A 57,671-nucleotide genomic window follows, 5' to 3' on the forward strand; every position below is an offset into this window, starting at 1 on the left:
GACCTTGTACTGGACGTACTCGGTTTTGCGCCCGGTGCGGCGAGAGTGCGTGCCAGGCGTCGCGGGGCAGGCGGGACTTTGACGACAGGGCCTAGAGGGCGGCTGCCTTCAGGATGCAGAACAGGGTGACCGCCGCGTTCCCGGAGGAGAAGGCGGAGGCGGCTGCCCCGGCGGCCGCCGCCCAGGCGGCCAGGCCCGCCGTGGTGAAGGCCGACGGCCAGGCGACGGCGGCGGGGGCCGGGGCCAGGAGGGCGGCCACCCGGCGGGGGACGGGGCCGGCGGCGGCGAAGCCCGCGAGGGTGGCCACCGGCGCGCCGCGCGTGATGAGGGCGGCCTTGGCGACGGCCCGGGCGGTGGTACGGCGGCTGCCGACGGACGACGCCGCTTCCTCGTCCGCCCACCGCTCGGTGGTGTAGGACAACGCCGTGCGCAGCGGGCGCAGGAACGGGTTCGCGCACGCGGCGAGGCGGGCGGTCAGCAGGAAGCGGTGGTGGCGTCCGGTGAGGTGGGCACGTTCATGGGCGAACAGGGCCCGCCGCTCCGGGGAGTCCAGTGCCGCCAGCATGCCCGTCGTGACCACGATCCGGCCGCGTCCGCCCGGAAGCGCGTACGCGTACGGGGTGTCGTCGGGCAGCACCGCCACGGGGGCGGCGGGGAGTCCGGCCAGGGCCTTCGCGGCCCGCCGGCGGATCAGGCGGTGCTTGACGGCCACCCGGGTGCACGCGGCGAGCACCACGAGCAGCGCGGGGATGGCGACCGTGCCGGCGACCTCGTCGTAGGGCACGGCGGCGCGCACCTCGGGGTCCGACCAGCCGTCCGGCAGCGGGTTCCCGGGCAGTTGGGCGGTGCCGACGACCATCAGGAGGACCAGGCACAGCGTGCTGCACACGGCGAGCACCACGGCGACGGCGGACAGCAGCCAGGTGGCGGCGCGCGGATGCAGGTGCTGCGCCGCCAGGCGGGCGATCGGCCAGGCGGTGAGGGGCAGCACGAGCGGCAGGAAGACGAAGACCCCCATGCCGGTCAGGCTTCGCCCTCGTCGGCCGTCTGCGCCAGCAGTTCGCGCAGGAGCCGTTCGTCCCCGGCCGTGAGGCCGGTGACGAAGCTGGCCAGTACGGCCTCGCGGTCGGACTCGCCGTCGAGGACCTTGCGCATCCGCAGCGCGGCGAGCCCGGCCTCGTTCGCGACGGGCACCCACTCGAAGGACCGCCCGGCGCGCTCGCGCGCGACCGCGCCCTTGGCGTGCAGCCGGGTCAGGATGGTCATCACGGTCGTGTAGGCGAGGTCGCCCGCCACGCTCTCCTGGACCCACGCCGCCGTGACGGGACCGGGCGCCTTGCCGAGGGCAGCCAGGACCTGGGACTCCAGCTCACCGTGGCCGCGCCGACGGGCATGCTCCTCGCCCCCGGCCTTGTGCTGGCCTCTCATACCCGCTGCCTCCCGACCGTGAACCCCGCACGCCGTCACGGCGCCGCCCCATCGTACTGACCCCCGACGGAGCCGGACGCTTCTGCGCGCTCTGGGGGCCGGGCCTGCCCGACGTGTTCCGGCGCCTCTCCCGGGGCTCCACCGGCCGCTCCTGGCCGCCCCGCCGGGAGGCGTCGGCGGGGACGGAAATTCGGTGGCAGGGCCGGGCGGCCGATGGTGAGGATCACGGTATGAGCTACTTCCTGAAGACCGACCGGCTCGCCCTGCGCCCGTTCGGGGTCGCCGACGCCGACGATCTGGTCGCCCTGGACGGCGATCCCGAGGTCATGCGGTTCATCAACGGCGGTCGCCCCACCAGCCGACGGACGGTCGAGACGCGGGTCCTGCCGCGGCTCCTGGACGTCTACCCCTGCTGGGGCACACAGGCCTACTGGGCTGCTGACGAGGAGGCGACCGGGACCTTCCTCGGCTGGTTCGAGTTCCGGCCGCTGGAGCGGGACAGCTCCGCCGTGGTCGAGCTCGGGTACCGGCTGAACCGGGCGGCGTGGGGGCGCGGCTTCGCCACCGAGGGGGCGCGGGCCCTGATCGACAAGGGGTTCACCGAGCTGGGGGTCGAGCGGGTCACGGCGAACACGATGGCCGTCAATGCCGCTTCCCGGCGGGTGATGGAGAAGTCCGGCCTGTCGTTCGTCCGGCACTTCACCGGGGACTGGCCGGAGGCGATCGAGGGTTCCGAGCACGGCGAGGTCGAGTACGAGCTCACGCGGGCCGCGTGGGAACTTTCGCGGTAGGAACGGCCCGGGGCGTGCGTCGGCGCCCCGGCTACCGGGGGGGCGGCGAACCGTCAAGGAGCAGCCCGAGGTTGACCCGGGCGCCTGCCGACGCCGGTGCAGCCGGCTGCGGGGCATGCGACGGAGCGTCGAGGCGGTCGGCGGCGGGCTGCGGGTGCGGAGCCCGCCCGGAGGCCCACCGTGCGCACCGTGTACTGCCCGTGTGCATCCTGATCGCCGAGGACAACGCCCGGCGGACGCGCGGTGGGGACGCGTTCGGCGCGGCGGGCGTCATGGGCGGGGGTCGGGAAAACCCGTCGACAGGTGGGGCCGGAGTGGGCTGGGGTGGTCTGGACCACTCGTCGCCCGTCGTCGTGCGGGCCGGAACCCGGAGCCGCCCGTGAGCAGTGCCGACAGCAGGCCCTCCATCGATGCCGCGCTGGTGCGCCGGCTCCTCGATGCGCAGTTCCCGCAGTGGGCCGGGCTGCCACTGGAGCGGGTCGAGCCGGGCGGGTCCGACCATGTGATCCACCGTCTCGGCGGCGAGCTGTCGGTGCGGCTGCCGCGTCACCGGGACGCCGTCGGGCAGGCGGCCGCGGAGCTGCGGTGGCTGCCCCGGCTCGCGCCGCTGCTGCCGCTGGCGGTGCCGGTGCCGGTCGCGGTGGGCGAGCCGGGAGCCGGGTACCCCTGGCCTTGGGCGGTGTCGCGCTGGATCGACGGGGAGACGGCGACGGCGGAGGGGCTCGGTGATTCGCTTCCGGCCGCCCGGGCGCTCGCGGGATTCCTGACGTCGCTGGCGGCCTGCCCGGCGGACGGCGGGGGCAAGGTGCGCACGCCGCTGGCGGAGCGGGACGCCGAGACCCGGGCGGCCATCACCGCGCTGGCGGGGGTGTTCGACGCCGGGGCGATGACCGCGGTGTGGGACGCCGCCCTCGCGGCTCCGGCGTGGGGGCGGGCCCCGGTGTGGTGTCACGGCGACCTGCACACCGGGAACCTGCTGACCACCGGGGGGCGGCTGAGCGCGGTCATCGACTTCGGCGAACTCGGCCTCGGCGATCCGGCCTGCGACCTCACGATCGCCTTCACCCTGATGTCGGTCCGCGGCCGGGCCGCGTTCCGCGCGGCGCTGGGGGTCGACGAGGACACCTGGACGCGGGGGCGGGGCTGGGCCCTGGCGACGGGCCTGAACGCCCATGTCTCGTACGCCGCCGCCAGCCCCCGCATCGCCGCGCAGACCACCCGCCAGATCACTGCGGCGCTGGCGGGCTGACGAGCTCGGCGTTCGCCCTGCCGGCGGCGCCCGCCCACCCCGCGACGGTCCCCCTCTGCAGGGTGCCGGCGGCACCGGCCCACGCCATCGGCGTGCCGATCAGCCGCAGCACGGTCCTGCGGCTGATCGACGCAATTCCCGAGCCGAAGGTTCCCGCCCCGCGAGTGGTCGGGCGTCGACAAGTAAGCCACCCGCAGAGGCTGGAACTCCGGCCCCGTCCTCGTGGACGTCGAGACCCGCTGTCCGGTCGAGCTGCTGCCCGACCGGAGTCGCCTTCGGGCGGATCGACGTATGGGTCGACAACGCGGGCTACGGCTACCTCGCTGCCCTCGAGGAGGCCCGCATCGTGAACGTCTCCTCCTCGGCGGCCTGGTCGGCTTCGGCGCCACCGCGGGCGCACGACGCGCGAGCACCCTGGCCCCTTACAACCACCAGCCCGGGAATCCGGCACGTGCCGCGCAGGCCGTCATCGACGCAGCCACGACCGAACAACCCCCTTCAAGATCCTCGTCAAGAGCTGGTCGTCTCCTCGGCCGTCACGGCCGCCCGGAGGACTCCGGCGACGCCGGGCCGGACTTCACGGGGGCGTCGGACCTGGAGTCGGATGCGCGTGCGGAGTCGGCGGGGTGCGAGCAGCGGGGCGATGTGTGTCAGGGCGATGTCCGACACCGTGGTCACGACGTCGCCGGGGTGTGCTGTCGCGCTCACGGTGAGGGTGATGGCCAGGCGCATCGTGTGCCGGCGGCCCGTGAGGCGGCAGCGGGCGCGCATCACTCCCGGTACGGCGGCGCAGCCGGCTCGGACGGCTTGGCGGACGGCCCGGCTGTCGAGCACGCAGTGGGGGGCGGGGAGGGCCAGGCGGCGTCGGGCCGGTCGCGGGATCTGCGCGGTGGCCAGGAAGAACGACGCGGCGAGACCGACGGCGCCTGCTGCGAGGAGCAGGCGGTGATCCGCTTGCTCCAGGTGCCGCAGGGCGGCCGTGAGGACGTTCTCCTCGCCCCACCGGGTGGCGGCCGCGCCTGCGGCGATGAGGGCGAGCCCGGTCAGAGTGAGCGCCGCCCGGTTGGCCACGGTGCGGCTACGCATCCTCGTCCTCCCGGGCCGGTCGCCGGGTGGAGGCGGTGTGCGGGTCCCGGGCCGGGCGCAGCACGAGCCGTACTTTCGGTGTGCGGTGCAGTGTCAGGTTGCGGAGGGTGCGCTCGATGGCGGTGGTGGTCGCCGTGCGGACGTCGCGGGGTGTGCCGTGGGCCGTTTCGGTGCGGACGGTGAGCTTGCGGCGGGTGAAGCGGACCGTGCGGACCCGTAGTCCGGGCACCTCGGTGAGGGCTGCCCGGACCAGGCGTGCGGCGTGCCGGCGGCTGATGACCGCCTGGACCGGCCGGGGGCACGCCAGGGACAGCAGGCGGCGGTGGCCCGGGGTGAGCGCCAGGAGGATCAGCCATGCCCCGGCAGCGGCGGCCGCCCAGGCCACCGGGCGCAGAAGGGACCGTCCGCCGGACACCGTCAGCCACTGGCGTACCTGTTCCCAGGGCGGGGCGGCGGTGCCGGCGGGCAGGTGCTCGTGCAGGACGGTCCACGTCGTCAGCGCGGACAGGAGCGCCGCGGCGAGGGCCACACCCGTGCCGACGGCGCGCCGTGAGGACCACCGCCTGCCGTCCGAGACCGGCTGCCGCTTTGGGGTGTCCGGTCGGGGGCTGGGGGTGAGCGGGCGAAGTGTGCGGATCCGCAGGTGTGCGGGCGCGAGGGCCAGCCCGGTCAGATGGCGGGTGCGGCTGGTCAGGTGGTCGTGGAGGTGGACCATCCGGCCTGTGTCGGGCGGGGCGGATACGGGCAGGTCCAGCTCCACGGTCACCTCGACCCGGCCGCCGCGCGTGGTGGCCGCCGACCTCAGGACGCGCCCGCCCGCGGGGAGGGTGGCTTCGGTGGCCGCCTGCCGGGCGATCTTGGCCGCCACCCGGTCGGTGACGGTGGTGACGCCCCGCTCGCCGGGGCTCACCGCTGCCTGCGCTCGGTGATGAGCAGGTCGCGCAGGTCTCCGCCGCGCTCGGTGTAGCGGCCGGCCGCGTACCCGATCCCGCCGAGGGCGGCGACCAGGAGGAAGGCCCCGAAGCCTCCGAACCAGCCGGCGAACCCCAGTGCCATCCCGACCAGCAGCCCCAGGACGTCCCTGCTCATGTCTGTCGCCTTCCTTCCCTCATCGACGGTGTCCGCGCGCTCACGTGGTGTGGGCCGCTCACGCCACCCGTGCCTCGGTGGTGTCGTCCTCGTCGTCGCCGGGCAGGTGGACGTCGGTGACGGCGATGTTGACCTCCACGACCTCCAGGCCGGTGATCCGCTCCACCGCGGAGATCACGTTCTCCCGGACGTCGCGGGCCACGTCCGGGACCGGGACGCCGTACTCCACGACCAGTTCCACATCGATGGCGGCCTGGCGCTCGCCGACCTCGACCTTCACGCCGCGGCCGACGTTCGGGCGCCCGCCGGGCACCCGGTCGCGTACCGCGCCCAGCGTCCGGGACAGACCGCCCCCCATGTCGTGCACGCCCGGGATCTCTCGTGCCGCCCTCCCGGCGATCTTGACGACGACGGTGTCCGCGATCGAAGTCCGGCCGCGCGTACCGCCGGGCTCGTCGACCTGCGTGCGCCGCGCGCCGGGCACGGGACCGTCGGCGTGGTCCGGGCGGATCGGGGTCTTCTGCTGAGGTGCCGTCATGACTGCTCCTTCGACGGGTCGGTGGGGGCTTGCACTCCTTTGACACCGTCGATGCGTCATCCGTTACGGACCTTTTGTCGTGAACGGGTGAACAACAGTACGGATTCGAGTGGCGTAACGAACGCAGGGCAGGCGGTGTCAAAGCAGTGGAGGCTGGAAGGAGCCCGCGTTGAACGCTCGGTGGGGCCCGGACGACGATGAGGAGACCGCCGAAGCCGGCGACCGGCTGTTGGCGGTGCGGGCCGCGGAGGGAGACGAGGAGGCGTTCGAGGTGCTGGTCCACCGCCACTCCCCGGCCATGCTGCAGCTCGCCGAACGCCTGATGGGCGGCCGGGCCGAAGCCGAGGACGCCGTCCAGGACGCCTTCGTCAGCGCGTGGCGCAGCCTGCCCGAGTACCGGGGCGAGGCCGGGTTCGGCACGTGGCTGTACCGCATCGTCACCAACCGGTGCCTGAACCTGCTGCGGGCCCGAAGGCCCGCCGCCGACCTGGACACGGTCGCCGAACCGGCCGCACCGGAGCACCAGTCCTCGCCTGCCCGCGCCGCCGAGTCGAACGCCGCCGTACGTGACCTCGCTCAGGCCATGGGTGGTCTGTCCGCGGAGCAGAAGGTCTGCTGGATGCTGCGGGAGATCGAGGGACAGTCGTACGAGACGATCGCCCAGGCGGTGGGCATCCGGCCCGAAGCGGTCCGCGCACGCGTGTTCCGGGCCCGGCGCATGCTGACGGAGGCGATGACCGCATGGCGATGAACACCCCCCACCCCCACGACGACCCCGACCCCAACCCCGACCCCGACCACGACCACGACCACGACCACGACGACCTCGAACTCCTCGCCTGCGGCAGGGACCTGGCCACCGTGTGGGAAAACGCCGACCGGCCCGGCACCGACCCGCACGCCGCGGCCTGCCCCTACTGCCGCCGAGCCGGCGAAGACCTCGAACGTCTGCGGGCCGCCGTGCTTCCCCCGGCCACCACACCACCCGCCGCCGACATCGACACCACCGCCGTGGTGCGACGTGTCATGGACGCGGTCCGCCTGGAACTGCGGCCCGGCCGCAACCTCCCGCTCGGCGAGGTCGGCGAGGACAGCTGGATCTACGAGTCCGTCGCCGCCCGCACCCTGCGCGCCGCCGCCGAACAGGTACCCGGCGTGCTCGCCGGAAGCTGCCGCATCATCCCGCCCGGCAGCCGCACCCACCCCACACGTGGCCCGTCCACCGTCCACCTCGCCATCACCGTCGCTTACGGACACGACCTCCCCAGCACCACCCGCGCGGTGCGCGAAAGCCTGATCCGTGCCGCCCGCCAGCACCTCGGCCTGGCCCTCGGCGACCTCGACGTCACCGTCACCGATCTCCACGAACCCCCCACCCAGCCACGGAAGACCAGACCGTGAACCACGATCGTGCCAAGGCCCTCACCCAACAGGTCACCGACGCCGTCCTCGCCGTCCCCGGCGTCGCCTGCCTGCGCCCCGGCCTGCGCTCCCTGCTGCACACCGCCGCCGCACGGCAGCCGTCCGCCGTCGACCGCCCCGATCCGGGCACCGCGCTGCGCATCACGTTCGACTCCGGGGGCCGGGTCGCCGCCCTGCGCATCGATGTCGTCGTCCGCGCACGGCACCAGGCCGCCCACACCGCCGGCGAAGTGCGGGCGGCGGCCGCCGAAGCGGCCGCCGTGCCCCCCGGAGCCGTGCGGGTCACCGTCACCGGCATCGTGTGACCGGGTCAGGCCGTTCCACCGGAGCCGGCGGGTGCGGTCACAGGGGCGTCGGGCAGGTGAGGATCAGCCACAAGGCAAGCGACCACACGCAAGCCGCGGCCCCCAGCAGCCGAAGGCGCCGGACCCGCTCCGGCCCCACCGGATCCGACCCCGGCCGGACTGCCGTGACGCACCCCGCTCCGCCCTCCGCAGGAGGGGACGGGCACGCCGGGCGAGGCGTGACACCTTGCCTCAGGGCGGGCACCCCGTGGGCGGCCCCTCGAGGTACCGGACGCCGGACGTCTTCCGTCCGCTGCCGGTCGCAGCCCGCGCCCCGCACCGCGGCACCGATCTGGGCCACCGCGCCGTGTTGGGCCAGACCGGCCAGGAATCGCCGGTAGGCCTCCTTGCGGCTGCCCCGGGGCGCCGAACGGCCGCGTTCCCAGGACCGCACCGTCGCCGGTGTCACCCCGAACGCGGTCGCGACCTGCCGGGTCGACAGACCCCACCGCTCCCGCAGCCTGCGCCGCTCGTCAGGCTCGGGCAGGTCACCGGGCCGACGCCGCGGCGCCCGAGCCGCGGGGAAGGCGGCCTGATGGGGGATCATCTGCTGATGCGCTGTTGTCATACCGGTGTGACAATCCGTGCGCACCGGCCGTGACGCGAGGCCACGAACGATCACCCGAACGTCGCAGCGGCACCGTCGTCTGTGCGCCATCGCCCGGCTCACCAAGGTCGGCAAGGCTGCCCACCGGGTGGGCGGAACCGTACGGGTGACAGCCCGTCCAGGAGGCCCCGCGTGCGGGCTCGCGTACGGAAAACCGCCGACATGCTCAAGATCACCGTGTCCCGGACTCTGTTCGCCGCAGCGCTGCTCGGCCTCTGCCTCACGACGACCGCGGCCACGTCAGCCACTGCACGGACCACCGCGGCGGCAGCCGGGCCCACCGTGCCGGCCGTGCCGGCCGGGTTCTCTCTGGAGGGCGTGTGGAAGGAGCCCATCGCCCGGGACCGTCCCGGCATCACCCACTACACCCAGGCGCTGACCTTCCACGAGACCACCTTCGAGCAGGTCCCGGGATTCCAGTGCAACCAGAGCGTGTGTCCTGCGGTCAAGCTCGGCGTCAACCAGGGCACCTACACCCTGGACCGCCGCCAGAACACCATCAACCTCCACGGCAACCTCAGCAACCTCACCGGCAACGTCAAGAACACCGACACCATCGAGATCGACGGTCACACCCTCCACCGCGCCGAGCTCTGACACCCCTCACCCCGGAGCCGCGCACCTGTCGGAGCGGCCCACCACCGTCGCGAGCCCGTCGCGCCGTTCGACGGGCGAGTCGACGTCTTCCGGGGTGGTCCAGCCTGAGAGCGCGCTCCCGAACGGGGTGAAGTTCCTCAACCCCGCGTGCGGTGTGCACGAACGCTGCCCGCAGCGTCCTCGGCTTCTCACTCGCCGGTGCGCGCGCTCGTGCCCGCGAGCGGAATCGCCTGCCCGCTCACCCGCACGCGGGGGTCCGTGGTGGAGGCCTCGACGCGGAGCAGGCTGGGCCGGCCGAGGTCCTCGCCCTGGCGGATGGTGAAGGTGCCGGCGGGCGGGAGGGCGCCGAGGGTGCGCAGGTAGCCGCCGAAGGCGGCGGCCGCGGCTCCGGTGGCCGGATCCTCGACGATGCCGCCGATCGGGAAGGGGTCCCGGGCGTGGAAGAGGTCCGGGGTCTCGCGCCAGACCAGTTGGAGCGTGGTCCAGCCGTGACGGTGCATCACCTCGGCCAGGGCGTCGAAGTCGTAGTCGAGGGCCGCGAGGCGCTCGCGGGTTGCCACGGCCAGGACCAAGTGCTCGTTCCCGCCGAAGGCGACGTGCGGGGGAAGTCCGGTGTCGAGGTCTTCGGGGGACCAGTGCAGGGCCTGGAGGGAGGCGTTCACCTCCTCGTCGAGCGCCGGCCGGGAGTGGGTGGGGACGCTGGTGAGCGTCGCCGTCACGGAGCCTTCAGGATCGGCGGAGGTGTCCAGGGCGATCTCGCCCACCGGCGTGTCGAAGACGAGCGGGCCGGGACCGAACCGCTCGGCCAGGGCCACCGCGGTGGCGACGGTCGCGTGGCCGCAGAAGGCGACCTCGGCGAGCGGGCTGAAGTAGCGCAGCCGGAACCGGCGCTCCGCGTAGTCCGCGGCGATGACGAAAGCGGTCTCGGAGTAGCCGACTTCGGCGGCGATCGCGAGCATGGCGGCATCGTCCAGTGCCGCCGCGTCCGGTACGACACCGGCCGGGTTGCCGCCGGCGGGGTCGGTGGTGAAGGCGGTGTAGCGCAGGACTTCGGGGTGCGTCGTCAGGTTCATGTCCCCACTGTCACATCGTGCAGCCATCTCTACAAACGATGGCTGATGATGGGGGTCATCGGTGTATGCGATGGCAGGGGTTATCGTCGACGGCATGGACACCAGACTTCTGCGTACCTTCACCACGGTTGCCCGGACCGGGAGCCTGACGGGCGCCGCGGAGCGCCTGCACCTCGTCCAGTCCACCGTCACCGCCCAGGTGCAGACGCTGGAGAAGGAGCTCGGCCTGAGCCTGTTCGACCGGCTGCCACGCGGGGTGGTGCTCACCAGCGCCGGGCGTGAAGTACTGGAGCAGGCCGAGGCGGTGCTGGAGGCCGAGTCCCGGCTGCGGGCGGTTGCCGCCTCGGCCGGTGGAACGGGTGGTCAGGTGACCGGACGCGTGGTGCTCGCGGCCGGCGAGACGCTGGTCTCCGCCCGGCTGCCCGGAGCCGTCGCCGCGCTCCGGCGCAGCCACCCCGGGATCGAAGTGGACCTGCGCACGATGGGGACGGCGGACGCCGTCGCCGCGCTTCGCACCGGCGAGCTGGACCTGGCCCTGCTGCTGGAGGACGAGGCCTCATTCGGTGACGTCGCCTGCACGCCGCTGGCCCGCGAACCGCTGGTCCTCGTCTGCGCCCCCGAGCACCCCGCCGCCCGCAGAGCCCCGGATGCGCCCATCGACTGGGCGGAGCTGGCCCGCGAGGACTACTTCCTGCACGAGCAGGGCTGCTCGTACAGCGACCTCTTCATCGAGCGGCTGCTCACCGCGGCCGAAGGCACACCGCCCCGCATCACACGCTTCGGCAGCCTGGAGGTCGCCAGGTCCTGCGTCGCCGCGGGCCTCGGCCTCAGCCTGCTGGCCCGCGCCAATGTCGCGGACGCGCTCGCAGCGGGCCGCCTGACGCAGGTGCCCGGCCCGCGGTTCCCCGACGTCACCGTCCAACTGGCCCGCCACCGCAGGCGCTGGCTCTCCCCGGCAGCGGCCGCACTGACCACGGAACTGCCGCACCACTTCCCCCACTGAACGACGGTGCCCCGGCGGCCGTGTGCCGGGTCCACGGGTGGGGGGAGCGAACGCTCGGTGACCGGCCGCCTCTCGCATGCCAGCCCGACAAGGATCGACCGTGAGGGATTCCGGATGAGTGCCTTCCGGGGTCGCTCGGGCGAACGCCTCAAGTGAAAGCCGGTTGACGCCGTCGAGATCGGCGGGATTCCCTGACCCCGTGACCGACCACACCACACCACTGCGCATCGCACGGGTGACGGACGAGGCCTCTCTCCGGGACTGGCGCCACGTCCACAACCTGATCATCCCGCCGGACGCCCTCACTCTCGACGAGGTGCGCGAACGGGCCGGGCGCCACCTCTTGGACGTCGCGTACCTCGGCGACGTCCCGATCGGCTGCACGACCGTGCGCCGGCCCACCCCGGACGCCCCGGCGGTGGCCACCGTGATCACCCGGATCCTGCCCGCCCACCGGGGGCAGGGCCTCGGCACCGCGCTCTACGCCCACGCCCTCCTACACGCGCAGGCCCTTGTCCCCAGCCCGGACACGTTCGAGACCATCGTCCTGGCCTCGAACGAGGACGGTCTGCGCTTCGCCCTCTCGCGCGGGTACACGGAGTGCGACCGCTACACCTTGGACGGCGCCACGGTTCCCTACGTCCACCTGCGCGTACGGGCCGGGGCTGCGGCGGGGGCGACGGACGGGTGAGACCCGCCGCCAACCGGCCCTTGCCACGGACGCAGACGCGGACGCAGACGGGCACCGGGGCACGATCAGCGGGACGGCCCGGCCGGTGCTGAGGCGGCGGCCGCATTCGGCCCGTTTCCACTGCGTGGCGTTAGCGGAAGAATTCGAACACGTGTTTCTATTGAAGGGTGAGCCCACCGTTCCGCTTCCCAGAGGACCTGATCGCCCTCCAAAGGGCCTGGCAGCAGACCTACACCGAACTCGCCCAGACTCCCGTCGGGGCCAGCACGACCGCGCTACGGCGCCGGCTGATCGCCCTCTCGGCACACCTGTGCACCCACCCTTACTGGACCGCCTCCACCAGCCGACGGGCCGGCGCCGCCGACCTCGACCGCGCCGCCCGCACCCCCACCGGTTCGGCCCACGCAGACAAGGCCACGGCATGAGCCGTCCCACCGACGCCGCACCCCCACGGCCCGCGCTGGTCTCGACCGGACCATGCGCCCGGTGCCGCCGACCCACGACGCGCTACGGAGCGGGTGCGAGCCCCCTGTGCCCGGCATGCCGGCAAACCCGCGCAGAGCGGCTCGCGCGCTCCTGACCGTGACCACCCCCTCGTCACCCGCAGCGATCACGCTCCTGTTGCCGGACGGGCAAGAGCGTCGGACTTACCCACGCACCGCAACCCGGCCGGAGCCTGGTCGACTACTGGGCCCAGCGGTCCGGCCCCTGAAAGCTGACAGCCTCCGTGGTGGACACAATCGCCGCGGAATACGCAGGCAAGGTCACCGTGGCGAAGCTCGACGTCGATGAGAACACTGCCACGCCCACCGAGTACGGCGTCCACGAGACCCCCACGTTCATCCTCTTCAAGAACGGCAAGGCGCAAGCCACCAAGGCCGGAATGCTCAACAAGTCCCAGCTCAAGGCCTTCCTGGACGCCCATCTCTAACCGCCCGCCCAAGCGATGTCGGAGTACGCTTTCACGGGTAAGCCGACCAGTGGGGTGCGCCATACCCGCCCTGGCCTGCCTCCTCGCACCGGCCGGCTGACCTCCCCACCTTGATCCGACTTCGGTGGCGCGGAGGCCGTGGCCGCGTGGGGAGTTCCCCTTCAACACCCAACTGCCGCTGCAGCCGCCACCATCGGGGGCCGCGCCGTCAGCCCCCACACCGCCGTACATCAGGCAGGAGCGGGTGGGCACAAGCGCGTCATGTTGTTCTCCTTCCTCACCCTCCTGCCCCTCGGCCTCGCGGTGATCCTGACGGCCGCCGACGACCCCGACCGCCACGCCCGGCACGCCCGCCACCGCAGCCATCGCGCGACCCGCCCTTCGGTGGCGCGTAGCCGCCCATGACCTGCGGCTCAGGTTGACTTCGTGCGTGCCGGTCGACACCAGCGGTGAGGATGGCGGCGCCCGCGGAACAGGGCACGTGATGCGGGACCGGCATACCTGTCGTGGGGCGGCGCCCAGTGGGTAGGCGCCGGGCGAAGCCGGCCTATGCGTCGGCACGACGGGCGCCGGGAGGCAGTCATGGCCGCACATGTTCCAGATCCGCAATCGCGTAAGTCGCTGCACCCCAGCCAGGGGGTGCCGCCCGGCGAAACGCCGCCAGGCGAGTCGAGCACCGGCTCCGGCGCGGGTCCGTACCGTCCCCTCACCCGCGGCTGGGCCAAGGGCCCCCTCCTGCTGATCTGCCTGGTGGCCTTGGCCTGCGCCCTCTTCTTCCTCGCCTACGCCATCATGCTGAACGTCTGAGCGGGGCCCGCAGGGCACCGGGTGGCGAGAAATCGGTCGCATGGGACACATCGCAACGATAGGCGTCTACGGTTTCACCGCTGGCGCCTTCCTCGAGGAGCTCGTCCGTGGAGGCGCGGGACTGCTGCGCGATCTGCGCCAGCGCCGCGGAGTCCGGGGCGCCGACGACGGAGCTGCGTCTGCTCCAGTACCGGGAGGACGACCGCCAGGGCGTCGGGAAACGGAACCGCATCGTGCTGGTGACCGAGTACGTCGAACGCCACACCCGTGAAATCCTCGACCGGTTCGACCTCGGCGCGCTCGTGGCCGAGCACCCGAGCAGCTCGGTGACAGCTCTCTTCTGCGTCGAGCGCGATCCCCAGGCTTGCCACCGCTCCCCCGTTGCCGAGCGCCCGCGCACAGAACGAACAGCTGCGCCTGCGCGGCCTTGAGGCCTCACCGGGATGACGGTTCACGAGCGGGACCAGCAAGGGCAGAAGCGCTGGCGACACGTCGGCGCGCAGTATCGGATTCCCGCACAGCCAGCCGCAACGAGGCGACCACAGCCGCCCTCACATACCCCGCACGCCGGGCCCGGTCCGGGCGGGACATCCCGGTCACCGGATCCGGGGCAGCCGTACTGCCTGCCAGCCCTGCCCTGCCCTGCCCTGCCCTGCCATGCCCTCCGTCACGGACCGCACCCGAGCCAGACGGTCTCCACAGCCCGCCGCGAGATGGTTACCGCGTGGCGGTTCGAGGAGTCACCCGCAGCGCCCGCCGGCGCCGCGCGCCGCGCAGTCAGTTGTTCAGAGGCGTTCGGCATCGGTGAGGCGCATGTCGATGCAGCCGGCGGTGCCGCCGCCGTTGAAGTGGCGCCCGGTTCCCTCACCGCGCCCACCGCTGAGTGCACCGGCATCTGGTGGACGGTCCGGTCGTAGGGCATGGCGTCACTCCTGTCCGGGGTGGGTGACCGGGTGTGCGGGGGCCCGGTGCGGGTGGGTTCACCTCACCGCTCGAAATACCCCCGGGGGTACTCGTGCTAGGCTCGAAAATATACCCCCGGGGGTAAATGTCAGCCGAAAGGAGCATCGTGTTCTTCATCGACACCATCGACACCGAGGGCCTGGGAAACCGCAGCTACCTGGCGGGCGGCGCGGCGGCGGCCGTGGCCGTGGACCCGCCCCGCGACATCGACCGGGTCCTGGAGGCGGCGGCCGCGCGGGGCGTGCGCATCTCTCACGTGGTGGAGACGCACGTCCACAACGACTACGTCACCGGCGGCCTGGACCTCGCCCGGCTCACCGGCGCCGCCTACCTCGTGCCCGCCGCGGCCCGCGTCGCCTTCGCCCGGACTCCGGTCGCCGACGGCGACGTGGTGGCCGTGGACGAGGGGATCGCCCTGCGGGCGATGGCCACGCCCGGACACACCCCGCACCACACTTCCTACGTCCTCGAGGACCGGGGCGAGGCGGCCGCCGTCTTCACCGGCGGGTCACTGCTGATCGGCTCGGTCGGCCGCCCCGACCTGGTCGAGCCGAGACTGACCGAACGCCTGGCGCGCGCCCAGCACGCGTCCGCGCGCAGGCTGGCCGCCGAGCTCCCGGACGCCACGCCGGTGCTGCCCACGCACGGCTTCGGCAGCTTCTGCTCCTCCTCCCAGTCCGAGGGCGGCTCCACCACCATCGGCGAGGAGAAGGGCCGCAACGCGGCCTTGGTCGAGGACGTCGACTCCTTCGTCGCCACCCTGCTCGCCGGCCTGGACGACGTACCCGCCTACTACGCGCACATGGGCCCGGCCAATGCCGCAGGCCCCGCGCAGCTCGACCTGACCGCGCCCGCGCGGACCGACGCCGCCGGGATCGCCGAGCGCCTGGCCGCCGGGGAGTGGGTGGTGGACCTGCGCAACCGGATCGCGTTCGCCGAGGGCCACGTCGCCGGTTCGCTCAACTTCGAGGCGGAGGGCAAGATCGCCACCTACCTCGCCTGGATGATCCCCTGGGGCAAGCCCGTCACCCTCCTCGCCGAATCCCCCGGGCAGCTCGCCGCCGCCCAGCGCGAACTGGCCCGCGTCGGCATCGACCGCCCCGCCGCCGCCGCGACCGGCGGCGTCCACGAGTGGCTGCCCGCCGGCGGCGCCCCGAGCTCCTTCCCCCGCGCCACCTTCGCCGACCTCGCCGCCCGGCGGCCCGTCCCGGACGTGGTCCTCGACGTACGCCGGGACTCAGAACGGGCCGCGGGCTGGATCGAGGGCTCCGTGCACATCCCCGTCCACGACCTGCACCGCCGTCTGGCCGACGTACCGGCCGGCCGGGTGTGGGTGCACTGCGCGGGCGGAATGCGGGCGGCCATCGCCGCCTCCCTGCTGGACGCCGCGGGCCGCGACGTCGTCGCCGTGGACGACTCCTTCGACGCCGCGGCCGCCGCCGCCGGGCTGGACCTCACCGCCGGCCCGGCTGCACCCGCCCCAGCCGCCCCCTGAACCACGACCGCCCCGCTCCGCCCGAGAACCGGAAGGAACCCGGATGCCCCTCTTCCACCGCAGGCTCACCCGCCTCACCCCCGACCAGGCCCACCGGCGCACCGCCGACGGCGCCGTCCTCCTCGACGTGCGCGAGCGGGCCGAGTGGGACGCCGGCCACGCTCCCGGCGCCGTACACGCACCCCTCTCCGCGCTGGCCGGTGGAGCCCCTCTGCCGACCGCGGCCCAGGGGCGTCCGCTGGTGGTGATCTGCCGCTCAGGGCACCGCTCCCGACAGGCCGCCGCGATCCTCTCCAAGCGCGGGGCGCAGGCCGTCGACGTCAAGGGCGGCATGAGCGCCTGGGCGTCGGGCGGGCTGCCGGTCGTCGACGCGCGGGGCAGCCGCGGCCGGATAGCGTGAGCGCCCTCGTCCTCGCCCTCGCGGCCGGCGCTCTCGTCGGCCTGGCTCTCGGAGCGCTCGGGGGCGGCGGCAGCGTCCTGGCCGTTCCCGCACTGATCTACCTCCTCGGCTTCACCCCGGCCGCGGCCACGACCGCCTCGCTGATCATCGTCACCGCGACCTCCATGACCGGCCTCTACACCCACGCCACCTCGGGGAACGTCCGGTGGAAGACCGGCGCGCTGTTCGCGGCGGCCGGCATCCTGCCCGCGATGGCCGCGGGCGCCGTGGCCGACCGCCTGCCCCCGGCGCTGCTCACCGCGGCGTTCGCCGTGGTCGCGGCCGCCGCGGCCGCCAGGATGCTCCGGCCCTCCGGACCCGACCGGGCGCCGGCTCCCGTGAGGCCCGCGCGGGCCGCCGGCGCCGGGGCCGGACTGGGCGCGATCACCGGCTTCCTCGGCGTCGGCGGCGGGTTCCTCGCCGTCCCCGCCCTCGTCTCCGTCCTCGGACTGCGCATGCGCGCCGCCGTGGGCACCAGCCTCCTGGTCATCACCGTCAACTCCGTGGCCGCGCTCGCCGCACGCGGCGGCACCCACAGCCCCCTCGACTGGGCGGTGATCGCCCCCTTCGCCGGGGCCTCGGTACTCGGAGCCTGGGACGGAAGGCGCCTCGCCGCCAAGGTCTCCGGTCCCGTCCTCCAGCGGATCTTCGCCGTCGCGCTCCTGGGCGTCGCCGCGCTCATGCTCGTCGACTCGCTCCGCTGACCCGCCCGCCCCCACCCGTCACCCCTCACGTGCGAGGTGCCCGACCGCGCCTCGGAGAAGAAGAACGGAACGCCGCCCCATGAACACCCCCCGCGCCCTCGACCCCGACCAGGCCCGCTCCCGCCTCCACGAGCTGACCGTCCTGGACGTCCGCACGCCCGGCGAGTACGCCACCGGCCACCTTCCGGGCGCCCTCAACATCCCGCTCGACCACCTCGGGCGGGCGCTCTCCGACATCCGCGCCGCCGCCCGGCGCGGCGAGCTCCTCGTCGTCTGCGCCTCCGGCGCGCGCTCGTTGAGCGCCTGTCGCAGCCTCGCCGCCCACGGCATCGCCACCGCCACCCTCACAGGCGGTACGGCGGCCTGGACAGCCGGCGGCCACGCCCTCCACCGCCCCGAGGGCGCCCGGCGCCCGACCTGGGACATGGAACGCCAGGTCCGCCTCTCCGCCGGCGCCGTGGTCCTGACCGGCCTCGCGCTGGGCCGGCTGCGCCCTTCCTTCCGCCTCGCCTCCGCCGGCGTCGCCGGCGGCCTGGTCTACTCCGCGCTCACCAACACCTGCGGAATGGCGGCCCTGCTCGCCCGGCTCCCCCACAACCGCCCCCACCGGGGCGACCTCGACACCGCCCTCTCCGCACTCCGGGCAGCCTGACCCCCGGACCCGATACCCCCTGGGGTACCCTGGAAGGAGAACACCAGGATCAGGAGGCAACCGGTGAAAGTCGACGACGACGCAGTCAGCTCTGTCCTCAACCGGCTGCGCCGCGCCCAGGGTCAGCTCGCAGGCGTCATCGCCATGATCGAGGCCGGACGCGACTGCAAGGACGTCGTGACCCAGCTCGCCGCCGTGTCCAAGGCCCTGGACCGCGCCGGCTTCAAAATCGTCGCCAGCGGCATGCGCCAGTGCATGACCGAAGCCGACCCGGACCAGGCCCCCATGACCGAGGCGGAACTCGAGAAGCTCTTCCTCGCCCTCGCCTGACGCCCGCCGCGGCCACCCACCTCACCGCGTTCCGGGACCAGGCCGTGACCGCGTACGGCAGCTTCGGCGACTTCCTCACCGACGGCCTCGGCCTGAGCGCATCCGATCTCACGAAGCTCCGCCCCCGTTCTCCGTTCTTCGGGAAACGGGGGCTTCGCACCGGGACGCAGGGTGGGGCAGGACGCGCGTCACCGGCGGGGTCGACCCCCGTCTTTCCCGTCAGTCCGCCGGCTCCGCGGCGGCTGCCGGTCGCACGGACCTCGGGCGCCGCCTTGCCCTCGTGCGTCTGGCCGACGCCCTGGGCACCAGCGTCGAGGACCTGGCCGGCCGTGGCTCGGCTCAGGCCGGGGACGGGCACAGCCGCCCCCTGCGCGGCGCGGTGTGCGTCCTCGACGAGCGGGAGTGTCGTCGGCTGCTGTGCATGCGGGGCATCGGACGGGTCGCCGTCTCCACCCCGCCGTCTCCACTCCGCCGGTCCGGCCGTACACCCGGTGAACCACCTCGTGGCCGACCCGGGACGCTGCCGGCCAGCGCCGCCGGCCACTGGATGAAGCTCACGCCGGTGCGGCTGACCGGTCGCCGGGTGGTGAGCAGATGACCGGCCCGGGACGGGCCCTGACGGCCCGCCGAGGCGGCCGGCGCCCCCGGCGTCGAGGCGGGCCGGTCCATCCCGGACTGCCGCAACCCGGAACGGCGGACTGGGGCGGGGTCCTCACCCACGGGCACGCGGGCGCGCCGCCGCTGCCCGGGCGACGGCCGGTGCTGGTGTATTCACCGGGCGGCGGGGACTCACGCACGCTCGGCACGACCCTCGCCGAGGACCTGGCGAGCCACGGCCGGGTGGTCGTCCTCGTCGACCACCCCGGCGACGCTTCCCAGGTGGAACTGCCGACCGGACTGCGGACGACCGTCTTGTTCGGGCCACCGGACCCGGCAACCTTCCGCACGATGGTGGACACCCGGATCGCGGACCTCCGGCTCGTCCTGGACCGGCTCGGCCAGCCGCTGTTGCTGTTCCGCACCGACGGGTTCGACGGCACCGCCCGGATCGAATCGTCCTGGGCGGGACTTCCCGGCCTCCGCGTGCTGCTCCCCGACTCGAACCACTGGGCCTTCACCGACTACGGCACGCTCGTCCCTCGACTCCAGGCTTCCGGTCTCGTGACGGCGACGGCGCGAAACGCGCTCGTCGGCACCGGCGACCCCGCGGTGACACGCGCCGAGGTACGGCGCCGGGTGGGGACCTTCTTCTCCCGTCACCTGTCGTAACGGGACTACGAGACGGGCCGTGACCGCCCGCCGGGCAGTGCCTCCGCTCCGGATCACCTTGCCGGCCGGATGAAGACGGCGGCGAGGTGCAGTCCGGCGAGGCGGACGGTGGCGGCCTCGCCGTGGCGAGTGGCCAGGCTGCGCCGCGGAACGACGGCCCGGATTCCGCGCCGTCGCAGAGGCTGGTGAACCACGCGGGACGAACCGCCCTACGCCCGGCGGGCCTTGGACCGGCCGACCCGGGTCTCCAGCAGCACCCCCACCAGCTCTGCCTCGCCGGCTCCGGCGAGCAGCCGCTTGGGCACGATCATCAGGCCTGCCTTCCAGCCGAGGCGGCCTGTCACGACGTACACCCGCTCCGTCTCGTGGACGCGGTACATGCTGCGCCACGGCACCCGCACGAGCTCGACACCGCCGCGGACGACGACGAAGCCGGCGGCGTCGATGGTGGCCTGCTTCTCTCCCTTGGCCTGGTCGGCACGGAACGCGCGGCCGGTGAGCAGCGGGGGGAGGAACAGGCCGAGCACCCCGTAGACCACGGCGAGGGTCAGCAGACCGCCGTTGACCGGGCCGCCGTCGGGCAGGGGCCTCAGGCCCAGGGCCGCCATCAGCACGGCAGCCGCCAGGATGAGCCACCTGACACGCCGGAACGTCCCCGTCGCCGCAACCGCCTCGTCGAACTCCTCCCGCGTAAGGGTCCCGCTGAAGGTGACGGTTGCCTGTCGTATGTCGTCCACGAGCGCGGATCCTACCGTTGGCCCGGCACCGAAGAGGCCGTCGCCCGCACCCCCGGATGGCAGCCCCACCGTCCCACCGGTGCACCGCGAACGGTCGCGGCGCAACGCGGCTGCCAGAGGCCGGCGCGGCTTCTCCGCAGCGGGATTGCGGGGCTTGCCCATACCCGTGCCAGCGCGCGGATCCTGGATCGTGCAGGGTGCGAACTCGCAGGTCGGAAAGGTGGGTGCCGACCAACCGGGGGGATGTGAGCCCTGCCGCCCTCAGCGCGCCATTCGCGGGCAGTCCTCGTCGGCGGCGGCGTCGCCCAGGACCAGCCACACGGCGTCGAGACGTAACCAGTGCGCGGCGCCTCCGGGGCGGCCGGCGTCAGCCCCTGGGAGCGCCGGCGCCGCCATCGTCACCGAGGTGGACGTGGTCGGCCAACGGTGTGTGCGGGTGTGCGGGTCGTCCAGAAGGGCGCCGGAGGCAGCGCGGGCACGGGGAACGCCCGCCGGGGCACCGGGCCACCAGGCCCTGGGCGGCACCACCAAGGACGTCACCGAGCGGTGGATCAAGGTGTCCACCGCCAGGCCCGGAGCCGACGGAACCGACAGCGCCGCAGCCGAGACCGGCAGCGCCGGTCGCCCAGGCTCCTCCGGCGAGGGTGTCGCGGGCAAGCTGTACCGGCCCACCCCGGGATGGGCCGACGACTCAGGCGACGGGAGCCCGCCCCGCAGCGGGCGGGGCCGGCGCATCCGTGCCGAACCCCGTGGACGGCACCTCCTGGGCGTTCGGTGCGGGCTGCAGCGGCGGACGAGGCGACGGCGACGGCGGCCGCGGCGGATGCTTCGACAACAGCGCCGGCGCAGCCTCCGACCGGTGCTCAGACGGCCAAGGCGGTTTCGGCAGCCAAGCCGCCGGCGTCACGGCCTGGGCCTCTGCGGTATCAGCCCTTGTGGCCGTGCCGTACGTCCAGGCAGAGAGCCCAGACGTCGGAGTAGCTGCCCGCGGAGGGGGAACCGCCGCTGTGGGTGGCTGCCGTCCAGTACGACGGGTTCGCGGTCCCATCGGCCGCCGGGGTGCCGGCGGCGTCGCTGGGGAAGCTGCCGTTCAGGTGGGGGCCGCCGGAGGTGGCCTTGCTGAAGTCGGTGGTGGTCACGTTCCCGCCGCTGACCGCGGCGCCCCCGCTGATCAGCTGACCGTCGCCGCGCGTGCAGCCGGCCGTCGCCGTCTGGCCCGTGGAGGCCGTGTTCGGGCCGCTGACCTCGGTGAAGCGGACCGTCGTGGAAACGTGCTTGAGGTCGATGTCGTCCGTGCTGCAGATCGCGTAGGCATAGGTCATGTTGTCCGCGCCGCGGCCGCCGCCGATCCCGCCGACCGCCGTCCACGCATCGGGGTCGCGCTCACCGTCACCCGCCGCGATCGCGCCGAAGTGGTGGTCGGCGTCGTTGAAGGTGGGGAAGCTGGCGATCGGCTTGAGACTGCCGACGCTGGCCGGGGTGGTGCGGGCCCCGCCGCCGATGAGGACCGTGCCCGCCGGGCACGTCGCCGTGACGAGCTTGGACGACAGCCCGCTGGAGGGCCCCTGGGCCTTGTTCATGACGACCTGGGTGTGGCGGATCAGGTTGCTGCTCAGGCAGATCGCGTACGGGGTGGTGGAGAAAGCGTCGCTGCTGCGGCTCCCGCTCCCGCCGAACGCCATCCAGTGCGCTGCGTCGGTTCCGACGACCCCGGCCGTGTCGACGTACTCGGCGGCGCCGTCGGCGCTGGGCACCATGCCCATCACGTGGTTGCCGTTGGACATCTCGTCGCTGCCGATCGCCTGGTCGGCCCCGCCTCCGGAGACGAGCCCGTCCGGACAGTCGGCGTGGGAGGAGACTCCGGTGAAGGGGGTCGGGGGGCCCATGGTGGGGCCGGGGCTGACGACGGTGACGTCGGCGGTCTTGGCGTGCGCGGTACCCGGCACCGCGATGGTCAGCAGGGCGGTCAGGAAGAGGGCCTTGCCTGCGGCGGTGGCCCGCCGGGTCTTCATGCTCATGGGAGTCTCTCTCGTGTGTTCGTGCGCGTGGTCGCTTGCGGTCCGGCTGTCGTCCGGTCGGCGTCCGCTCTGCGTCCGGTCGCCGGCAACGGCTGCCTCAGATGCCGTCGTTGGCGCACAGGGCCCAGGCGTCGGTGTAGGTGCCGGGAGAGGACTGGCCACCGGTGTGGGCGGAGGCCGTCCAGTACGCCGCCGTGGTGGTTCCGTCACTGACCGCGGCACCGCCGGAGGTGCTGGGGAAGGCTCCGTTGAGGTGGTCGCCGGTCGAGGCCGGACCGGTGAAGTCGGTGGTGGTCACGCTGCCCCCGCTGATCGCGGCGCCGCCGCTGACCAGGTTCCCGTCACCCTGGCCACAGCCGGCCGTCGCCGTCTGGCCGGTGCTCCCGGTGGTCGGGCCGCTGACTTCGGTGTGGCGGACCTTCACCGTGGTGCCGCTGATGCCGATACCGCTTCCGCTGCAGATCGCGTAGGCGTAGGTGTGATCGGCGCTGTTGGCGCCCGAGTCCCAGCCGACCGCCGACCAGGAGTCGGGGTTGGTCTCTCCGTCCGCCGCGGCCTTCGCGCCGAAGGAGTGCGCGGAGTTGTTGAAGGTGGGGAAGCTCGCGATCGTCTTGAAGCTTCCGGTGTTGCCCGGGGTGGTGCGGGCCCCGCCACCGAGCAGGCGGGTGTTGGCCGGGCACGTCGCCGTGACGAGTCCCTTGGTCGCGCCGGCCGTCGGGGTGTTGGCCTTGTTCATCACGACCTGGGTGTGGTTGATCAGGTTGCTGGTGATGCACATCGCGTAAGGGGTGGTGGAGAAGGAGGCGTTGACCTGGCCTCCACTTCCACCGATGCCGAGCCAGTGCGTCACGTCGGTGCCGACGACGCCGGTGGAACCGGTGAATTCGGTGGTGCCGTCGGAGCTGGGCGAGGTCCCGTTGACGTGGTTGCCGTTCACGCTGGAACCGGTACCGATGGCCTGGTTGATCCCACCGCCTGAGATCAGGCCGCTGGAACAGTCCCCGTGGCTCGATACCTCGGAGTTGGCGGATGCGGGACCGCTGGTGGCACCCGGGGTCTTCACCGTCACGCTCACGCTGTTGGCGTAGGCGGCGCCCGGTACGGCCAGGGCCAGAACGGCACCGAGGAAGATCGCTCTGCCTGCGGCGAAGCGGCGTATGAGTCCTGCGTTCATGTAGGCCTTCCCATCTGATGGGTGATAGGCGGAGGGCGCTGCGCGGAGGTGGGCTCCGCCGGGGGCGGCGCGGGCGCCAGGGGCGGCACGGAACGGAAGACGCGCACGGGCATCGTCGGTGCGGAGTTGCCACGGCATCGCGACGGCTGCCCGCCTCGCGGATGTAAGCCGCTCGGTGGGCCTGGGATTCGGACCGGCCATCTCGCCGCTCTGTCCGGAGCAGCGCATGCGGACTCTAGCAGCCCTAAAGACCGGCATCTACCCGGCTTTTACCTACTTTGAAGTAGCAGATGCGTAGGCGCGTGCGGTGCCTTCCCCCAGCCGTCCCACGGAGCGGCTGTGGCTCCACGTGACCGCAGGCCGCCGCCCGGCGAACGTGTCCGGAGGTGCCGGTTGGTGTTCACGGGACGTGCGGTGGCCCTGGTTCAGGGCCACCGGCTGGATCGGGGCCTCCAGCACTCAACAGGCTTGCCCGCGAGCGACCTTGCGGCTGTGCAGCAACAAGGTGCCGCGCAGGTGGACGTCGCTCTCATCCGCTCCATACCCCAACTCGCCGCCGCCGTCCCCGACGTGACGCGACCCCCGGGTGAACAGATCAGTAACCCGGGTGAAGCCGTCACCAACCCTGCCGAGACGGTCAACTCCACCACTGCCTTCAGAACCGGGTGGCCCAGGACGCGTGCAGCGCGTTTCCTGCCCCCACCGCAGCTGAGTGATCAACCGGGGTCGCGGCTCATGACAGGCTGTCCTCCTGAGCACTGAGGGGAGCCATGGCAGAGGTCGGTGGATGGATCTGGGAACGCAACCTGCGGTCGTTCCTGGAGTTGCTGTCGCACTACGTGGGCTACGAATTCGATGCCACCGACTGGGAGACGGTGGCACTGGCGATCGAAGCGACCGACGGCTGGTATTCGTATCCCTTGGTCGGCGAGCACCGCGAGGTCGAGATTCGGCTTGCCCGCGAGGTCGGCGGCGATGAGTTCAGGCTGGCCGTGAACGGGGCTCTGACGCCCGAACTGGAAGTCCGAGTGGACACCTTGATAGCCGCCTTTGCAGCCGGCTGACCAAGGTCAACTTGACCCGTCAGCCGCATGAGGTGTCTTTCATCTACGGGAGCGGCGGCACTTGGTCCTGACTTGCGACACCCCATGCGCCCGACGGCTCCACCCCGCTTCACGAGTCGCAGGCAGCGAGGTTGTTGTTCAACCTGCGGCCCCGCCGGCCTGCTCTCGAGCAGGGATGAAGACGGCTACGTAGTCCTCGAACCCCTCGCGGAGACCCCATTCCTCGCGGACCATAGCGGCTTCGTACCGCGCTCGGGACTCCTCTCGGCCCCTGGCGTAGACGTGGACCGTATAGATCGTCGCTGGGTTAAGCGTCAGGGTCGGGGCATACCCCTGGCTACCCGGAAGCCAGCCCAACGCTGGCACGGCAGGGCCGGTGTGACGTCCGACGCGTCCTCGCCACAGGCGGGTCATACGCCCGACCCGCACATCACGAGGTCGGCATCAAGCCTCGACGAATCAGATGGGCGGCAGGCTCAGGCGTTCCACCATTCGTCGGTGCCACATCCGACCTCGTAGTACCACCATCCCTCTGTCTGCCCCTGTACCAGGAGAGCCTTGATCCCGGCGAAGTCCGCGCCTGCCGGTGCAGTGAAGGCCACCATGGGAAAGTCCTCGGTGAAGACCTCGCCTCCGAGCTCGAACACTGAAGGCGCTGATGCACCGCCTGCGGACTCCGTCCCAGGGGACCGGTGGGCACGGGCAGCACACGGATCGTGCAGTTGCCGGACGAACTGACCTGCCCGACAGCCCAGTGGAGTGCGTCGGCGTCGGTCTGGTATCGCACTACATCGCTCTCGGCGACCCCGTTCTAGAGAAACGGGATGTTCTGCACGCACACCGTGTCATCGCCGAGCGGCGTCGCCCACAGGCCCTCGGTGTCCTGGGAGAACCATTCCTCGCGAGGGACGAACCGGAACGAGACCTTGATCTTCTCGGCTACCTTCTCGTGACGGTCAACGAGGCGTCGCACCGGGTCTGAGCTGGGGATCAACCCCAGCCGTCACGGCACGACCGGCGGTTGGAGGACAAGGGAAAGCGCGTCGGCGCACCTGCCTGCCAGGTACTCGGCCTGGGCGGCCGGTCCTGGGCGGCCGAAAGCCCCGTGATCGAACATCAACATCGCACTGTGCCGCGAGTCCGGGCGGTCGTCCGGGGCGAAGGCGCAGACCGGCAGGTCTCCGCCCACGGTACGGGCCAGCCACGTCATGCAGTCGTTGACGAAGGAGAGCTCCGCTCCACGGACGGCCGACCGCACCGGGCGGGGGTCGCTGAACCCGTGGACCAGCATGGCCCCCGTGCCTCGATCGGCACGCTGCACGTTCTCGTCCGCCCAGCGGACCAAGGCTGACGCAGCTCCGGAACGTCGCAGGCGCGTAGCTGGGTCGCGGCCGCGCCGCAACCTGACGGCCATCGGCGAGCCCGGCGCAGTACTCGAGCGGACGACCGGAACTGGCCGGCATCGTCGCAGGCAGTACAGGCCCCGAAGCCGATTCCTGTCGCCGTCAGTGACCGGGCCGACTGTCTGCGGCAGAGGTACGAGCCTGGACCTGCGACAGGGTGATACGACGGCGCACGAGATCGACGTCGATGATCTTCACGGTGAGGACGTCACCGACCTCGACGGCGTCTCCGAACGGTTCATCCAGCTCGCTGGTGTGCACGAGTCCCTGGAGGCCGTCCTCTCGGTCCTCGACGCGGACGAAGACTCCGAACGGCACGGTCTTGGTGACCGGCCCGGTCACCACCTGGCCGGTCCTCTGCGCCACCTGTGGCCACGGGTCTTCCTGCACTGCTCGGAGCGACAGCGGTACCCGTTCCCTGACCATGTCGACGTCGAGGACCTCGGCTGTGACCTCCTGGCCGACGCTGACGACATCGGACGGCTGGTCGAAGGGACGCCATGACAACTCTGGGATGTTGATCATTGCGGTGAATCCGCCGATGTCCACGAAGGTGACGCCGAAGTCGGCGATGGTCGTCACGGTGCCGGTGACGACCTGGCCGCGCCGCAGGGTCTTCAGGAACGCCCAGTCCCGGTCGCTGGGCGTCGGCACGGTCTGCCAGCGAGCGCGCAGAACGCCGTCGCTGTCGGGCAGCACAGCGGTGAACAGCGGCAGATCCTCACCCGCATACATGGATACGACGCCGGCAGCACGCGCGCCGGCGAGCCGGGCGGTTACCGCGTCGAAGTCGGTCTCGTCCACGACCGTGCTCGCGATCCGCCCGTCCTCGTCCTCCCAGACGATCTCCACGAGGCCTTCGGCGGGCAGAGCGGCCACGGCCTCGTCGACGTCGGTAAGCAGGTCTGGCCAGACTGCCAGCTGTGCGCGTGGGGCCAGCCGGGAACGCACGCTGTCGATGTTGTCGCGCGTCAGGCGGTGCCACCGGGAGGCGTTGCCGGCGAACAGCTCCTCCAGGAACACCGCGCGGTAGGCATTGACGGTCCAGCACAGGCGGGCCCAGAAGTCGGCGTCGGCCGGCCGCTGCACGTACGCGGGGTCGTCGGGGACGAAGTCGTACGGAGAGGCGTCCAGCCGTTCCGGGAACAGGCCGAGCGCGCTGGTGCGGGCCAGTGCCGTTTCGCAGGGCAGGTCGCTGCCGATGTAGAGGTACTGGTCCCATCCGACGTGCACGGTGAACCCTCCTCCTGCCTCCAATCGGCACCAGAGGCCGTGGTCGCGGAGCATCGACCGGACGAGTTCCAGGCCGGCGGCTATCGGCACCAGAGCGCCGTCGTGGAACCCGGCCGGGAACAAGTCGGCCAGGCCGTAGCCGTCGATCGGTGGTTCCAGGCCGAAGTGGGCGAAGCCCCCGAGCTGTGGCTCGCGGATCTCCAGCTGGTCGATGCCTGCCGCCTCCGCGAAGGCGGCGATTGCTGCCAGGTACGCCTCCTCAACCGGCCCGTGGTCACTGACAGGGTCCTCGTCTCCGGTGTAGTGACCGCGCTCGTCACGGTCGGCGGGGTCGTACTTGGTGATCTGGTAGACGAACGTCGGCACGCTGCTCCCGAATGGTCTGTAGGGGATCCCAGCGTAGGTTCCGGCGCCGAGTCCGCGGCCAGGATTTTCTAGGAACGACCCAGGTCGCCCAGGCTGAGAACCCTCTGCGCACCGAGTGGGGCGCGCTTCACGCCCGGCCTCGCATTCGAGCGTGCGTTCTCGTAGGGGCGACCTCTTCCGCACCACCCCAGGAAGGCCCTGTGCCCACCGCCGCCCCCGCACCCGCCCGCCCCGGACCGGCAACCCGGGCAGTGCCGTTCTGGGTCCTGGCCCGGGGCCAGCCACCGGGTCAGGTTCCCGGCAGCAGCCGGGCCGCAGCGTCGCGGCGGACGATCGGCTTCAGGTGGCCCGCCTGCTGCCCCACCAGGGGCGGGCAGCTCAGCCGGGAGCGAAGCTCCCTCTCGGGCCGGGCCGGAGCGAGACAGGCCAGCCCGACACCGCTGTTCTCGCCGCGCGTGGCCACCCACAGCCTCCGCTCGTCCGGCTCGGCCCCGGCACGAGCACCCGGCCGTCGTCCGCCCGCCGGACCGCGTTCACCGGCACCGGGATCGGCACGGGGTACGGCCCCGTGCCGGGCCGGGCTCGATCAGCCGGCGCTCTGGCGGTCCACGACGTCGCAGTCGGTGTAGGCGGCCGGCCTCGTCATCAACGCGGCGAGGGCCTGCGCGAGCTCATTGGTCTCGGCGGCGTCGCTGTTGGCCCTGGCCGCCTCGGGGGAGTCGAACTCGACCACGGCGAGATACCGGTTGGGATGGGCACGGTCCCGCAGCAGCGTACGGCCCACCGGGGTCCCGGTCCGTTGCTGCGCGCGGGCCCGCTCCTCGTACCCGCGCAGCAGCTCGCGGACCTCGTCGATGCGGTCGGTCTCGAAGTCGATGATCTGTGCGAACTTCATGGTCCCGGCTCCTGACGGTGCGGGCGGCCCCTAGATCGGCCTCCTGGTCTCCAGCAAACACCGTCCCGGGCGCCTCAACGGGCCGGGACACGCCGCTGGGTGGTGGACCCGCCCCGGTTCACGAGGGCCCGGGCGAGGCGCGTCGGCGTCATCAGCGCTCGTACGCGGAGAAGGGCCCAACGCTCTCCCTCCGGTCCGGACGCCGATGACGAGGTCTTCGTAGGGGAACAGGTCGCCGACGCCGCCGATGCGCTCGCGGAAGGCACGGTCCTCCTTTTCGTCGCCCGTGGCCGCGTCGTATACGTACAGGTGCTCGCCGTACTTGCAGGAGGTGAGCAGGGCCATGACCTGGCCGCCCTGCGCATGCGGTCCGCCGGGCGTCGAGGGCCACGGTCCATCGGGCCCCGCCGTCGGAGGGGTCGAAGGAGGCGAGCTTGGCCTCAGTGCCGCAGGACACAGGGCGAGGATCTGCTTCGGCGCGGCGGACCCCTTCCCCGGCGTACAGCCGGTGGGTATGGCGGCCGTCCAGCGCGGCGCGCCGGTGCGCAGGTCGAATGCGCGCACGGTGTTGCCGTTCGGTCGAGCGCGGCGACCGTCGTGCAGTCGTGGGGGGGGCTCGCCGTACGCGATGAGTACGACAGAGCCGGTGGCGGCGTGGTGCAGATGTCGTTCCGGCGCGGCGGCAGGTACTCCCACCGCTGCCTCCCTCCCTGAGCCGGCGTCGAAGCCGGTGACCGTGTCGAAGCGGCTGCGGGCGAGGGTGTCGCCGTCGAGCCAGGCAGCACGGCGTAGGGGACCGGTGAGCGACCGGTGCCGCCGTGCAACGCCGGGGCAGTGGTGGCGGGGTCAGACCTGGCCGGGGAAGCGGCGGTGCCGTTTCGTCTCCCACCCGGCGGGCAGCCGCGACGTCGAGAACGTAACGGCCGACGGGGCCCAAGGGGCCCCGTGGCGGTGCCCGTCGAAAGGAACAGCTCCGTGATCAACCCATCCGACGCGCTCGCCATGAGCGCCACGGGTGCCGTGTTCACCTCGGCACTCGGCGTCATCATCGTCATCCTGCTCGTCGGCGCCGTGTGGTGGGGCATGAAACGGCGCGCCGCCGAACCCCAGCCGCCCACCACCGCCCAGCAGCCCCGACGGCCCGCGGACGCCGGGCAGCCCGAGGAGCGCCGCGAGGCTGAGGACCAGCCGTTCCCCACGGACGGCAGCCGGCGCACGGCACACGAGCTGAAGGGCTACGGCAACTTCGGCTCCCCCGAAGACGAGCGGTCCTGACCTGAGACACGGAGCCGACCGGGCCCGGGGGGAAGGCCACCGTTCTGCTTCACGCGAGGGCCTGATCGTCCTGCAGAGGTCTTGGCAGACGTCGTGGGCCGGGGCGATGGCCAGCGAGGGCAGCGGGTCGTTCCTGAACGACGAGCCCGCCTCGTAGACGGGGCGCGGGGTGGTCAGCCAGTCGCGGCCGGCGGCGGCCAGGGTGCGCAGGTCGAGGTAGTGGTCGCGGTGGCGCACCCGGTTCAGGGTGTGTTCCTGCATGCCGGGGGTGGCGGCGGGGACCGTGAGCTCGGAAGAGGCGCGGGGACCGGGCGGACCCGGAAGCCGCGAGCCCGGGGCGTACGCCGGGTCGGCGCCCTCGATCAGCGGCACATCCCCCTCGCTGTTCCGTTCGTCGCGGGTCGCGGTGAACTCTGCGGGCCCCAGCCCGAACGACTCCACCGTTACCGTACGGCGGAAGGCCGGCGAAGCCGCCGGATGGACCGGCTTCGGCGCCGAAGTCGCCGGCGTGACCGTCGGCCGCACGCTGATCGGCGCGGCAACCGGCCGCGACACCCTGCCCCAGGGCGTCGCCCGTGCCGGCGTCGAGTTCGTGTTCCACGTCTTCGGGCGCGGACGGTAGGGCCGGGGCGTCGGCTCCTTCGCCCGGGCCGCGTGCCGTGCTTCCGGGTGTCACGGGATTGCGGTACCGGGGTTTTCTCCGGGCTCGTCGGGGCTCGTCAAGAAGCGTGTTTGTGGGACTTTCGGGACCGTCCGGCCGTCGCGGACAGTGGCCTCACGTCGTCGTTGATCGACCGATCCGACTGAGGAGACTGACCACCGCATGGCCACTCACGACCCCCGGCCGCTGCCCCTGACCCCGCCGCAGAACGGCGTCTGGTTCGCGCAGCAGCTCGACCCCACCCGCCTCGACTACACCATCGCCGAGTACCTGGAGATCCGCGGGGCGGTGGATCCGGAGCTGCTCACCGAGGCGGTGCGCACGATGGTGGCCGGGACCGAGACGCTGTGCGTGCGCTTCGCCGAGGTGGACGGGGTGGTGCACCAGATACCCGCCGGGCCGCCGCCGCTGCGGATGGAGACGGTCGACGTCAGCGGCCACCCGGACCCGGACGCCGAGTCCGAGCGGCTGATGCGCGCCGAGCTGGCCCGGCCGACGGATCTGGCTGCCGGGGACGTGTGCCGGTACCTCCTGGTGCGGACCGGTCCGGCGGCCTTCCGCTGGATGCAGGGCTACCACCACCTCGTCGCGGACGGGGTCACCGGCTCGATCCTCGCGCGGCGTACCGCGCAGGTGTACTCGGCGCTGGTCGCGGGCGAGCCCGTGCCGGACTTCGAGAGCGCGCCGTGGCGGCGGATCGTGGCCGAGGAGGAGGAGTACGCGGGCTCCGAGCGGTGCGCGGCGGACGGGGAGTTCTGGCGGGGCCGGGTGGAGGGCTCCCCCGAGCCCGTGTCGTTCACCGGCCGGGTTCCGGCGCCCGCCTCGGGTACGACGGTGCGGGTGAGCGGGGACCTCGACCCCGCCGACGCCCGCGTCCTGCGCGAGGCGGCGCGCCGGCACGGCACGCGCTGGTCGGCGCTGGTGATGGCCGCTGCCGCCGCCCACCTGCACCGCGCCGGCGGCACCGAGGACGTGGTCCTGGGCCTGCCGGTCACCGGCCGCACCACCCCGGACGCCCGTCGCACGCCCGGCATGTTCTCCAAGGTGCTGCCGCTGCGGCTGGCGGTCGGCGCGGACACGACGGTCGGCGAGCTGCTGCGCGCCACCTCGGCCGGCATCAAGGAGGCCCTGCGCCACCAGCGCTACCGGATCGAGGAGTTCACCGGGACCGGACCCCGGCTGTGGGACGCCGCCGTCAACCTCATGTCCTTCGACTACGAGTTGTCCTTCGCCGGTGCTCCCGCCTTCGCGCACAACCTCTCGGTCGGCCCGGTGGAGCACGTCTCCCTCAACGTCTACGACCGCGGCGGCGACAGCCCGCTGACCGTGCAGGCCGAGGGCGACGCCGCCGACGTCGACCGCGAGGAACTCGACGCGCTGCGGGTGCGGTTCACCCGGTTCCTGGTCGCGCTCGCCTCGGCCGAGGACGGGGACGCGGTCGGCTCGCTGCCCTTCCTGACCGCCGAGGACGAGGAGCGGCTCGCCGTCTTCGCCGAGGGCGGCGTCGGCCCCGGGGCGGGGGACGCGACGCTGCACGCCCTCTTCGAGGAGGCGGCGCAGCGCAGCCCCGAGCGGGCCGCCGTCGTCTGCGCCGGCCAGGAGGTCACCTTCCGTGAGCTCGACGCCTGGGCCGAGGACATCGCGGACCGGCTGCGGGCGGACGTCGCGCCGGGGACCCCGGTCGGCGTCTGCGTGGAGCGCTCCCCGTCGATGGTCGCGGCCCTGCTCGGGGTCCTGAAGGCGGGCGGCTGCTACGTGCCGCTCGACCCCGGCCTGCCCGCCGAGCGCATCGCGTACATCGTGCGCGACGCCGGGCTGCGCACGGTCGTCGCCGGGCCGGGCAGCCGCGACCGGCTGCCGCACGACCTGCCGGGGGTGGTCGACGCCGGTGCGCCGGCAGACGGGGCTGCGCCGGGCCGGATGTCGGTACCGGTGCCAGGTGCGTCCGCCGCGTACCTGCTGTACACGTCGGGCAGTACGGGCGAGCCGAAGGGCGTCGTCGTCCCGCACGCGGCGGCCGTCGACTTCGTGCGCGGCCACCTCGCGCTGTGCGGCGGTTCCGAGGGGTCCGGGCGCGCGGAGCGGTTCCTCGGGTTCGCCTCGTTGTCGTTCGACGTGTCCGTCCTGGACGTGTTCGGTTCCCTGCTGAGCGGTTCCACCCTGGTCCTGGCCACCGACGCCGAGCGGGTCGACGTCGACCGGCTCCAGGCGTTGCTCGCCGAGCAGGCGGTGACGGTCGCCGACCTGCCGCCGGCCCTCCTGCCGCTGCTGGATCCGGCGGGACTGCCGGCGCTGCGGTTCCTGTCCACGGGCGGTGAGGCCCCGTCCGGGGACGCCGTGGACCGCTGGGCGACGGACGGCCGCGAGGTCTGGAACGCGTACGGGCCCACCGAGGCGGCCGTGTCCGTGACCATGCACCGGGTGGTGGCGCCCTCGCACGGCCGGATCCCGCCGATCGGCCGCCCGATGGCCAACCACCGTGCGTACGTCGTCGACCGGGGGCTGCGGCTGCTGCCGCCGGGAGCGACCGGCGAGCTCTGCGTGGCCGGTGCGGGTCTCGCCCAGGGGTACGCGGGGCGCGCGGCCATGACCGCCGACCGTTTCGTGCCGGACCCGTTCTCCGGTGTGCCCGGGGCGCGGATGTACCGGACGGGCGACCTCGTGCGCTGGACGCCGCGGGGCGAACTGGAGTTCGTGGGGCGGGTGGACCGCCAGGTCAAGATCAACGGCCACCGGATCGAACTGGGTGAGATCGAGGCGGTGCTCGGCCGGCAGCCCTCGGTGGGGCAGGCCGCGGTCGTCGTGCACTCCCCCGCGGGCGGCACCCGCCGGCTCGTCGCCTTCGTGGCACCGCCGGCCGACGGCGGCCCGGTGCCCGAACCGGACGCGCTGGCGGCGGAGTTGGGCCGGGTCCTGCCGGGCTACATGGTGCCCCGCACCTTCGTGGCGGTGGACCGGCTGCCCCTCACCCCGGGTGGGAAGGTCGACCGCGCGCGGCTGCACGTACCCGAGGTCGTGGAACGTCGGGAACGCCCCGAGCGTGCGTACGGCGCCACCGAGCTGGCGCTCGCTGAGCTGTTCTCCGAGGCCCTCGGCACCACCGCGACCCCCGACGACAACTTCTTCGAGCTCGGCGGCGACAGCATCACCGCCCTCGGCCTGACCAGCCGGGCGCGGGCCCGGGGCTTCTCCTTCACCCTGCGCGAGGTGTTCGCGCACAAGACCCCGGCCGCCCTCGCGGCGGCCGTCGGCGAGCCCGGCCACGGGAGCTCCGCGGCCGCCGCCGCTCCGGCCGTCGCGGAATGCGGTCCGCTCCCCGCGACACCCGTCATGCGCTGGCTCCTCGACGGGCCGGGCCCCATCGGCCGGTTCAGCCAGTCCATGGTGCTGACCCTGCCCGAGGGCGCGGACGATCCCACGCTCGTACGGGTCCTGCAGTCGGTCGTGGACCGGCACGGGGCGCTGCGCCTCGGGGTGACCGCCGGCCCGGAGGGCCCGCTGTGCACCGTCGGCGAGCTCGGTTCGGTCGACGTGTCCCGGCTGTTCCACACCGTCGACGTGGCGGGGTCGGGCGCATCCGTCCGCGCCGCCATCATGGCGGAGGCGGCCCGGGAGGCGGCCGGACAGCTGGACCCCGCGGCATCGGTGATGCTCCGGGCCGTGCGCTTCGACACCGGTGGGGCGGCGGCGGACCGGCTGCTGCTGTGCGTGCACCACCTGGCGGTGGACGGGGTGTCGTGGCGGATCCTGGCGGCCGACCTGGCCGCGGCCTGGGAGGCCGCCGTCGCCGGGCGTCCGCTGCCGGCCGCGCAGGGGGAGGCCTCGTTCCGCGCGTGGGCCCACCATCTCGAACTCCGGGCGCTTTCCCCGGAGGTGCAGGCCGAGCTCCCCTTCTGGCGCTCGACGCTGGAGGGCTCCGGGGACGTCCCGGACCCGCGGGAGCCCTGGCAGCGGATCCCCGACCCGGTGCGCGACACCGCCGGCGCCACGCGCACGCTGACGCTCGACCTGCCCGCCGAGGTCGCCGGCCCGCTGCTCGCCGGGGTGCCCGGCGCGCTGCGCACCGGCCCGGCCGAGGTGCTGCTCGCGGGTCTGGTCCTCGCGGCCCACCGGCTGCGCTCCCCCGGCAGCGCCCTGGGGTCGCTGCTGGTCGACCTGGAGGGCCACGGCCGCGTCGACCGCACCGGCCGGCACGACCTGGCGCGCACCGTGGGCTGGTTCACCACCCAGTACCCGGTCCGGTTCGACCTGGACGGCCTCGACATGGACGCGGCGGCCCGGGGCGGCGACGCGCTCGCCGAACTGGTCGCGCGGATCCACGCGACGGTCGCCTCCGTACCGGACCACGGCACGGGCTTCGGGCTGCTGAGCAGGCTCGATCCGCGAGCCGCCGCAGAGCTGTCCGGGCTTCCGCGCCCCCGGATCCTGTTCAACTACCTGGGCAGGTTCGCCGGCGGCGGCGAGGCGCCGTGGAGCCCCGCCCCCGAGGCGGGCGGCCTGCGGGCCGAGGTGGATCCCGCGATGCCCGTCGAGCACGCCCTGCAGATCGACGCCATGGCCGTGGACGGCTCCGGCGGTCCCGCCTTCACCGCGGTCGTCACCCATCCCGCGGACCTGTGGACCGACGCCGAGGCGGACGCCCTGGTGGCGGCCTGGGGCGAGGCCCTGCGCCTGCTGGCCGGCTGGACGGGCACGCCCCGACCGCGCCGCCTCACCCCCCGCGACCTGCCGCTGGTCCGGCTGACGCAGCCGGAGACGGACGCCCTGGCCGCGCGCTACGCCGGGCTCTGCGACGTGCTGCCGCTCTCGCCGCTCCAGGAGGGACTCTTCTTCCACTCCGCCTTCGACACGGGGGCGATGGACGCCTACACCGGCCAGATCGTCCTCACCCTGGACGGCGCCCTGGACGAGGACACCCTGCGGGCCTCCTGCGACCGGCTGCTGCGCCGCCACACCGCGCTGCGCTCCGCCTTCACCGACCGGGGTCTGGACGGGCCGGCGCAGGTCGTCGTCGAGTCCGTCGAGGTGCCGTGGGACGCCGTGGACCTGGGCGGACTCGGCTCCGCCGACCGGGAGCGGGAGTGGCGGCGGCTGCTCGCGGCCGACCGGGCCCGGCGCTTCGACCTGGAGCGGCCGCCGCTGGTGCGCTTCACCCTGGTCCGGTTCGGCGCGGCCGAGCACCGCCTCGTCATGACGAACCACCACATCGTCTGGGACGGCTGGTCCTCGGCGGTGCTGCTGCGCGAACTGCTCACCGGATACGCGGAACGGACCCCGGCCGCCGAATCCGGCGCGGTCGCAGAGGCGGTCCCGTACCGTGCGCACCTGGACTGGCTGGCCCGCCAGGACGACGGCGCCGCCGAGACCGCGTGGAGCAACGCGCTGGCCGGGCTGGAGGAGCCGACCCTGCTGGGCGCGGCCGATCCGAACCGGATCGACGCCCTGCCCGAGCGGGTCCCGGTGGAGCTGTCGGCCGAGCTGACGGCCCGGCTCACCGCGCGGGCCCGTACCGCGGGCGTGACCCTCAACAGCGTGGTCCAGGGCGTCTGGGCGATGCTGCTGGGCCGGGTGACCGGGCGGGAGGACGTGGTGTTCGGCGGGACCGTCTCCGGGCGCACCGCCGACGTCGCGGGCATCGAGGACATGGTCGGCCTGCTGATCAACACGCTGCCCGTGCGGTTCCGGATCCGCGAGGACGAGCCGCTGCTGGCCGCGCTCGGCCGGTTCCAGGACGAGCAGGCGGAGCTGATGGACCACCAGCACGCCGGACTCGCCGGCATCCAGCGGGCGGCCGGGCTGGGCGCCCTCTTCGACACCACGGTCGTCGTCGAGAACTACCCGCTGGACCTGGAGTCGATGCGGGACCTGGCCGGCGGGCCGCGGCTGGCCGGGGTGGAGGGCTCGGACGCCACCCACTACACCGTCAACCTCATCGTCCTGCCCGGGGAGCGACTGCGGCTGCACCTGGACCACCGGGCGGACGTCCTCGACACGCGGACGGCGCGCAGCCTGGGCGAGGCGCTGGAGCGGCTGCTCACGACCGTCGCCGACGCCCCCGACACCGCGGTCGGGGAGGTGGACCTGCTGTCCGCGGAGCAGCACCGGCTGATCCGGGAGTGGAACGGCACCGCGGTACCGGTCCCCGACACCACGCTGGTGGAGCTGTTCGAGCAGCAGGTGGCCCGGACGCCCGAGGCCCCGGCCACCGTCTTCCGCGGCGAGCGCCTGACGTACGGCGAGCTCGACGCCCGGGCCGAGCGGTTGGCCGGGATCCTGCGCGCCCGGGGCGCCGGTCCGGAGGAGATCGTCGCGGTCGCCCTGCACCGCTCCACCGGGATGGTGGTCTCGCTGCTGGCCGTGCTGAAGGCGGGGGCCGCCTACCTTCCCGTGGACCCCTCGCTGCCGGCGGACCGGATCGCGTACCTGCTGTCCGACGCCCGGCCGGTGCTGCTGCTCGCGGACGACGCGGTGGCGGCGGCGCTGCCGGTCTCGGCGGAGCTGCCCCGGCTGGATCCGGGGGCCGTCCACGACGGCGGCCCCGCCGCGGCGGGGCCGGCGCCGCGGCCCTCGCACCCCGCGTACGTGATCTACACGTCCGGGTCGACGGGGCGGCCCAAGGCCGTCGTCGTGGAGCACTCGGCCATCGTCAACCGGCTGCTGTGGATGCAGGACCGGTACCGGCTGGGTGCGGACGACCGGGTGCTGCAGAAGACCCCCTTCGGCTTCGACGTGTCGGTGTGGGAGTTCTTCTGGCCGCTGATCACCGGCGCGACCCTGGTGGTGGCCGAGCCCGGCGGGCACAAGGACCCCGCCTACCTCAGCCGGGTGATCCAGGAGGAGTCGGTCACCACCGTCCACTTCGTCCCGTCCATGCTGGCGGCGTTCGTCGAGGATCCCGGGGCGGGCCGCTGCCGGTCGCTGCGGCGGGTCGTGTGCAGCGGCGAGGCCCTGCCCGAGGAGCTGAAGAACCGGTTCCTCGATGTGCTCGACGTGCCCCTGCACAACCTGTACGGGCCCACCGAGGCGGCCGTGGACGTCACGCACTGGGACTGCCTGCGCGAGGACGTCGGGCCCGTGCCCATCGGCCGGCCCATCTGGAACACCTCGCTGTACGTGCTCGACCCGCGGGGTCGGCCCGTGCCGGTGGGGGTCGCCGGCGAGCTGTTCCTGGCGGGCGCGGGCCTGGCCCGCGGATACCTGCGGCGCCCGGCCCTGACCGCCGAGCGCTTCCCGCTCGACCCCTTCGGCCCGCCGGGCTCACGCATGTACCGCACCGGGGACCTGGCCCGCCACCGGGCCGACGGGTCGGTGGAGTACCTGGGCCGCACCGACGACCAGGTGAAGATCCACGGCTTCCGGATCGAGCTCGGCGAGATCGAGACGGCGCTGGGCCACCTGGACGGCGTCGGCCGGGCCGCGGTCGTCGTCCGCGAGGACGTCCCGGGCGAGCGCAGGCTCGTCGGATACGTCGTCCCGGAGGCCGGGGCGGACCCGGCGCCGGACACCGAGCGGATGCGCGCCGAACTGGCCCGCTCCCTGCCGGAGTACATGGTGCCGGTGCTGGTCGTCGTGGACGGGCTGCCCGTCACCCCGAACGGCAAGCTCGACCGCAGGGCGCTCCCGGCTCCCGCCGCGGCGGCCGCCACCGGCTACGAGCCGCCCGCCGGGGAGACCGAGGAACTGGTCGCCATGGTGTGGGCCTCCGTACTGGACGCGCCGCGGATCGGCCGCCACGACGACTTCTTCGCCCTCGGGGGGCACTCGCTGAGCGCCACCCGGGTGGCGGCCCGGCTGCGCCAGTCCCTCGGCCTGGACCTGCCCCTGCACACCCTCTTCGAGCAGCGGACCGTCGCCGCCCTCGCCATCGCCGTCGAAACGGTGCTGCTGGCCGAACTGGAGGCCGAACCGGCCCCGTTCGCCGCCACCGACACCGCCGTTCCTTCACTCGTACTTCAGGGAGAGACCTCGTGACCACCCAGGAGAGCCTGCCGGCCGCCGGCACGGACAGCCGCCTGGCCGCCGCCCGTGAACTGCTGCGCCGCCGGGTGCGCGCCGCACTGGACGACACGGCGGCCGGTCCGGCCACCGCGCCGGCGCCGGTCCCCGCTCCGGCCGCGGACGGGCCGGACGCCGAGCCCGTCGCCTCGTTCGCCCAGGAGCGGATGTGGCTGGTGGACCGGATGGCGGACGGCACCCCCGGCTACGCCATCCCCGAGGTCGTACGGCTGCGCGGCCGCCTCCACCCGGAGGCGCTGCGCCACGCCCTGACGGCCGTCGTGGCCCGTCACGCACCGCTGCGCACCGTCTTCGAGGAGCGCGACGGCCTCCCGCACCCGGTGGTCCTGCCCGCCCCGGCCACCGTCCCGCTGCCCGTGCTGGACCTGGGCGAGGCCCCCCTCGCGGAACTGGAGGAGCGGGCCCACGGCCTGGCCCGGGAGGAGGTCCGCAGACCCTTCGACCTCGCGGCCGGCCCGCTGCTGCGCGCCCTGCTGATCCGGCTCGGCGCCGAGGACCACCTGCTGGTGCTGGTGGTCCACCACATCGCCACCGACGGCTGGTCCATGGGCCTGCTGTGGCAGGAGCTGTCCGAGGGCTACGCGGCCCTGCTCGCGCAGCGGCCCCCGGCGCAGGCGCCGCTGCCCCTGGACTACCAGGCGTACGCCCGCACCCAGCGCGAGAGGTTCGCGAGCGGCGCGATGGACGGATCGCTGCGCTGGTGGGAGAAGTCCCTGGCGGGGCTGGAGGCCCTCGAACTCCCCGCGGACCGGCCCCGTCCCACCCGTCGCAGCGGCGACGGCGCGAGCCTGGAGTTCACCCTCGACGCCCGCCTCACCACCCGGCTGCGCGGGATCGCCGAGGGCGCCGGCGCCACCCTCTTCATGACGCTCCTGGCCGGCTTCCAGGCCACCCTGGCCCGCTACGCGGGCAGCACGGACATCGCCGTCGGCACCCCGGTGGCCGGGCGCGACCGGGTCGAACTGGAGCCCCTCGTCGGGTTCTTCGTCAACACCGTGGTGCTGCGCGCCGACCTGTCGGGCGAGGTGGGCTTCCGTGAGCTGCTCGGCCGGGTCCGCCGGGCGACGGTGGACGCATACGACCACCAGGAGGTGCCCTTCGACCGGCTGGTGGAGCACCTGAGCCCCGAGCGGGTCGGCGACCGCAACCCGCTCGTGCAGGTGACGTTCGCGTCGGCCCAGGACGAGACGGCCGGGCTGCGGCTGCCGGGCCTGGACGCGCGGGCCGTCCGCACCGACTTCGGCGGTTCCCTCTTCGACCTGAGCGTCTTCGTCTCCGAGGGCGCCGAGACCTGCTCCGGCTCGCTGGTCTTCGACACCGACCTGTTCGACCGGGCCACGGCCGAACTCGTCCTCGGCCACTACCTGGAGCTGCTGTCCTGCGCCGCCGAGGAGCCCGACCGTCCCCTGGCCGAGCTGCTGCCCTCCGCCCCGACCGCGGCCCGGCTCGCGGCCGAGGGGCACGGCACGGCCCGCCCGGACCTGGCCCCGGCCTCCCTGGTGGAGCTGTTCGCCGAGCAGGTCCGGCGCACCCCCGGGGCCGAGGCCGTGGTGTGCGGCGCCGACCGCCTGAGCTTCGCCGAACTCGACTCCCGGTCCGACCTGCTGGCGGCCCGGCTGGCCGCCGCCGGGGTGGGGCGCGAGACCCCGGTCGCCCTGCTGATGGAGCGCTCGGTCCACCTCCCCGTGGCGATCCTGGCCGTCCTGAAGGCCGGCGGGCTCTACGTCCCGCTCGGCGAGGGGTTCCCCGTCGCCCGGCTGCACTGGATGCTGGAGCGCACCGGCGCCCGCCTGCTGCTCGCCGATCCCGCGACGGCAGAGCACGAGGCGGTCCGCACCTCGCCCGTTCCGGTGCTCGACGCGACGGCCCCGGCGGACGGGCCCGCGGCCGCCGCACGGGTCCCGTACCCGCCGTGCTCACCGGACCAGCTGGCCTACGTGATGTACACCTCCGGTTCCACGGGCGAGCCGAAGGGCATCGGCGTCACCCACGCCAACGTGGCGGCGCTCGCCCGTGACACCGCCTTCGGCGCCGCGCACCGGCGGGTGCTGGCCCACTCCCCGCTGTCGTTCGACGCCTCGACGTACGAACTGTGGGCGCCCCTGCTGTCCGGCGGGCTGGTGGTCGTGGCACCGCCCGGACGGGTGGACACCGCCGCCCTGGCCCGGCTGGTGGAGGAGCACGGGATCACCTCGATGTTCCTCACGGCCGCCCTGTTCAACCTGGTGGTCGAGGAGTGCGTGGAGCTGCTGACGCGGGTGCGGGAGGTGTGGACCGGCGGCGAGGCCGCCTCCCCGCACTCCTTCGCCCGGGCCCTGGAGCAGGCTCCGGACACCGTCCTCGTCAACGCCTACGGGCCCACCGAGACCACCACCTTCGCCACGCACCACCGGCTGGACCCCCGCGCCGGCGCCGTCGTGGACGGCCGGGTCCCCATCGGCACCGCCCTGGACGACACCCGCCTGTACGTCCTGGACGGGCGCGGCCGCCCGGTGCCCCAGGGCGCCGTCGGCGAACTGTGCGTCGGCGGCAGCGGCGTGGCCCGCGGCTACCTCGGCCGCCCCGGCCTGACCGCGCGGCAGTTCACCCCCGACCCGTACGGCGCCCCGGGCGCCCGCATGTACCGCACGGGCGACCTGGCCCGGCGGCGCCCCGACGGCACCGTCGACTACCTCGGCCGGAGCGACCAGCAGGTCAAGATCCGCGGCCACCGGATCGAGCCGGGCGAGATCGAGGCCGAACTGCTGCGCAGCCCGCGGGTCGGACACGCCGCGGTGGTGGTCCGCGAGGACACCCCCGGCGAGCAGCGCCTGGTCGGCTACGTGGTGCCCTCGGAGGGCCGGGTGGCGAAGCCGCCGGAGCTGCTGCGGGCGCTCGCCGAGCGGCTGCCCGCGTACATGCTGCCCTCGGTGATCGTGCCGCTCGACGCGCTGCCGGTGACACCGAACGGCAAGCTGGACCGGCGCGCGCTGCCCGCACCCCCCGAGGAGGGGGTGCTCCGGGCCGAGTTCGCGGCGCCGGCGACCGCGGCCGAGGAGCTCGCCGCGGCCGTGTGGGGCGAGGTGCTGGGCACCGGGCGGATCGGCCGCCACGACGACTTCTTCGCCCTGGGCGGCCACTCGCTGCGGGCCACGCGCGCCGTGTCCCGGCTCGGCGCCCGCCTGGGCACGGGGGTGCCGCTGCGGCTGCTGTTCGAGCACCCCACGCTGGAGCGGTTCGCGTCGGCGCTGGACGCCCTGCGCGGTGACGGCCCCGGCACCGCCGCTCCGGCGGCGGCCGCGGTCACCGCGATCGGCGCCCGGCCGGCCGGGGAGAGCGCGCCGCTGTCGTTCGCGCAGCAGCGGCTGTGGTTCCTGGACCAGCTCCAGCCCGGCCGGCCCGACTACAACATCCCCGTCGCGGCCCGGCTGCGGGGCGCGCTGGACGCCGACGCGCTGGACGCCGCGCTGTGCGCGGTGGTGACCCGGCACGAGGTGCTGCGCTCGCGGATCACCGAGGGCCCGTCGGGCCCCGTCCAGGTGGTGGAGGCGCCGGAGGTCTTCGTCCCCGTCCGCACCGACCTGGGGGGCCTGCCCCGCGAGGAGGCCCGCTCGCGGGCGCTCGGCCTGGCCCACGCGGACGCCGCCGCCCCCTTCGACCTGGGCTCGGCGCCCCTGCTGCGGGCCCGCGTGGTGCGGGTCGCCGACGACGAGCACCTCCTCGTCCTGGTCCTGCACCACACCGTCGGCGACGGCTGGTCGATGCCGGTGCTGTGGCGGGAGCTGTCCGGGGCCTACGCGGCCCTGCGCCGCGGCGAGCGTCCGGAGCTGGCGGAACTGCCGCTCCAGTACGGGGACTTCGCGTACTGGCAGCAGCGCCGGCTGGCGGGCGGGGAGGCCGACGCGGGCATCGCGTACTGGCGGGCGGCCCTCGCCGGGCTCCCGGCCCTGGAGCTGCCCACCGACCGGCCGCGGCCGCCGGTGCGCTCCGGCGCGGGCGACGCCTTCGTCTTCGAGGTCCCGGCCGAGCTGGCCCAGCGGCTGGGCGCGCTGGCCCGGGAGCGCGGCGCCACCCTGTTCATGGTGCTGCTGGCCGGTTTCCAGGCGCTGCTGGCCCGCTACACGGGCCAGGCCGACATCGCGGTGGGCTCGCCCATCGCGGGCCGCGACCGCGCCGAGCTGGAGCCGCTCGTCGGCTTCTTCGTGAACACCCTCGTGCTGCGCACCGACCTGTCCGGCGACCCGGCCTTCGGTGACCTGCTGGGGCGGGTGCGCCGCACCGCGCTGGCCGCCTACGAGCACCAGGACGTTCCGTTCGACCGGCTGGTGGAGGAGCTGCGGCCGGAGCGCGACCTCGGCCGCAACCCGCTGTTCGACGTGCTGTTCCAGCTGCATCCCGAGCAGCTCGCCGCCCTGCCGCTGGACGGTGTGGAGGTCGAGAGCCTCGACACCTCCAACGGGACGGCCAAGTTCGACCTCAGTCTCGCGATGACCGAGCACCCCGGCGGACTGACCGGCACCGTCCAGTACGCGACGGACCTCTTCGAACGGGCCACCGTCGAGCGGTTCGGCGCGCACTACCTGCGGCTGCTGGCCGGGGCTGCCGAGACCCCCGACGCGCCGCTGTCCCGGCTAGACGTGCTGTCGCCCGAGGAGCACGCCGCCCTGCTCGGTGAGGAGTCCGCGCCGCGCACGGACGCGTCGGCGGCGCGGACCCTGCACTCCCTGGTGGCGCAGCAGGCCCGGCTGCGGCCGGACGCCCCGGCCGTGACCTGCGAGGGCCGCACCCTCGGTTACGCGGAGCTCGACGCGGCCGCCAACCGGCTGGCCCACCGCCTGCGGGAGCTCGGCACCGGCCCCGAGACCCGGGTGGCCGTCCTGGCCGGCCGGGACCCGCGGATGCTGGTGTGCGTCCTCGCGGTGCTGAAGGCCGGCGGCGCCTACGTGCCGCTCGATGCGGGACACCCGGCCGAGCGCGTCCGGACGGTCCTCGCCGACAGCGGCGCCCACCTGGTGCTGACGGCGGGCCTGCCCGGCGGGGCTCCCGCGGACCTGACCGGGGACGTACCGGTCCTGGACCTGGACGCCGAGCGGCACGTGGTGGACGCGCTGCCCGCCACGGAGCCGCCCGTCCCTGCCTCCCCCGCGCACCTGGCCTATCTGCTGTACACCTCCGGTTCCACCGGGCGCCCCAAGGGCGTGGCCGTCACGCACGGAGCCGTCACCGGCTACCTGGAGGCGCTGACCGCCACCTTCGGCCTCGGTCCCCAGGACGCGGTGCTCGCCCGTACCGCGCTGACCTTCGACCCGTCGGTGCGTGACCTGTTCGCCCCGCTGACCACCGGCGGGCGGATCGTGCTGGCCTCGCAGGACGAGGCCGGGGACCCGGAGGCGCTGGCCCGGCTGCTGCACGGCGAGGGTGTGACGGCGCTGCTGTCGATCGTCCCGTCCATGCTGGAGCCGTTGGTCGCCGCCGTCACGCAACCCGCTCCCGCGCTGCGGCTGGTGATGACCACCGGCGAGGCGCTCACCCCCGGGCTGGCGCGCGCCGCCCACACCTTGGGCGTGCCCGGGCGGCTGCGGCTGGTCAACCAGTACGGTCCGACGGAGTGCACGAACACCACCACGTACCACGTGGTGACGGACGCCGACATCGAGGCGGGCCGCATCCCCATCGGGCGGCCGCTGCCCGGCGCCCGGGTGCTCGTGCTCGGCGAGCACCTCGAACCGCTCCCCCGGGGTGCGATCGGTGAGCTGTTCATCGCCGGCCGCGGGGTGGCCCGCGGCTACCTGGGCGATCCGGCACGCACCGCCGAGGCCTATCCGCCGGACCCGTACGGGCCGCCCGGCGCGCGCATGTACCGTACCGGCGACCTGGCGCGACTGCGGTCCGACGGGGTGCTGGAGTTCCACGGCCGCCGGGACAACCAGGTCAAGGTCCGGGGTCACCGGATCGAACTGGGCGAGGTGGAGGCCGCGTTGCTGCGTCATCCGGACGTGGCCCGGGCCGTGGCCGCCGCGCACGGCGAGGGCGAAGGCCGGCTGCTCGCCGGGTACGTGGTGTGGCGCGAGGGCGGCGGTGATCCGGCCGCCGTGCTGGACTTCGTCCGCGCGGCCCTGCCGGCGGCGATGGTGCCGTCCGCGCTGGTGGTGCTGGACGCGCTGCCGCTGACCCCGAACGGGAAGACCGACCGCCGCGCGCTGCCCGCTCCGCAGGCCGGCGCGGCCGGCGGGCACCGGGAGCACGTGGCCCCGCGCACCCCGCTGGAGCGAACGGTCGTCGAGGTCTGGGAGGAGGTGCTCGGCGAGGGCCCGATCGGGGTCCGTGACCACTTCTTCGAGCGCGGCGGGCACTCCCTGCGCGCCACCCGGGTCATCTCCCGGCTGCGCGCCCTGCTGGACCTGGACATCCCGATGCAGCTGATCTTCCGGCACCCGGTGGCCGAGGACCTGGCCCGGGCGCTGGCCTCACCGGTCGCGGCGGACGCGGCGGGAGCGGCGATCCCCGCGCTGCCCGAGGGCCCCGGCCCGCTCTCGTTCGGCCAGCAGCGGCTGTGGCTGCTGGACCGGCTCCAGCCGGGCCGGCCCGACTACAACATGCCCGGTGCGCTGCGGCTGACCGGGGAGCTCGACACCGCCGCCGCCCTGGGCGCGCTGGCGGACGTCGTCGCCCGGCACGAGGTGCTGCGCTCGCGGATCGAGGAGACCGCGGAAGGCGGCGACGAGGGGGCCTTCGCGGCCCGTGTCGTGCCCGGTCCGGCCTCCCTGTTCGCCCCCGGGTTCACCGACCTCTCGGAGCTCGGTGCGCCGGCGGCCGAGGAGCGGGCGCGGGAGCTGGCCGCGCACGACGCCGCGCTGCCCTTCGACCTGACGGCGGCGGGCCCGCTGCGGGCCCGGCTGGTGCGGATCTCGGCGCGGGAGCACCTGCTGGTGATCGTGGCCCACCACATCGCCTTCGACGGCTGGTCGGTGGGGGTGTTCTGGCGGGAGTTCTTCGCCGCCTACCGGGCCCGCACCGCCGAAGGGGCCGAGTCGCTGCCCGAACTCGCCGTCTCCTACCGCGAGTTCGCCTCCTGGCAGCGCGACCGCCTCGGCGACGACGCCCTCGCGGACGCCCTGGGGTACTGGCGCGGGCGCCTGGGCGGCCTGGCGCCGCTGGACCTGCCCACCGACCGGCCCCGGCCGGCCACCCCGTCCGGGCGCGGCGGGCAGTTCTCCTTCGAACTGCCCGAGCCGCTGCTGCGGCAGCTGCGCGACCTGGGGCGCCGGCACGACGCCACGCTGTTCATGGTGCTGCTGGCGGGCTTCCAGGCCCTGCTGGCCCGCTGGTCGGGCGGCGAGGACGTGGCCGTGGGCTCCCCCATCGCCGGCCGTGACCGCACCGAACTGGAGCCGCTCATCGGCTTCTTCGTCAACAACCTGGTGCTGCGCACCGACCTGTCCGGCGACCCTGCCTTCGGCGAGCTGCTGGACCGGGCGCGGGAGACGGCGCTGGGGGCCTACGCCCACCAGGAGGTGCCGTTCGAGCGTCTCGTGGAGGAGCTGCGGCCGGAGCGCGACCTGAGCCGCAACCCGCTGTTCCAGGTGATGCTGGTGCTCGACGAGGAGGCCGCCGCGCCGCCCGCGCCGGCCGGCCTGGACGTAGAGCCGCTCTCGCTGGCCAGCGGTGCCTCGAAGTTCGACCTCTCGCTGTACTTCGTCGAGGAGGGGGGCGCGCTGCGCGGCGAGGCCGTGTTCGCCACCGACCTCTTCGACCGGGCGACCGTCGAACGCATGACCTCGGCGCTGGCCGAACTGCTCACGGCCGCGGCGGCCGATCCCACGACCCCGCTGGGCGCCCTGCCCCTGATGGGTCCGGCCGAGGAGCGCCGGATCCTGGGTGAGGGCATCGGCTCCGCCGAGCCCGCCGCCGACCGGCCGCTGCCCGTGCTCGTCGGCGAGCAGGCCTCCCGCACGCCGCGGGCGGTCGCCGTGGACGACGGCGACCGGAGCCTGACGTACGCCGGGCTCTGGGAGGTCTCGGGGCGGCTGGCCCGGGAACTGGCCCGGCTCGGTGTCGGTCCGGAGGACGCGGTGGCGGTCTGCGCGGAGCGCTCCGTGCTGCTCCCGGCGGCGCTGCTGGGCGTGCTGCGCGCCGGCGGCCTCTACGTGCCCGTGGACCCCGGCTATCCGGCCGACCGCATCGGCTACATGCTCGCGGACAGCGGCGCCCGGGTGATGGTGGTGTCGGGGCTGAACGGAGCCGCGCCGGTCCCGGACGGGGTCGCCGTGGTGGACCTCGACGCCCTGGCCGCGGACGGGAGCGCGCCGGCCGACCCCGCACCCGTGCGGCTGGAGCCGGAGCAGCTGGCGTACGCGCTCTACACCTCGGGCTCGACGGGACGCCCGAAGGGGGTCACCGTCCCGCACCGGGCGCTGGCCAACTTCACCCGCGACATGGTCCGCAGGCTGGAGCTGACGGCCGGTGACACGGTCGCGGCCGTCACCACCGCCTCCTTCGACATCGCCGTGCTGGAGCTGCTGGTCCCGCTCGTGTGCGGAGCGACCGTACGGGTCGTCGACCGCGAGACCGCGCGGGACGGCACCCTGCTCGCGAAGGAGCTCGACTCGGCGCCGGTCACGGTCGTCCAGGCCACTCCGGCCACCTGGCACCAGCTGATGGAGTCCGGGTGGCGGGCGCCGCACGTACGGGCGCTGTGCGGAGGGGAGGCGCTGCCGTCGGCCCTGGCCGAGCGGATGCGTACGGCGCTGGGCACCGTCCGGAACGTGTACGGGCCGACGGAGACCACCGTCTGGTCGACGGCCCACCGGCTGTCCGGCCCCGTCGGCGACGGGCCGGTGCCGATCGGCACGGCGCTCGCCAACACCCGGCTGCACGTCCTGGACGCGCGGCTGCGCCCGGTGCCGGTGGGTGTGTTCGGCGAGCTCTACATCGGCGGCGACGGGGTGGCCCGCGGCTACCACGGGCGGCCGGCGCTGACCGCGGACCGGTTCGTTCCCGATCCGTACGGGGCGGGCGAACGGCTCTACCGCACCGGTGACCTCGTACGCCGGCTCGCCGACGGCACGCTGGAGTACCGGGGCCGGGCCGACGGCCAGGTGAAGGTGCGCGGCCACCGCATGGAGCTCGGCGAGATCGAGTCCGCGCTCGCCCGCCACCCGCGGGTGCTGGCTGCGGCCGTGGCCGTCCACGGCACGGGCGTCGACGCCGTCCTGGCCGGCTACGTGACCTGGCGGGACGAGGAGGGCGACGTGCGCGAGCTCGGCGACTTCCTGCGCCAGGACCTGCCCGAGTACATGGTCCCGGCGGTCCTCACCGCGCTGGACCGGCTCCCGCTCACCCCGAACGGCAAGCTCGACCGCAAGGCGCTGCCCGCGCCGTCGGCGGACGCGGCACGCGGCGGGGGCGCGGGACGGATCGCCCCGCGCGACACGACCGAGCTGCGGATGGCCCGGCTGTGGGAGCAGACCCTGGGCACCTCCCCGATCGGGGTGAGGGACGACTTCTTCGCCCTCGGCGGCCACTCGCTCAAGGCGTTCGCCCTGATGGCGGCCGTGCGCCGGGAGTTCGGGGTGGAGCTGCCGCTGAACCTGGTGTTCCGCCGGCGCACGGTGGAGCTGCTGTGCGAGGCGCTGCCGGACGCGGGGGCGGCCGCCGCCAGGCTGCTGGTCCCGCTGGCCGAGGGTGACTCGGCCAGGCCGCCGCTGGTCCTCGTCCACCCGCGGGGCGGCGACGTCGTCTGCTACCGGGACCTGGTGCGGGACCTGTCCGCCCGTCCTGGGGGCGACCGGCGGATCCTCGGTCTGGAGTCGGTGGGCTACAACACCGACGAGAGGCCGCTGGAGTCGGTGCCCGAGATGGCCGAGCGCTACCTGGCCGCCCTGCGGGAGGAGCAGCCGCACGGCCCGTACCTGCTGGCCGGCTGGTCGTTCGGCGGGACGGTGGCCTACGAGATGGCCGCCCGGCTGGAGGCCGCCGGCGAGGAGGTCGCCTTCCTCGGCCTGATCGACGCGGCCGCGCCGGGGGCGGCTCCCGGGAACCGGGCCGCTGCGGCTGCCGGGCCGGTCGATCCGGACCTGCTGCGGTACGGCCTGGCCGCCGGGATCGACGCGGACTCGGCGCGCGAACTGGACGAGGAGGAACTGCTCGACGTCCTGGTCCGCCGGGGCCGGGCGGAGGGCACCCTCCCCCGTACCGCCCCCACGGAGGCCCTGCGCAGGGTGCTGCGGGTCGCCGAGGCGAACGGAGCGGCCTCCGCCGCCTACCGCACCGAGGCCGTGCTCGCCGTCGGACTGCACCTCTTCACCGTCGACGAGCGGCACCCGGAGCTCGGGACCCCGCTGGTCGACCCGGCGGCCTGGCACGCGCGCAGCGCGGGCGAGGTCCTGCGCGCGGCCGTCCCGGGCAACCACCACGACCTGGTGGACCCCCCGCACTGCGCGGTGCTGGCCGAACTGCTGGCCGCTGCCCTGCCCGCGTGACCCGCTCCACCCAGCTCCACCCCCAACCCTTCCGCATTCCCGATCCATCGAGGAGAACACCATGAACGACGCGTCCCCGCAGCAGTACCTGGTCGTGGCCAACGACGAGGAGCAGTACTCCCTCTGGGAGGCCGGCCGGCCCGTCCCGCTCGGCTGGCACGACCAGGGCGTGGGCGGCACCAAGGAGGAGTGCCTCGCGCACATCGAGCGGGTGTGGACGGACATGCGCCCGCTCAGCCTCCGCGTGAGCATGGCCGGCTGACCCGACGATCCCCGGGCACCACGCCGCCCGGCAGCCCCACCGCGGGCTGCCGGGCGGCGCGGCGGTGCCGGAAGGAACCCCGTATGACCAGCTCGTACCCCGGCGGCTCCGCGTCATCGCGCCGCCGCACCCCGCTGGGCGCCCTGGTGGCGGCCTCCGGGATCTCCTCGCTCGGCATGGCGGCGACCCTGGTCGCCGTGCCCTGGTTCGTCCTGCACAGCACCGGCAGCGGCACCCGGACGGGGCTCATCGCCACCGCAGAGGTGCTGGGGCTGCTGTGTTCCGCCGTGCTCGCGGGTCCGGTGGTCGACCGGCTGCCCGTCCGTGCGACCAGCGTCGGAGCGGATCTGCTGACGGCCGCGGCGATCGGCCTGATCCCGCTCATGCACGCCTGGGGCGCCCTGCCGCTGCCCGTCCTGATCGTCCTGGTGTTCCTGGTCGGGGCGGCCCGCGGCCCGTCCGACACCGCCAAGCAACTGCTCCTGCCCGGCGCGATGGAACGCGCGGGCGTCACGGCGGAGCGGGCCACCGGAGCGGTCGAGGGGGCCCGCCGGATCGGCATGATGGCGGGCGCGCCGCTGGCCGGCCTGCTCATCTCGACCGTCGGCCCCGTACGCACCCTGTTCACGGACCTGGCGGCGATGGCGTCGTGCGCCCTCGTCGTGGCGGCCCTGGTACCGGCGACGGCCCGTCCGCGCCCGGCCGGCGAGGGGCAGGCACACGGCTCCTACACGCAGGAACTGCGCTTCGGCATCAGCCAGTTGCGCAGGGACCGGCTGCTGGGCGCGATGGTGGGGGTCCTGATGCTGACCAATGCCCTCGACGGGGCGCTGAACGGGGTGCTCTACCCGGCGTACGGGACCCAGGTGCTGCGCAGCAGCGCCCTGTTCGGGGCGATGGTCACCGCCATGGGGGCCGGCGCGCTGCTCGGGGCGGCCCTGTACGGCTGGGCGGGGCACCGGATGCCGCGGCGTGCGGTCTTCGTCGGGGCCTTCGTCCTGGTCGGGGCGGTGCGGTGTGCCGCGCTGGCCGCCGAGCCCCCGGCGGCGGCACTGCTGGCGGTGCTGGCCCTGTCCGGCATCGGGTCGGGGATCGTGGGACCGCTGATGATGTCGGTCGCCTACGAGCGGGTGCCCGAGGCGGTACGGGGGCGGGTGTTCGGGCTGCTGGTCGCCGTCGCCCTGGCGGCGACGCCGCTGGGCATGCTCGGGGCGGGGCTGGCCCTGGACGCGGCGGGGCTGGTGCCGGCGCTGCTGGGCACGGGGGCGCTGTACCTCACGGTCACCCTGGCCCCGTTGGTCTTCCCGGTGTGGCGACAGCTCGACCGCCGGGGTGTTGTGGAGCGCGCGGAACCGTCGGCCGAACAGAAGGCTCCGGCCTCTGTGGGCGCGGGCATCATGAGCGAATAGTCCGGATCTATTACGTTTTGCGGCCCCTCACCATCGCGCCAGGCAGTTTGATGAGCAGCCTGATCGATCACCGAGGGGCCTTCCGCACGGCAGAGTTGGTCCTGCACCGACCGGCGCGGACGGCCCACGAAGTGGCCCGCGCCCGACCAGACCGCTCGCACCCCAGGGGATCCCATGCTCAAGCGTTACGTCTTCGCCCTGTCCGTAGCCGCGTCCGCACTGCTGCTGCCCGCAGCCGGCGCCGCGCAGGCCGCCGAGGGCGACACGGCCACGACCACCGTGACGACCACCACCGGGAGCGAGAGCAGCACCACCACGCAGACGCCGCGTCACATCGTCCTGCCCAACGGCCAGGTGGCGACGGTCAACGGCAACCCGGGCCACCGGAACCGTGACACGAACGACAGCTCCTGGGGTGGCTGATCCCACCGGCCCCCAGGGGTCGTGGTGAAAAGGGGGGAGGGAGGATCGCGATGCGATCCTCCCTCCCCCCTTTTTTCACCTCTCGCGCCGTCAATCGCCCTTGTTGCCCAGGCAGATGGCCACGTACCGGGCCCGCGGGGCGCCGAGGCGGCGACGCGACCAGCCGGCCGGTACGTACAGCAGTTCGCCGGGCAGCAGCCGGCACTGGAAGGACTCCGGCCGGCCGCTCTCGCCGGTCCCGGTCAGCTGCCAGGTCACGGCGCCGGCGATCTGGTGGATCAGCAGGTGCTCCCCGCCCCCGGGCTGCCGGGTCCAGGCCGCGTCCACACCGGCGCACGGGGCGGCCCCGGCCGCCTCCACCCGGTCCAGCCGCACGGACAGGCCGGTCAGCGAGGCCAGTTCGGCGGTGAACCGGTCCACCTGCTCCGGGCACACACCGCCGCCCGCCGAGCCGGCCCCGGCGCCGTCTGCGTGCTCGGCCTCGTCGGCCCCGTCGGCTTCTTCGGCTTCTTCGGCTTCTTCGGCTTCTTCGTTGTCGACGGTGTCGTCACCGTCGTCGACATCACCGAAGGCCGGGTTGTCGTACTCGGGCCACAGCACACCCGGCGCCCGGTCCAGGTGGACCGAGAGGAACAGGACGATCTCCCGCAGGTGCGGGGCCGCCCGTCCCCAGGCTTCATCCGGCATGTCCATCACGTGCCCCTCTTGTTCGGCGGCTCGACAGCTCGCATCCCAGCAGCATGCGACACGCCCGCCGACCATGACAGACACGTAAACACGTGACACCCGGTCAGGCAGGCTCTACCGGTTCGCCGTCCAAGTGATCCTCGAGGTCCAGCAGTCCGCGCGCGGCGGCGGCCACGCCGGCCTGGAAGCGGCTGCCCGCCCCCAGCTCCTGCATGATGTCGGCGATGTGGCGCCGGGCGGTGCGCAGCGACATGCCCAGGCGGCGGGCGATGGCCTCGTCCTTCAGACCCGCCGCGAGCAGCCGGATGATGGTCTCGTGGATCTCCCGGGCCACCTCCTCGAGCCCCTGACCCGCGGCGGCCGAGAACGGGGAGGCCAGGTCCCAGGTCTGGTCGAAGATGTCGCACAGATAGGCGACGGTCGACGGCTCGCGGATCACCACGGCGCCCCAACTGCCGTCGGAGACCGGGATGAAGGCCAGTTCGCGGTCGAAGGCGATGAGCCGGCCGAACAGTTCGTGCGCGGTGCGGTACTGCGCCCCCAGGACGGAGGCGGCCGCGACGTAGGCCTGGCTGGGCCCGTTGAAGCGGGCCGTGTGGTGGTAGAGGGTCCGGATCGAGATCCCCCGCTCGAGCATCGTCTCGTCCCGCCGCAGCGCCTCCTGCATCGCCTCCGGCACCCTGCTGCCGCCCCCGGGCTGCGAGCTGATCATCTCGGTCGTGCAGTTGACGGAGGCCCGGTTGAGTGCCCCGCGCACGTCCTCCAGGCTCTCCAGGACCTCCAGCGACTCCCCCGTGGAGCGGCGGCCCAGATAGTGCGGCAGGAAGCGGCCCAGGTCCTCGCGGATCCCGCTGATCGCCCGCTGCTGGTCGCGGATCTGCGCCTCCAGAGGCGCGACGAGCTGCTCCGCGGCCGTGTCCGGGGCCACCGCGAAGGCGACCGTCGGGTCGACCGGGCTCACGTGCAGCAGGCGTGAGGCGCGCAGGCGGGACACACTGCGCCGCACCTCGTCCGCCTCGCGGCCCGTACCGGCGGCCACCGCGTCCACGTCCACCGTGCGGTGTTCGAGCACCCAGCCGTAGACATCGATGTCGACATCGGCGTTGTTCGGATCCGGCGCCACGTCAGATATGTGCATTGCCCCACTTTGCCTTTTTCGCCCCTGGTCGCTTTACTGCCAGGCACTTTGGTGAGGTGCCCGCCCCCTGGCGCCAGGATATGCAGGACGAAAGGCTGGACCCCATGAACAGCAGCGGGTGTCCGGCCACTTCAGGTCCCCGGACGTCCGAAACGGTGCGATCACCCCCAAAGTGATCACACCGCTGCCGGGGGTGCTGGGCCCCGCTGCTCCCCTCCTCCTCCTCCTTCGATCCGAGATCCGGAGCCCCCCATGCTGCACACCACGCTCACCGCCCGCTCGCCGGAGCTGCCCGCCCTGACCCCCCGCGAGCAGGAGGTCCTCGCCTACCTCGCGCAGGGGGACACCTACCGGATGATCGCGAGCCGGATGGGGCTGAGCCCGCACACGGTCGACACCTACCTGCGCCGGCTGCGCAGCAAGACCGGCGCGGTAAACCGGACCCAGCTCACCCACATCGCCTTCCGGATGGGCTACTGAGCCGGCCGCGCGCCCGTGGCCTCGTCCCCGACGACCGGGGCGTCGTCCTCGAACGTGCGCATCCGCCGCAGCGGGGAGCAGAGCAGGACCAGCGGGGCCGCCGCCAGGGCCGCGACGCACACCCACAACGCCTCCCGCACGCCCAGGAGTTCACCGAGGAATCCCGCCAGCAGGCCGCTCAGGGGCAGTACGCCCCACACCAGGAAGCGCATGGTGGCGGTCATCCGACCGAGCAGGTGCGGCGGGCAGACCGTCTGCCGGTAGGTGACCTGGCAGATGTTGTACAGGGTGACCCCGGCCGACTGGACGAGCGATCCGAGCACGAACAGGCCGATCCGCCAGTCGTTGTCGGCCAGCGGGAGCAGCAGCCCGAAGGGCATGGTCACCAGCAGGGACAGCCACGTGAGCCGCGCCGCGCCGACCGCCCGGGTCACCCGGTCCGCGGCGGCGGCTGCCAGCACCGAGCCGATCGTGGCCGTCGTCAGCACCCAGCCGACGGCCGCGGGCGGCAGCCCCACGGTCCGGGTCAGGAAGAGCACCTCGATGGCCATCACCGCGCTGAGGAACAGGTTCACCGCGGCCGTGTTCAGGGCGATGAGCCGCAGGATCCGGTGGCTCAGGACATAGCTCAGCCCCTCGCGAATGTCGCGCAGCAGGTGCCGGCGCGGGGCCGGTTCCGGCTTCTCCTCCCGGGCCTCGATCCGGCCCAGCAGGACCAGGGAGACCAGCGAGGTGACGGCCTGGCCGGCCAGCGTCCCGGCCGCGCCCAGCAGTTGCACCAGGAAGCCGGCGACGCCGGGGCCCGCGAACTCGGCCCCCGAGCGCACGGTCTCCAACTTCGAGTTGCCCGCGATCAGGGTGTCCTTGCCGATGAGGGTCGGCAGATAGCTCTGGTCGGCGACGTCGCCGAACAGCCGGGCGCAGCCCAGCAGCAGGGCGACCGCGTACAGCAGTGGCATCGAGTGCAGGTCCAGCAGGTAGGCCACCGGCAGCGCCGTCAGCAGGACGGCGCGTGCGAGGTCGGCGGCCATCATCACGCGGCGCTTGCGCATCCGGTCCACCCAGGCCCCGGCGGGCAGGCCCAGCAGCAGGAACGCCGCGTGCTCCGCGGCGGACAGCAGACCCGCCTGCATCGCCGAGGCGTCGAGGGTGAGCACCGCCATCAGCGGCAGGGCCACGTACGTGATGCTGCCGCCCAGCTCGTTGCAGATGTGCGAGGACATGAAGAGACGGAAGTCCCTGCGGCGCCGGTGCTGCGCTGCCTGATCGGTCTGGGGGGACTCGTCGGTGGTGGACTCGTCGGTGGTGACGGACACGGGTGCGTTCCTTGTCTGGTCGCGGACGGGGTCCGCGGGGTGCGGGTTCATCGGAGGGCGGGCGCCGGGAGCGCCTTGGGGTCGAGCTTGCCGCCGGGGGTACGGGGCAGCCGCTCCATCAAGGTGACCACGGCCGGCACGAGGTACCCGGGCGTCCTGGCCAGAAGATGACGGCGCAGCTCGTCGGGGGTGAGGGGGCTTCCGGCCGTGACGGCGGCCCAGGCGGCGAGCTGCGGTCCGCCGGCCGCCGCGACGGCGCGCACGACCACGTCGACGACGTCGGGGTGTGCGGCCACGACCGCCTCCACCTCCTTGAGTTCGACGCGGTGGCCGCGGATCTTGACCTGGTCGTCGGCGCGCCCGAGGAAGACGAGCGAGCCGCTGCCGGGGGTGCGGGTGACCCGGTCGCCCGTGCGGTACATGCGCTCGCCCGGGGTGTCGGCGAAGGGGTCGGCGACGAACCGCTCGGAGGTCAGGCCCGGTCGGCCGTGGTAGCCGCGCGCCAGGCAGGAACCCGCCAGATAGAGCTCGCCCGCGGCGCCGGGGGGTGCCTCGCGCAGTTCCTCGTCGAGGACGTACGCCCGTACGCCGGCCAGGGGTTCGCCGAGCGGGATCAGCTCGTCGCCGGTGAAGGCGGCGAGTTCGGCCGGTGCCGGCTCGTAGGAGGTGGCGGTGATCGTGGACTCGGTGAGGCCGTAGCAGCTGATCACCGGGGGGTGGCCGGCCGCCGTCCAGCGCGTGAGGTCGGCGGTGCGGCCCGCGTCGCTGCCGATCACCACGCGGCGCAGTGCGGACGGCAGCGGCCGGGGGGCCCGCTCCAGGTCCTTGGCCCACTGCGACCAGTACGGGGTGGGCAGGTTGACGACGCTGATCCGCTCCGCGGCGAGGAACGGCTCCAGTTCGGCGGGCGAGAGGACGTTGTCCTTGACGAAGACGGCCGCGCCACCCGTGCACCAGGTGGGCAGGGCCTCCTCCAGGCTGACGTCGAAGGCGGGGGCCGCGAACTGCAGGACCGCGTCCTGGCAGGTCAGGCCGTAGCGCTCGGCCAGGGTGGCGACCTGTGCGGACAGTCCGGCGTGGCCCACCGCCACGGGCTTGGGCTGCCCGGTGGATCCGGAGGTGAAGAGGACGTAGGCGAGGGAGCCCTGTGCGATGTCGGCGGGCGGGGCCGCCGACGTGGGGGCCGCGGTCGTGGTGGACGCCCAGAACAGCTCGCTCCCGGTGCGGCGTTGCAGGACCGCGGCGGCGTGGATGTCCGGGGCGACCGCGTGCCGGGTGCCGGTGGCCCGCACGAGGGTGCGCAGCCGCTCGTCGGGGGCGTCCAGGTCCACCAGGAGGGGGGCCGCGCCGGCGTACCAGACGCCCAGCAGCCCCACCGCCCAGTGGAGGCCGCGGCGCACCCCCAGGAGCACGGTGTCCTCCGGCCCGGCGCCGGCCGCGCGCAGCTCCTCGGCCACCGCGCGCGCCCGCCGGTCGAACTGCCGGTAGGTCAGCTCGCCCTCGGGTGCGCGGACGGCGGTGGCCTCGGGTGTGAGCCCCGCCCGGTGCGCGATGCGCAGGGGCACGGGGGTGGACTCGGTCGGGCTCATGGTGGTGGTGTCTCCTGGGGGTGCGGTCGGGGTCTCTTCGCGGCGGGGTCGGGCCTGGTCGGGCGGGGTCAGGCCTGGTCGCGGGAGCGGGGGCGCAGCGCGGGGCGGGCGGGGGCGGTGCCGGCCCCGGCGAGGCGGGCGGCGATGCCCGCGGGGGTGGGCGTCTCGAAGAGGTCGCGGATGTTCAGCCGTACGCCGAGTTCGGTGCCGATGCGGCCGGCCAGGCGGGTGGCGAGGAGCGAGTGGCCGCCGTGGGCGAAGAAGTCGTCGTCCATCCCGGCCTCCTGGAGGCCGAGGACGGAGGCGAAGATCTCGCAGACGGTCTTCTCGGCCGGGGTGGCGGGCAGCCGTCCGGCCGGGCGGTGCACGGTGGCCGGGTCGGGGAGCGCCTTGCGGTCGAGCTTGCCGTTGACGGTGAGCGGGAACCGCGGCAGGTGCAGGAACAGCGACGGGACCATGTAGTTGGGGAGGTTGCGGCCCAGTTCCGTGCGGACCTCCTCGGCGGTGGGCGTACCGGTGAAGTAGCAGACGAGCCGCTGCTGGCCCGCGTGGTCCCGGTCGACGGCGACGACGGCCTCGCCGACGCCGGGCACGGCGCGCAGCGCGGTCTCCACCTCGCCCAGTTCGATGCGGTTGCCGCGGACCTTGACCTGGTGGTCCTGGCGGCCGAGGAAGTCGAGCTGGCCGTCGGCCCGCATCCGGGCGAGGTCGCCGGTGCGGTACATGCGGCTGCCGGGTACGGCGGAGAACGGGTCGGGGACGTAGCGCTCGCTGGAGCGGCGCGGGTCGCGCAGGTATCCGGGGCCCACGCCGGTGCCGCCGATGAAGAGTTCGCCGGGCACCCCGGGCGGTACGGGGGCGAGGGCGGCGTCCAGCAGGTAGAGGGAGTTGTTGCGCAGCGGGCGTCCGACGGGCAGCCGGCCGTGTTCGAGCTGGGCGTGCACGTCGGGGCCGATGAAGGCGTGCGTGTTGTCGTCGGAGCACTCGGTGAGGCCGTAGGCGTTGACGATCGCGGCCTGCGGGTGGCGGGCGTACCAGCGGGTGCACAGTTCGGGCGGCAGCACCTCGCCGTTGACGATGAACCAGCGCAGTTCGGGCAGGGCCGGCGGCAGCACGCCGGTGTCCCACAGGTCGACGGCGGCGCGGACGAAGGAGGGCACGGTCTCCAGGACGGTGATCCCCCGGCGGGCGGCGTCGTCGAAGAGGGCGGCCGGGTCGCGGGCGGTGTCCCGGGACACCAGGTGGACCTGTCCGCCGGTGATCAGCGGGGCGAGCATCTGCCACACGGAGATGTCGAAGGTGAGCGGGGCGTTCATCACCACGCGGTCGCCGTCGCCGAGACCGAGGTCCTCGACCTTGGCCAGGAGGTGGTTGTTCATGCCCCGGCGGTGGACCATGGCGCCCTTGGGCTTGCCGGTGGAGCCCGAGGTGAAGCAGACGTAGGCGAGGGCGTCGGGCCCGCCGGCCGGTGCCGGGCGCTCCTGCGGGACCGCGGCGGCCGCGTCGTCGATCACCAGGACGGGCAGGCCGCCGGGGACCGCGGCGGCGATCTCCTCG

48 protein-coding genes and 1 pseudogene (1 of these 49 running past the window's edge) are annotated in these 57,671 nt (G+C 73.9%); 29 read left to right on the plus strand and 20 right to left on the minus strand.

Features of this window, described 5'->3' with window-relative positions; all coding sequences use genetic code 11:
• Window positions 1-91 precede the first annotated feature (91 nt).
• Window positions 92-1,018, minus strand: coding sequence for a M56 family metallopeptidase (locus ACFVXK_RS00005; RefSeq protein WP_389608775.1), 927 nt, complete (start codon window positions 1,016-1,018; stop codon window positions 92-94).
• A gap of 5 nt (window positions 1,019-1,023) precedes the next feature.
• Window positions 1,024-1,428, minus strand: coding sequence for a BlaI/MecI/CopY family transcriptional regulator (locus ACFVXK_RS00010; RefSeq protein ID WP_389608777.1), 405 nt, complete (start codon window positions 1,426-1,428; stop codon window positions 1,024-1,026).
• Window positions 1,429-1,658: 230 nt separating this feature from the next.
• Between ACFVXK_RS00010 and ACFVXK_RS00015 the strand changes: the two genes are divergently transcribed.
• Together ACFVXK_RS00015 and ACFVXK_RS00020 are read left to right on the plus strand one after the other, a co-directional pair.
• Window positions 1,659-2,219 carry a GNAT family N-acetyltransferase gene (locus tag ACFVXK_RS00015; RefSeq protein ID WP_389608779.1) on the plus strand — a complete coding sequence of 187 codons (561 nt, stop codon included), beginning with the start codon at window positions 1,659-1,661 and terminating at the stop codon, window positions 2,217-2,219.
• A 379-nt stretch (window positions 2,220-2,598) separates the two neighbouring features.
• The gene (locus tag ACFVXK_RS00020) at window positions 2,599-3,468 is read left to right on the plus strand and encodes an aminoglycoside phosphotransferase family protein (protein WP_389608781.1); all 870 of its coding nucleotides are present in this window, start codon (window positions 2,599-2,601) and stop codon (window positions 3,466-3,468) included.
• A gap of 510 nt (window positions 3,469-3,978) precedes the next feature.
• Here the strand turns inward: ACFVXK_RS00020 and ACFVXK_RS00025 are convergent.
• Genes ACFVXK_RS00025 through ACFVXK_RS00040 form a run of 4 tightly spaced genes read right to left on the minus strand, consistent with a single transcriptional unit; the run spans window position 3,979 to window position 6,181 of the window.
• Entirely contained in the window at window positions 3,979-4,554 is a 576-nt protein-coding gene (locus tag ACFVXK_RS00025) for a hypothetical protein (protein ID WP_389608783.1), read from the minus strand.
• A complete protein-coding gene (locus ACFVXK_RS00030) occupies window positions 4,547-5,464 on the minus strand; it encodes a DUF6286 domain-containing Asp23/Gls24 family envelope stress response protein (protein ID WP_389608785.1) in 918 nt (305 codons plus the stop codon). The genes ACFVXK_RS00025 and ACFVXK_RS00030 overlap by 8 nt, the downstream gene beginning before the upstream one ends.
• The gene (locus ACFVXK_RS00035; RefSeq protein WP_389608787.1) at window positions 5,461-5,643 is read right to left on the minus strand and encodes a hypothetical protein; all 183 of its coding nucleotides are present in this window, start codon (window positions 5,641-5,643) and stop codon (window positions 5,461-5,463) included. Before ACFVXK_RS00035 ends, ACFVXK_RS00030 begins: the two co-directional genes overlap by 4 nt.
• 58 nt (window positions 5,644-5,701) lie before the next feature.
• Window positions 5,702-6,181, minus strand: coding sequence for an Asp23/Gls24 family envelope stress response protein (locus ACFVXK_RS00040; RefSeq protein WP_389608789.1), 480 nt, complete (start codon window positions 6,179-6,181; stop codon window positions 5,702-5,704).
• Window positions 6,182-6,350: 169 nt separating this feature from the next.
• On the opposite strand from ACFVXK_RS00040, the gene ACFVXK_RS00045 reads away from it, so the two are divergent.
• The 3 genes from ACFVXK_RS00045 to ACFVXK_RS00055 are packed head-to-tail and all read left to right on the plus strand — an operon-like array spanning window position 6,351 to window position 7,908.
• Window positions 6,351-6,932, plus strand: coding sequence for an RNA polymerase sigma factor (locus ACFVXK_RS00045; RefSeq protein WP_389608791.1), 582 nt, complete (start codon window positions 6,351-6,353; stop codon window positions 6,930-6,932).
• Complete coding sequence (locus ACFVXK_RS00050; RefSeq protein WP_389608793.1) at window positions 6,923-7,582, plus strand: Asp23/Gls24 family envelope stress response protein; 660 nt, start codon at window positions 6,923-6,925, stop codon at window positions 7,580-7,582. The genes ACFVXK_RS00045 and ACFVXK_RS00050 overlap by 10 nt, the downstream gene beginning before the upstream one ends.
• Window positions 7,579-7,908 (plus strand): hypothetical protein, encoded by a 330-nt coding sequence (locus tag ACFVXK_RS00055; protein WP_389608795.1) that lies wholly within the window; start codon window positions 7,579-7,581, stop codon window positions 7,906-7,908. The genes ACFVXK_RS00050 and ACFVXK_RS00055 overlap by 4 nt, the downstream gene beginning before the upstream one ends.
• Window positions 7,909-7,945: 37 nt before the next feature.
• On the opposite strand, the gene ACFVXK_RS00060 is transcribed toward ACFVXK_RS00055, so the two are convergent.
• A complete protein-coding gene (locus ACFVXK_RS00060; RefSeq protein ID WP_389608797.1) occupies window positions 7,946-8,605 on the minus strand; it encodes a helix-turn-helix domain-containing protein in 660 nt (219 codons plus the stop codon).
• Between the two features lie 111 nt (window positions 8,606-8,716).
• Between ACFVXK_RS00060 and ACFVXK_RS00065 the strand changes: the two genes are divergently transcribed.
• On the plus strand, window positions 8,717-9,151 hold the full coding sequence (locus tag ACFVXK_RS00065; RefSeq protein WP_389608798.1) for a hypothetical protein: 435 nt from the start codon (window positions 8,717-8,719) through the stop codon (window positions 9,149-9,151).
• Between the two features lie 188 nt (window positions 9,152-9,339).
• Here the strand turns inward: ACFVXK_RS00065 and ACFVXK_RS00070 are convergent, their stop codons facing one another.
• Complete coding sequence (locus tag ACFVXK_RS00070) at window positions 9,340-10,224, minus strand: PhzF family phenazine biosynthesis isomerase (protein ID WP_389608799.1); 885 nt, start codon at window positions 10,222-10,224, stop codon at window positions 9,340-9,342.
• Between the two features lie 94 nt (window positions 10,225-10,318).
• Between ACFVXK_RS00070 and ACFVXK_RS00075 the strand changes: the two genes are divergently transcribed.
• From ACFVXK_RS00075 to ACFVXK_RS00140, 14 genes are all read left to right on the plus strand, one after another.
• Window positions 10,319-11,227, plus strand: coding sequence for a LysR family transcriptional regulator (locus ACFVXK_RS00075; RefSeq protein ID WP_389608801.1), 909 nt, complete (start codon window positions 10,319-10,321; stop codon window positions 11,225-11,227).
• Window positions 11,228-11,426: 199 nt separating this feature from the next.
• The gene (locus ACFVXK_RS00080; protein ID WP_389608802.1) at window positions 11,427-11,918 is read left to right on the plus strand and encodes a GNAT family N-acetyltransferase; all 492 of its coding nucleotides are present in this window, start codon (window positions 11,427-11,429) and stop codon (window positions 11,916-11,918) included.
• 167 nt (window positions 11,919-12,085) lie between these two features.
• Window positions 12,086-12,343: a hypothetical protein gene (locus ACFVXK_RS00085; protein ID WP_389608804.1), complete on the plus strand. Its 258-nt coding sequence runs from the start codon at window positions 12,086-12,088 to the stop codon at window positions 12,341-12,343.
• A 302-nt stretch (window positions 12,344-12,645) separates the two neighbouring features.
• Window positions 12,646-12,849 carry a thioredoxin family protein gene (locus ACFVXK_RS00090; protein ID WP_389608805.1) on the plus strand — a complete coding sequence of 68 codons (204 nt, stop codon included), beginning with the start codon at window positions 12,646-12,648 and terminating at the stop codon, window positions 12,847-12,849.
• 261 nt (window positions 12,850-13,110) lie between these two features.
• Window positions 13,111-13,254 (plus strand): hypothetical protein, encoded by a 144-nt coding sequence (locus ACFVXK_RS00095; protein ID WP_389608807.1) that lies wholly within the window; start codon window positions 13,111-13,113, stop codon window positions 13,252-13,254.
• A 177-nt stretch (window positions 13,255-13,431) separates the two neighbouring features.
• The gene (locus tag ACFVXK_RS00100) at window positions 13,432-13,656 is read left to right on the plus strand and encodes a DUF6480 family protein (RefSeq protein ID WP_389608809.1); all 225 of its coding nucleotides are present in this window, start codon (window positions 13,432-13,434) and stop codon (window positions 13,654-13,656) included.
• Between the two features lie 107 nt (window positions 13,657-13,763).
• Window positions 13,764-14,087, plus strand: a complete 324-nt coding sequence (locus tag ACFVXK_RS00105; protein ID WP_389608810.1) for a hypothetical protein — start codon at window positions 13,764-13,766, stop codon at window positions 14,085-14,087.
• A gap of 638 nt (window positions 14,088-14,725) precedes the next feature.
• Window positions 14,726-16,114 (plus strand): rhodanese-like domain-containing protein, encoded by a 1,389-nt coding sequence (locus tag ACFVXK_RS00110; protein WP_389608812.1) that lies wholly within the window; start codon window positions 14,726-14,728, stop codon window positions 16,112-16,114.
• A gap of 43 nt (window positions 16,115-16,157) precedes the next feature.
• Window positions 16,158-16,514, plus strand: coding sequence for a rhodanese-like domain-containing protein (locus ACFVXK_RS00115; protein ID WP_389608813.1), 357 nt, complete (start codon window positions 16,158-16,160; stop codon window positions 16,512-16,514).
• A complete protein-coding gene (locus tag ACFVXK_RS00120; protein WP_389608815.1) occupies window positions 16,511-17,257 on the plus strand; it encodes a sulfite exporter TauE/SafE family protein in 747 nt (248 codons plus the stop codon). Before ACFVXK_RS00115 ends, ACFVXK_RS00120 begins: the two co-directional genes overlap by 4 nt.
• A 79-nt stretch (window positions 17,258-17,336) precedes the next feature.
• The gene (locus tag ACFVXK_RS00125) at window positions 17,337-17,909 is read left to right on the plus strand and encodes a rhodanese-like domain-containing protein (RefSeq protein ID WP_389608817.1); all 573 of its coding nucleotides are present in this window, start codon (window positions 17,337-17,339) and stop codon (window positions 17,907-17,909) included.
• Window positions 17,910-17,972: 63 nt separating this feature from the next.
• Complete coding sequence (locus ACFVXK_RS00130) at window positions 17,973-18,239, plus strand: metal-sensitive transcriptional regulator (RefSeq protein WP_389608819.1); 267 nt, start codon at window positions 17,973-17,975, stop codon at window positions 18,237-18,239.
• A gap of 280 nt (window positions 18,240-18,519) precedes the next feature.
• The gene (locus ACFVXK_RS00135) at window positions 18,520-18,837 is read left to right on the plus strand and encodes a hypothetical protein (RefSeq protein ID WP_389608821.1); all 318 of its coding nucleotides are present in this window, start codon (window positions 18,520-18,522) and stop codon (window positions 18,835-18,837) included.
• Between the two features lie 161 nt (window positions 18,838-18,998).
• On the plus strand, window positions 18,999-19,508 hold the full coding sequence (locus tag ACFVXK_RS00140) for a hypothetical protein (RefSeq protein ID WP_389608823.1): 510 nt from the start codon (window positions 18,999-19,001) through the stop codon (window positions 19,506-19,508).
• Window positions 19,509-19,717: 209 nt separating this feature from the next.
• Here ACFVXK_RS00140 and ACFVXK_RS00145 read toward each other — a convergent pair whose 3' ends face one another.
• The 3 genes from ACFVXK_RS00145 to ACFVXK_RS00155 all read right to left on the minus strand — a co-directional run bounded on the left by ACFVXK_RS00145 (window position 19,718) and on the right by ACFVXK_RS00155 (window position 23,437).
• Window positions 19,718-20,245, minus strand: coding sequence for a YcxB family protein (locus ACFVXK_RS00145; RefSeq protein WP_389608825.1), 528 nt, complete (start codon window positions 20,243-20,245; stop codon window positions 19,718-19,720).
• Window positions 20,246-21,171: 926 nt separating this feature from the next.
• Complete coding sequence (locus tag ACFVXK_RS00150; protein ID WP_389608826.1) at window positions 21,172-22,263, minus strand: hypothetical protein; 1,092 nt, start codon at window positions 22,261-22,263, stop codon at window positions 21,172-21,174.
• Window positions 22,264-22,360: 97 nt separating this feature from the next.
• The gene (locus ACFVXK_RS00155; protein ID WP_389608828.1) at window positions 22,361-23,437 is read right to left on the minus strand and encodes a hypothetical protein; all 1,077 of its coding nucleotides are present in this window, start codon (window positions 23,435-23,437) and stop codon (window positions 22,361-22,363) included.
• 770 nt (window positions 23,438-24,207) lie between these two features.
• On the opposite strand from ACFVXK_RS00155, the gene ACFVXK_RS00160 reads away from it, so the two are divergent.
• Entirely contained in the window at window positions 24,208-24,501 is a 294-nt protein-coding gene (locus ACFVXK_RS00160) for a hypothetical protein (RefSeq protein WP_389608830.1), read from the plus strand.
• Window positions 24,502-24,977: 476 nt separating this feature from the next.
• Here the strand turns inward: ACFVXK_RS00160 and ACFVXK_RS00165 are convergent.
• The 4 genes and pseudogenes from ACFVXK_RS00165 to ACFVXK_RS00180 form a co-directional block, all read right to left on the minus strand.
• Window positions 24,978-25,474, minus strand: a pseudogene (locus tag ACFVXK_RS00165) (DUF4265 domain-containing protein).
• Window positions 25,475-26,006: 532 nt separating this feature from the next.
• Complete coding sequence (locus tag ACFVXK_RS00170) at window positions 26,007-27,503, minus strand: S1 RNA-binding domain-containing protein (RefSeq protein WP_389608831.1); 1,497 nt, start codon at window positions 27,501-27,503, stop codon at window positions 26,007-26,009.
• 289 nt (window positions 27,504-27,792) lie between these two features.
• Window positions 27,793-27,966 (minus strand): hypothetical protein, encoded by a 174-nt coding sequence (locus tag ACFVXK_RS00175; protein ID WP_389608833.1) that lies wholly within the window; start codon window positions 27,964-27,966, stop codon window positions 27,793-27,795.
• 123 nt (window positions 27,967-28,089) lie between these two features.
• Window positions 28,090-28,398, minus strand: a complete 309-nt coding sequence (locus ACFVXK_RS00180) for a hypothetical protein (protein WP_389608834.1) — start codon at window positions 28,396-28,398, stop codon at window positions 28,090-28,092.
• 975 nt (window positions 28,399-29,373) lie between these two features.
• Here ACFVXK_RS00180 and ACFVXK_RS00185 point away from each other — a divergent pair.
• The 7 genes from ACFVXK_RS00185 to ACFVXK_RS00215 all read left to right on the plus strand — a co-directional run bounded on the left by ACFVXK_RS00185 (window position 29,374) and on the right by ACFVXK_RS00215 (window position 50,904).
• Window positions 29,374-29,673: a DUF6479 family protein gene (locus tag ACFVXK_RS00185; RefSeq protein WP_389608836.1), complete on the plus strand. Its 300-nt coding sequence runs from the start codon at window positions 29,374-29,376 to the stop codon at window positions 29,671-29,673.
• A 406-nt stretch (window positions 29,674-30,079) separates the two neighbouring features.
• Window positions 30,080-30,295, plus strand: coding sequence for a hypothetical protein (locus ACFVXK_RS00190; RefSeq protein ID WP_389608837.1), 216 nt, complete (start codon window positions 30,080-30,082; stop codon window positions 30,293-30,295).
• A 201-nt stretch (window positions 30,296-30,496) separates the two neighbouring features.
• Window positions 30,497-38,305 carry an amino acid adenylation domain-containing protein gene (locus ACFVXK_RS00195; RefSeq protein WP_389608839.1) on the plus strand — a complete coding sequence of 2,603 codons (7,809 nt, stop codon included), beginning with the start codon at window positions 30,497-30,499 and terminating at the stop codon, window positions 38,303-38,305.
• Window positions 38,302-48,810, plus strand: coding sequence for an amino acid adenylation domain-containing protein (locus ACFVXK_RS00200; RefSeq protein WP_389608841.1), 10,509 nt, complete (start codon window positions 38,302-38,304; stop codon window positions 48,808-48,810). Before ACFVXK_RS00195 ends, ACFVXK_RS00200 begins: the two co-directional genes overlap by 4 nt.
• Before the next feature lie 61 nt (window positions 48,811-48,871).
• Complete coding sequence (locus ACFVXK_RS00205; protein WP_382986644.1) at window positions 48,872-49,072, plus strand: MbtH family protein; 201 nt, start codon at window positions 48,872-48,874, stop codon at window positions 49,070-49,072.
• A gap of 83 nt (window positions 49,073-49,155) precedes the next feature.
• A complete protein-coding gene (locus tag ACFVXK_RS00210; protein WP_389608844.1) occupies window positions 49,156-50,481 on the plus strand; it encodes an MFS transporter in 1,326 nt (441 codons plus the stop codon).
• 174 nt (window positions 50,482-50,655) lie between these two features.
• Window positions 50,656-50,904 (plus strand): hypothetical protein, encoded by a 249-nt coding sequence (locus ACFVXK_RS00215; RefSeq protein ID WP_389608846.1) that lies wholly within the window; start codon window positions 50,656-50,658, stop codon window positions 50,902-50,904.
• A gap of 90 nt (window positions 50,905-50,994) precedes the next feature.
• On the opposite strand, the gene ACFVXK_RS00220 is transcribed toward ACFVXK_RS00215, so the two are convergent.
• Entirely contained in the window at window positions 50,995-51,597 is a 603-nt protein-coding gene (locus ACFVXK_RS00220; RefSeq protein WP_389608848.1) for a hypothetical protein, read from the minus strand.
• 97 nt (window positions 51,598-51,694) lie between these two features.
• Window positions 51,695-52,729, minus strand: a complete 1,035-nt coding sequence (locus tag ACFVXK_RS00225) for a LuxR C-terminal-related transcriptional regulator (RefSeq protein WP_389608849.1) — start codon at window positions 52,727-52,729, stop codon at window positions 51,695-51,697.
• A 252-nt stretch (window positions 52,730-52,981) separates the two neighbouring features.
• On the opposite strand from ACFVXK_RS00225, the gene ACFVXK_RS00230 reads away from it, so the two are divergent.
• The gene (locus ACFVXK_RS00230) at window positions 52,982-53,209 is read left to right on the plus strand and encodes a response regulator transcription factor (RefSeq protein WP_389608851.1); all 228 of its coding nucleotides are present in this window, start codon (window positions 52,982-52,984) and stop codon (window positions 53,207-53,209) included.
• Here ACFVXK_RS00230 and ACFVXK_RS00235 read toward each other — a convergent pair.
• The 3 genes from ACFVXK_RS00235 to ACFVXK_RS00245 all read right to left on the minus strand — a co-directional run.
• Window positions 53,203-54,525, minus strand: a complete 1,323-nt coding sequence (locus tag ACFVXK_RS00235; protein ID WP_389608853.1) for an MFS transporter — start codon at window positions 54,523-54,525, stop codon at window positions 53,203-53,205. The genes ACFVXK_RS00230 and ACFVXK_RS00235 overlap by 7 nt on opposite strands.
• A 47-nt stretch (window positions 54,526-54,572) precedes the next feature.
• Window positions 54,573-56,114, minus strand: coding sequence for an amino acid adenylation domain-containing protein (locus ACFVXK_RS00240; RefSeq protein WP_389608854.1), 1,542 nt, complete (start codon window positions 56,112-56,114; stop codon window positions 54,573-54,575).
• Between the two features lie 68 nt (window positions 56,115-56,182).
• Window positions 56,183-57,671: the final stretch of an amino acid adenylation domain-containing protein gene (locus tag ACFVXK_RS00245; protein ID WP_389608856.1), read on the minus strand. It continues 1,766 nt past the right edge of the window; 1,489 of the gene's 3,255 nt are visible here — the last part of the coding sequence; the start codon falls outside the window, past its right edge; it ends in the stop codon at window positions 56,183-56,185.

The sequence above is a fragment of the Streptomyces sp. NPDC058157 genome, from assembly GCF_042884105.1.
Classification (GTDB): domain Bacteria; phylum Actinomycetota; class Actinomycetes; order Streptomycetales; family Streptomycetaceae; genus Streptomyces.

What these genes read in the sequence shown, in the direction of transcription:
- ACFVXK_RS00005 (WP_389608775.1), bottom strand. Translation starts at nt 1,018, where the DNA reads ATGGGGGTCTTCGTCTTCCTGCCGCTCGTGCTGCCCCTCACCGCCTGG.
- ACFVXK_RS00010 (WP_389608777.1), bottom strand. Translation starts at nt 1,428, where the DNA reads ATGAGAGGCCAGCACAAGGCCGGGGGCGAGGAGCATGCCCGTCGGCGC.
- ACFVXK_RS00015 (WP_389608779.1), top strand. Translation starts at nt 1,659, where the DNA reads ATGAGCTACTTCCTGAAGACCGACCGGCTCGCCCTGCGCCCGTTCGGG.
- ACFVXK_RS00025 (WP_389608783.1), bottom strand. Translation starts at nt 4,554, where the DNA reads ATGCGTAGCCGCACCGTGGCCAACCGGGCGGCGCTCACTCTGACCGGG.
- ACFVXK_RS00035 (WP_389608787.1), bottom strand. Translation starts at nt 5,643, where the DNA reads ATGAGCAGGGACGTCCTGGGGCTGCTGGTCGGGATGGCACTGGGGTTC.
- ACFVXK_RS00040 (WP_389608789.1), bottom strand. Translation starts at nt 6,181, where the DNA reads ATGACGGCACCTCAGCAGAAGACCCCGATCCGCCCGGACCACGCCGAC.
- ACFVXK_RS00050 (WP_389608793.1), top strand. Translation starts at nt 6,923, where the DNA reads ATGGCGATGAACACCCCCCACCCCCACGACGACCCCGACCCCAACCCC.
- ACFVXK_RS00060 (WP_389608797.1), bottom strand. Translation starts at nt 8,605, where the DNA reads ATGGCGCACAGACGACGGTGCCGCTGCGACGTTCGGGTGATCGTTCGT.
- ACFVXK_RS00065 (WP_389608798.1), top strand. Translation starts at nt 8,717, where the DNA reads ATGCTCAAGATCACCGTGTCCCGGACTCTGTTCGCCGCAGCGCTGCTC.
- ACFVXK_RS00070 (WP_389608799.1), bottom strand. Translation starts at nt 10,224, where the DNA reads ATGAACCTGACGACGCACCCCGAAGTCCTGCGCTACACCGCCTTCACC.
- ACFVXK_RS00075 (WP_389608801.1), top strand. Translation starts at nt 10,319, where the DNA reads ATGGACACCAGACTTCTGCGTACCTTCACCACGGTTGCCCGGACCGGG.
- ACFVXK_RS00095 (WP_389608807.1), top strand. Translation starts at nt 13,111, where the DNA reads ATGTTGTTCTCCTTCCTCACCCTCCTGCCCCTCGGCCTCGCGGTGATC.
- ACFVXK_RS00100 (WP_389608809.1), top strand. Translation starts at nt 13,432, where the DNA reads ATGGCCGCACATGTTCCAGATCCGCAATCGCGTAAGTCGCTGCACCCC.
- ACFVXK_RS00115 (WP_389608813.1), top strand. Translation starts at nt 16,158, where the DNA reads ATGCCCCTCTTCCACCGCAGGCTCACCCGCCTCACCCCCGACCAGGCC.
- ACFVXK_RS00125 (WP_389608817.1), top strand. Translation starts at nt 17,337, where the DNA reads ATGAACACCCCCCGCGCCCTCGACCCCGACCAGGCCCGCTCCCGCCTC.
- ACFVXK_RS00150 (WP_389608826.1), bottom strand. Translation starts at nt 22,263, where the DNA reads ATGAGCATGAAGACCCGGCGGGCCACCGCCGCAGGCAAGGCCCTCTTC.
- ACFVXK_RS00155 (WP_389608828.1), bottom strand. Translation starts at nt 23,437, where the DNA reads ATGAACGCAGGACTCATACGCCGCTTCGCCGCAGGCAGAGCGATCTTC.
- ACFVXK_RS00160 (WP_389608830.1), top strand. Translation starts at nt 24,208, where the DNA reads ATGGCAGAGGTCGGTGGATGGATCTGGGAACGCAACCTGCGGTCGTTC.
- ACFVXK_RS00180 (WP_389608834.1), bottom strand. Translation starts at nt 28,398, where the DNA reads ATGAAGTTCGCACAGATCATCGACTTCGAGACCGACCGCATCGACGAG.
- ACFVXK_RS00195 (WP_389608839.1), top strand. Translation starts at nt 30,497, where the DNA reads ATGGCCACTCACGACCCCCGGCCGCTGCCCCTGACCCCGCCGCAGAAC.
- ACFVXK_RS00205 (WP_382986644.1), top strand. Translation starts at nt 48,872, where the DNA reads ATGAACGACGCGTCCCCGCAGCAGTACCTGGTCGTGGCCAACGACGAG.
- ACFVXK_RS00210 (WP_389608844.1), top strand. Translation starts at nt 49,156, where the DNA reads ATGACCAGCTCGTACCCCGGCGGCTCCGCGTCATCGCGCCGCCGCACC.
- ACFVXK_RS00215 (WP_389608846.1), top strand. Translation starts at nt 50,656, where the DNA reads ATGCTCAAGCGTTACGTCTTCGCCCTGTCCGTAGCCGCGTCCGCACTG.
- ACFVXK_RS00220 (WP_389608848.1), bottom strand. Translation starts at nt 51,597, where the DNA reads ATGGACATGCCGGATGAAGCCTGGGGACGGGCGGCCCCGCACCTGCGG.
- ACFVXK_RS00225 (WP_389608849.1), bottom strand. Translation starts at nt 52,729, where the DNA reads ATGCACATATCTGACGTGGCGCCGGATCCGAACAACGCCGATGTCGAC.
- ACFVXK_RS00230 (WP_389608851.1), top strand. Translation starts at nt 52,982, where the DNA reads ATGCTGCACACCACGCTCACCGCCCGCTCGCCGGAGCTGCCCGCCCTG.
- ACFVXK_RS00240 (WP_389608854.1), bottom strand. Translation starts at nt 56,114, where the DNA reads ATGAGCCCGACCGAGTCCACCCCCGTGCCCCTGCGCATCGCGCACCGG.